Origin of the sequence: Streptomyces sp. NRRL S-87, assembly GCF_000719335.1 — a bacterium.
Classification (GTDB): Bacteria; Actinomycetota; Actinomycetes; order Streptomycetales; family Streptomycetaceae; genus Streptomyces.
The window spans coordinates 170,510-227,741 of sequence record NZ_JOGB01000009.1 but is presented as its reverse complement, the minus strand read 5'-3'; the positions used below and the strand labels follow the sequence as shown (position 1 = coordinate 227,741).

Sequence of the window (57,232 nt, the reverse complement as noted above, 5' to 3'; positions counted from 1 at the left end):
TCGGCCGCCGCAACGCCGGCCGGCGGTGCGGCGGGCCCGCGGACGGGTTCGTCGTCGGTGGGGGCGGGCGCCGCGGCCCGGTCCGGGGCGGGCAGGCCCGTCCAGCGGCCGCGTAGGGCGATCAGCACGGCCATGGCGATGGCCAGGAGCAGCAGCGACAGCGAGGTGGCCGCCTCGGGCCGGTCCTGGAGCAGCAGGTACACCTGGAGGGGGAGGGTCTGGGTGGTGCCGGGCAGGTTGCCCGCGAAGGTGATCGTCGCGCCGAACTCGCCCAGGGCGCGGGCCCACGTGAGTGCCGCGCCCGCGATCAGGCCGGGCGCCACCATCGGCAGCGTGACGGTGAAGAAGACCCGGACCGGCGCAGCGCCGAGCGAGGCGGCGGTCTCCTCGTACCGCGGCCGCAGGCCACCGAGCGCCCCCTCCAGGCTGATCACCAGGAAGGGCATCGCCACGAACGTCGCCGCCACCACGGCGCCCGAGGTGTGGAACGGGAGCGTGATGCCGAACGTGCCCTCCAGCCAGGGGCCCAGCAACCCGCGCCGTCCGAAGCCGAGGAGCAGCGCCACGCCCCCCACCGTGGGCGGCAGGACCATCGGCAGCAGCACCAGCGAGCGCACCACCGCCTTGCCCGGGAAGTCCACCCGCGCCAGCAGCCAGGCCAGCGGTACCCCGAGCAGCAGCGACAGCCCGAGGGCCCACAGCGACACGACCAGCGAGAGGCGGAGCGCCTCGACCACGCCGGGGCTGGTCAGGTGCTCGCCCAGGTCACCCCACGAGGTGCGCGTCAGGATGCCGACCAGCGGCAGCAGCAGGAACGCGACGGCGACCAGCGCGGGCACGGCCAGGGCCAGCGGGGCGCGCGGACGGCCCGGCACTCGGGAGATGGGACGTTTCATCGGGTGGTTCCTGGGGGTCGGTAGCGGGGGGTTCGGTGCGGGGGCCGGCGCTGGTGCCCGGGGGTGGTGCCCGGCCCGGGCAACCGGCCGGAAGACCGCCCCGGACAGCCGGAAGACAACCCCGGAGGTCGGCCGGGGGAACGTACGGAGGGGCCGCCTGTCCCCCCGGACCAGGCAGCCCCTCCCTACGCTGTCCGGACTACGGCTGCTGGAAACCGGCGTCCTGGAGGATCTTCTGCGCCTCGGGCGTGCTCAGCCAGGCGACGAACGCCGCGGCGGCCTCGGCGTTCCTGGAGGTCTTCAGCGTCGCGGCCGGGTACGAGGCCACGGCGTTCTGGGCGTCCGGGATGTCGACGGCGTCGACCTTGCCGGCGGCGTGCGAGGCGTCGGTCTTGTAGACCAGGCCGGCGTCGGCCTCGCCCAGCTCGACCTTGCTGAGCACGGCGCGCACGTTCGGCTCCTGGGAGACCGGCTTCACGACGATCTTCTGCGCGTCGAGGATCTTCTTGCTGTAGCGGCCGACCGGCACCTCGGGCGCGGCGAGCACCACCTTCAGCTTGGTGTCCGCGAGGTCCTTCAGGGCGCCGACCTTGTGCGGGTTGCCCTTGGCCGTGGCGATGACCAGGCGGTTCCTGGCGATCACGGTCGGGGTGCCGGTGTCGGTCTCCAGCCCGTCCATGGTCTTGGTGTCGGCGGTGACCAGGGCGTCGGCGGGGGCGCCCTGCTTGACCTGGGCGGCCAGCTCCTGCGAGCCCGCGAAGGAGAAGGTGATCTTCGTTCCGGGGTGCGCCTTCTCGTACGCCGCGCCGGCGGTCTTGAAGGCGTCGGTCAGGGAGGAGGCCGCGAGCACGGTCAGCTCCGCGCCCTCGGTGCCGGCGGCCGGGGCGGAGGACCCGGTCCCCTTCGCGCCGCCGTCCTTCTTGCTGTCGTCACTTCCGCAGGCGCTCAGCGGTACCAGCAGGGCCGCGGTGACCAGGGCGGCGGCGGCACGGCGACGGTTCGTGGTCAGGGACATGAGGGTCGGACTCCTCGTGGCTGCGGGCCGGCCCGGCCGGTCCGCGACGGGTGCGCCCCACCGGTGACGGGCGGCGTGGCGTCGGGCATGCGCCACAAGGTAGGGGGATGATGGCGGCATTTGCAATTCTCTCGGCGGCTTCCACATGGCAGATGCCGAAGTCGTTGGTTATTCCGACAACCGCGGTGCGATCCCGGCTAGAGTCCTCATATGTCTGCACAGGCTTCTCCCCTCCCTGACCAGGGCGGCTCCGCGCGCGTGGACAGCTGGATCTGGTCCGTACGGCTCACCAGGACCCGCTCCGCGGCGGCCGCGGCCTGCCGGGCGGGGCACGTACGGGTCAACGGGGAGCGCGCCAAGCCGGCGCAACCGGTCAAGCCGGGGGACGAGGTGCGGCTCTTCCACGAGGGCCGCGAGCGCATCGTGATCGTGCAGCGCACCCTCACCAAGCGGGTCGGCGCCCCGGTGGCGGCCGAGTGCCTCATCGACAAGAGCCCCCCGCCCCCCACCCGCGTCGAGCGCGCCGCGACCGGCCTGCGCGACCGCGGCGCCGGACGCCCCACCAAGCGCGAGCGCCGCGACACCGACGCCCTCCGCGGCCGCTGACCCCGGTCCCGGCGCCCGTGCCGGCGGACGTCCGCGGCCGTCCGCCGGCACGCCACCTCGCCGGCCGGCCGGCGAGACCTGACCGGGGTGGCATCCTGGCCGCGTGGCAGAACTCAACGGAGAGCCGGTCGGGCTCGCCCAGCTCCAGAGCCTGGCGCTGACCAACTACGGACACTTCACGACCATGCGGGTCGACGACGGGCGGGTACGCGGCCTGGGGCTGCACCTGCAGCGGCTGCGGCGCGACTGCCGGACGCTCTTCGGGGTCGACCTCGACGTGCAGCGGGTCCGCGAGCTGGCGCGCCGCGCCGTCCCCGGGACGGGCTCCACGACGGTCCGCGTGACGGTCTTCGACCCCACCCTCGACCTCGGGCACCCGGCGACGGCCGACGACCCGCAGGTGCTCGTGACCTCACGACCTGCCGGAGCCCTGCCGCTCCCGCCGCTGCGCGTGCGGTCCACGGTGTACGTGCGCGACGTACCGGGCGTGAAGAGCGTCGGCCTCTTCGCCGGCCTGCACCACCGGCGCCGGGCCCAGCTGGACGGCTTCGACGACGCGCTCTTCCTCGACCGGGACCGGACCGTATCCGAGGGCGCCACCTGGAACATCGGCTTCCACGACGGGAGCCGGGTGGTCTGGCCGAGCGCCCAGTGCCTCCACGGGGTGACGATGGACCTCCTCAAGGGCGCCCACGACCACGTCACGAGGCCGGTCCACCTCGACGAACTGCCCTCCGTCCGGGCGGCCTTCGCGACCAACGCGGCCATCGGGGTCCGGGCGGTCGGCGGCATCGACGGCATCGAACTGCCCGGATCCCACGAGGTCGTCGACTCCCTGCGCACGGCGTACACCGCCATCGAGGGCGAACCGCTGTAGCCGCCCGGCCGGTTCGGCCTCAGACCTTGCGGTAGGCGTACGCGTCCGCCGCCGCGGCGGCCACCGCCTCGACGTTCGCGCCGGCGGAGGCGGTCACCACCGCCGAGACCGCACCCTCGACGAAGGGGGCGTCCACCAGGACGGTGCCCTCCGGGAGTTCGTCCTCCTCGGCCAGCAGGGCCTTCACCGTCAGGACGGCGCTGCCGAGGTCGGCCAGCAGGGCGACGCCCGCCCCGCGGTCCACCGCGCGGGCGGCCGCGACGATCAGTTCGGCGCTGGTGCCCAGCCCGCCGTCCGCGGTCCCGCCCGCCGTGGCCAGCGGCACCGGCGGCCCGCCCGCGGCCAGTCCCCGGGCCAGCTCGGCGACCGACTCCGCCACCCGCGCGCTGTGCGAGACCAGCACGATCCCCACCTGCGGCTCCGTGGTCATGCCCGCCCCTCCGCACCGGCCCGGTCCTCGGCCACGTCCGCGAGCGCGGCCAGCAGGAGCGCCGAGGAGGTCGCGCCGGGGTCCTGGTGGCCGATGCTGCGCTCGCCCAGGTAGCTGGCCCTGCCCTTGCGCGCCTGCAGCGGTACGGTCCCCAGCGCGCCGTTCCCGGCCGCGTCCGCGGCAGCCCGGTACGAGGTGCTCAGTGCGGCCACCCCGGGGACGAGGGCGTCGAGCATCGTCTTGTCGCCCGGTGCCGCCCCGCCGAGCTGGGCGACCGCGCCCACACCCGCGTACAGGGCCTTGCGCACCTGCTCGTCGTCGACCTCCGCGGCCTCGCCGAGTTCCTTGCCGGCCCGTCGCAACAGGGTCCCGTACAGCGGTCCGGAGGCGCCGCCGACGGTGGAGATCAGGGTGCGGCCGGCGAGCTGCAGGACCGCCCCGGGCCGGTCGGGCCCCTGGGCCGCGAGCTCGTTCACGACCGCCGTGAAGCCGCGCAGCAGGTTGCTGCCGTGGTCGGCGTCGCCGATGGGGGAGTCCAGCTCGGTCAGCCGGTCCGCCTCCCGTTCCACGGCGGCCGCCGCCGCGGTCATCCACTGGCGGAAGAAGTCTGCGTCGCGCACCGGGTCTCCTCCGGTCGTCGTCGTGGTTCGCGGGTTCGCGGTCCCTGGGTCTGCGGACTCGTGGTTCGTGGTCGTGGTTCGTGAGGCGCGGGTCGTGGGTCGTGGGTCGTGGGTCGGATCGTGGCGGCCCGTCGGGCTCGGTGCGCGGGCGGGCGCGGCGTACGGCGGCCGGTCAGCACCCCCAGCGCAGGGCAGGTGTCCGGACGGGCGCGTCCCACAGGCGCACCAGCTCGTCGTCCACCGCGCACAGGGTGACCGAACAGCCCGCCATGTCCAGCGACGTGACGTAGTTCCCGACGAGGGTGCGGGCCACCGGGACCCGGCGCGCGTCGAGCACCCGGCGGACCTCGGCGGCGAACCCGTACAGCTCGAGCAGCGGGGTCGCGCCCATGCCGTTGACGAGCGCCAGGACGGGTCCTTGCGGGCGGAGGTCGTCGAGCACGGCGCCGACCGCGTAGTCGGCGATCTCGCGGGAGGTCATCATCGGGCGCCGCTCGCGGCCCGGCTCGCCGTGGATGCCGACGCCCAGCTCCAGCTCGCCGTCGGGGAGTTCGAAGGTGGGACTGCCCTTGGCGGGCGTGGTGCAGGGGCTGAGCGCCACGCCGAAGCTGCGGGAGGAGTCGTTCACCCGGCGGGCCACGGCAGTCACGTGCTGCAGCGGGGCGCCCTCCTCCGCCGACGCACCGGCGAGCTTCTCGACGAACAGCGTGGCGCCGGTGCCGCGGCGGCCCGCGGTGTACAGGCTGTCGCTGACCGCCGCGTCGTCGTTGACGAGGACGCGCTCCACGCGCAGGCCGTCGTCCTCGGCGAGTTCGGCGGCCATGTCGAAGTTCAGGACGTCACCGGTGTAGTTCTTGACGACGAACAGCACTCCCGCGCCGGCGTCCACGGCCGCCGCGGCCCGCACCATCTGGTCCGGCACGGGTGAGGTGAACACTTCGCCGGGACAGGCCGCGGTCAGCATCCCCGGCCCCACGAACCCGGCGTGCAGCGGCTCGTGCCCGGACCCGCCGCCGGAGACCACCGCCACGTGCCCGGCCATGGGCGCGTCACCGCGCACCACGACGCGCCGCTCGACGTCGACCCTCAGCTCAGGATGCGCGGCGGCCATCCCGCGCAGCGCGTCGGCGACCACGGTCTCGGGAGCGTTGATCAGCATCCTCATGGTCGGAGGCTACCCCCGACGGGCCGCCCCGACCCGGCGCTCCACGCGGGTGGTCGAGCGCAGCACCGGGTGGCCGCCCGCACCGGCGTCGTCGGCCGGTGCGGCACCGGCGTCGGACCCGCTGCGCCAGGGCCCTCCGGGCCGGCCCGGTGAACCACCGAAACACGGGCACGGGCGGCCGGACCGGGACGCGCCCGGCAGCGGGACGCGCCCGGTACCGGGGGTCGTACGGGGGGCCGGACGCGGCCGGCCCCCCGGTGCGACGTCAGCCCTGGCAGACGCCGCGCTCGTAGTCGTACGTCGCGGTCGCCCGCGAGTACTTCCACTGCGGGGCGAGCAGGTCCGAACCGACCTGGGCCGCGGCCTTCGGGCTCTCGACGACGTAGCCGAAGTCCTGGAGCCAGGACGGGTACAGGTTCTTCGAGCCGATGTAGAAGGCGGAGTCGTCCACCGAGACCAGCTTGTGGTGCTGGGCGTACGGGTGGCCGTCGGCCCACGTCGGGGAGTCGGAGCTGCGGAACGTGGCCAGCTGGAGGTTGCTGCACATCGCGGTGCGGGCGGTGGCCTGGTCGCCGGTCACCAGCGCGAGGCGGCCGCGCAGCGCGTCGCTGATCTCGGACAGGGACTTGATCTGCGAGTAGCCGCCGCTGCCCACGGCGCCGCGGTTGGCCGGGTCGCTGACGACGATGCGGACCTTGACGCCCGCGGCCAGCTTCGCGGCGAGGGTGTCGTACAGCCGGACGTCGTAGCGCGGCAGCGGCGGGCAGGTGGCGTTGACGTCCTGCTGGGAGATCTCGACGTGCCGGGTGGCGCTCGCGACGAGGGTGCGCAGCGCGCTCTCCTCGGGGTTGACCGTGTCGTAGTCGCGGTCGGCGTTGGTGTTGTCGTGCAGACCGACCGTGCACTTGGTGTCGGGGGCGGTCGGCAGCACCGGGGCGAAGCGCGAGGCGGGGTCGGAGCTCTTGATGCCGACGCCGAGACCGCCGACGGCGATGACCGGGACGTCGCCTTCGGCGACCGGTGCCGCGGGGGCGGCGTTGAGGGTCGGCAGGCAGCCGGCGCCGTTGGAGGAGGCGAACCAGACGGTCAGCGGGTTGCTCTTGTTCTGGCAGGTCCAGGCCCACAGCGCGTCGAGGTAGCGGGAGGCGGAGCCGGCGGCGGGGCCGGTCAGGGCGAGGTCGACGTCGGCCACCGGGTGAGCGGTGTCGAGGTAGTCGTCCTTCCAGTCGTTGATGCCGCCGGTGATCGCGGAGCGGCCGTCGACGACGAGCAGCTTGGAGTGGTTCCAGGAGAACGCCGTCTTCGAGGTGGTCATCGAGGCCACGTTGAGGGTGACGTTCGCGGCCGCCGGGCCCAGCTTCGCGACCAGCTCGTCGCGGTACTTCGAGGGGACGACGTTCGCGTGGTAGAGCGGCGCCGCACCGACCAGGACGCGCACGGTCAGCTTGTTGCCCTTGGCCGCCGAGGCCTTCAGGCCCGCCACGATCGCGTCCTGGAACGCGCCGTTGGGGAACGGCGCGAGAGTCGATATGTCGACTGTACGGGTGGCCTGCGCGATGTTCTCCGTCATCTTGGCCAGCAGCCGCCGGGAGCCGGGGCGGTCGGTGCAGGAGGCGTCGCCCCAGCAGCCGGGGGTCTGCAGCAGCCAGTCGGCGCCCTCGGGGGCCGAGGAGTCGAGCCGGTTGCCGGCGGTGCGCTCCCAGATCTGGCCCTCGAGGCCGGGCGAGACCTGGCGCAGCACCTGCTCGACGGCGTCGAGGTGCGGGGTCGCGGACCCGGTCGCGGCGTCGGCGGCACCGGCGGCCGGGACGGGGAGGGCGAGCGCGGCCGCGAGGGTGAGGGCGGAGACGGAGGCGCGGGCGAGGTGTGAGGTGGTGCGGTTGAGCCGGAAGGCAGCCAATGGAGCGTCCTTGCATGAGGGGGGTTCGGGGCCGGAGCGACCGGCCCGCAAGATCAACTCCAGGAAGTTACCAGCAAGTACGGAGATCTCGGCACCTTTCGGCCACCGTGCCGCCGCGCCCCCTTCACCTCGTGCCCGCCCTGCGCGGCCCACCCGTTCCGGGGACTGGATTGAAGCAGTGAATCGGTGCTTCAATCCTTCCATGCCCTACCGCAGGACCCCCGCCGTCCAGGCCCGCCTCGACGCCCGCCGCGAGCGGGTGCTGGAGGCCGCAGTCCGCCTCCTCTCCCGCGAGGGGTACGCCGGCTGCTCCGTCGCCGCCATCGCCGCCGAGGCCGGCGTCTCCACCGGCAGCGTCTACCAGTCGTTCTCCGGCAAGTCCGAGCTGGCCGCCGGCCTCTTCCGCACCCTCGTCGCCCGCGAGGTCGAGGCCGTCACCGCCGCCGCGGCCGGCCCCGGCACGGCCGCCGAACGCACCGCCGCCGCCGTCGAGACCTTCGCCGTACGCGCCCTGGCCGCCCCCCGGCGCGCCTTCGCGCTGCTCGCCGAACCCGTCGACCCGGCCGTCGACACGGAGCGGCTGGTCTTCCGCCGGGCCTTCCGCGACGTGTTCGCCGGACTGGTCGCCGAGGGCGCCGCCAGCGGCGAACTCCCGCCCCAGGCCCCCGACCTGACCGCCGCCGCCCTCGTGGGCGCCGTCGCCGAGGCCCTCGTGGGCCCGCTCGCCGACGGCGACGCCGCGCCCGAGGACGTCGTGCCCGCCCTGACCACCTTCACCCTGCGCGCCCTTGGAGGACACGTTGCCGCAGACGCATGAAGTCACCAACCAGGTCCCGCCGCACGTCGGCCACGACGTCGCCGCCGACCCCGCCCTCACCGAGGCCCTCGCCCGCGAGGGCGCCGACTGGGCCGCCGCCGAGCTGCACGAGCTCGGCGTTCTGGCCGGCTCCGAACGGGCCGCCGACTGGGGCCGGCTGGCCAACGAGAACCCGCCCGTACTGCGCACCCACGACCGCTACGGCCACCGCGTCGACGAGGTCGAGTTCCACCCGTACTGGCACGAGCTCATGAACGTCGCCGTCCGCCACGGTCTGCACGCCGCCCCCTGGCAGGAGCCCCGCCCCGGCGCCCACGTCGCCCGCGCCGCCAAGTTCTACGTCTGGGGCCAGGTCGAGGCCGGCCACTCGTGCCCGATATCGATGACCTACGCCGCCGTACCCGCCCTGCGTGCCACCCCCGGGCTCGCGGACCGGTTCGAGCCCCTGCTGGCCTCCCGCACCTACGACTTCGGGCTGCGCGCCCCGGACACCAAGGCCGGCCTCATCGCCGGCATGTCGATGACCGAGAAGCAGGGCGGCTCCGACGTCCGCGCCAACACCACCACCGCCGTCCCCGCACCGGACGGCACGTACCGCCTCACCGGCCACAAGTGGTTCACCTCCGCGCCGATGTCGGACCTGTTCCTCACCCTCGCGCAGGCCCCCGGCGGCCTGTCCTGCTTCCTGCTGCCCCGCGTCCTGCCCGACGGCACCCGCAACTCCCTCCACCTCCAGCGCCTGAAGGACAAGCTCGGCAACAAGTCCAACGCCTCCGCCGAGATCGAGTACGAGGGCGCGCACGGCTGGCTCGTCGGCGCCGAGGGCCGGGGCGTGGCCACCATCATCGAGATGGTCAACATGACCCGGCTCGACTGCGTGCTCGGCGGTGCCTCCGGCATGCGCCTCGGCCTGGTCCGCGCCGTCCACCACGCCACCCACCGGCACGCCTTCGGCAAGGCCCTGATCGACCAGCCCCTGATGCGCAACGTCCTCGCCGACCTGGCCCTGGAGTCGGAGGCCGCCACCGCCGTCGCGATGCGGCTGGCCGGCGCCACCGACCGCGCCGTGGCGGGCGACGCCGACGAGGCCCTCTTCCGGCGCCTGGGCCTGGCCGTCACCAAGTACTGGGTCTGCAAGCGCGCCCCGATGCACGCCGCCGAAGCCCTCGAATGCTTCGGCGGCAACGGCTACATCGAGGACTCCGGCATGCCCCGGCTCTACCGGGAGGCCCCGCTGTCCTCGATCTGGGAGGGCTCGGGCAACGTCGCCGCCCTCGACACCCTGCGCGCCATGGGCCGCGCGCCCGAGGCCGTCGACGCCTTCTTCACCGAGGTCGAGCGGGCCGCCGGGGCGGACCGGCACCTGGACACCGCCGTCGCCGGGCTGCGCAAGCAGCTCGCCGACCCGGCCGAGGCCGAGTTCCGCGCCCGCCGCCTCACCGAGACGATGGCCCTGGTCCTCCAGGCCTCGCTGCTCCAGCGGTACGCCCCGCCCGCCGTGGCCGACGCCTTCTGCGCCTCGCGCCTGGGCGGCGACCACGGCGGCGCCTTCGGCACGCTCCCGCCGGGGGTGGACACGCAGGCGATCCTGGACCGGGCGCGCACGACGGCCCTCTGAGGCTCCGGACGGCCCGCCCCCGACCCGGGACGCCCGATCAGCACGGCCACCCGCACGTGAAACCCGCGCGACGGGGCAGGGGCGGGGTGCGAGCAGACAACGCCAAGCCGGGCGGCCGGCCCACAGGCACCAGACACCACGCCAGACACAAGGAACCACACAAAGCACCACGCAAAGCACCACGCGAAGGACCACCCAAGGCACCACACAAGGCACCAGACACGAAGCAACCCAGAACCCAGGAAGGGCGGTGAGCGCCATGCGCAACGGCACCGACGGACTGACGGGCCTGCGGGTGGCCTTCCTGATGGCCCCCGAGGGCGTGGAGGAGGTCGAGCTGACCGAACCATGGCGGGCGGTCAGGGACGCCGGCGGCGAACCGGTGCTCATCTCGACCGAGCGCGGCCGCGTCCAGGCGTTCCGGCACCTCGACCGGGCGGGCACCTACCCCGTGGACGCGCTGGTCGCCGGGAGCACCGCGGAGGACTACGACGCCCTGGTGCTGCCCGGCGGCGTCGCGAACCCCGACGCCCTGCGCACCGACGAGCAGGCGGTGGCCTTCGTACGGCACTTCTTCGGCCTGGGCAGGCCGGTGGCCGCGATCTGCCACGCGCCCTGGACCCTCGTCGAGGCGGACGTGGTGCGCGGCCGGACGCTGACCTCGTGGCCGAGCCTGCGCACCGACATCCGCAACGCGGGTGGCCGCTGGGAGGACCAGCCGTCGGTGGTGTGCCACGCGGCGCCCGGCGCCCTGATCACCAGTCGCAAGCCGGCCGACCTGGAGGCCTTCTGCGAGGCGTTCCTGCACGAGTTCGAGGCGCAGCGGCCCGGGCGGCTGGCGGCCTGACCGCCGCAGCGCCCCGGACGGCCGGGCCGCCTGAGCGCGCTGCGGTCGGGCCGCGGGCGCCCGGACTGCGGGGCGTGACGTGCCGATCTAGGCTGAACGGGTGACACCCGTGCGGCTGGAGGTGGCGCGATGCTCGCACCGGAGGACGCGGTGACCCCGCACCGGAGCAGCGGGAGCAGGGGGAACAGCGGCAGAAGCCGGAGAAGCCGGAGAAGCCCCAACAACCGCAACAACCGAAGCAGCCGGAGAACGACGGTCGTGGCGCGGTGCGTGGCCGCCGGTGCCGTCGGTGTCCTCGTGGCGGGCACCGCCGGCACGGCCGCGGCCGACGACAACGGCATCGCGGACCAGAGCGCCCAGACCATCGCCGCCAAGTCCCGCGCCGCGATGCAGGCCGCCACCTCGATGCGCATGGTGGCCGAGCTCACCGACCGCACCGGCACCACGGGCCTCGACATCGCCTTCGACACGCAGGGCAACTGCACCGGCACCGTCAAGCTGCCGGGCGACAACGGCAAGGCGGACGTCGTCAAGCGCGGCCAGGACGTGTGGATGAAGCTCGACGAGGCACTGCTGCGCTCCCAGATCCCGGGGCCCGCCGCGGACGACGCCATCGCGCTCATCAACGGCCGCTGGCTGCACGGCACCACCAACAGCGTGCTGCTGAAGGACTTCTCCCTCTTCTGCGACCTGAACCACTTCAAGGAGAAGTTCACCGCGAAGCCGGCCGGCGAGCAGCTCACGAAGGGGGCGGAGACGAAGGTGGACGGTGCCCCCGCGATCGCCGTCAACAGTCGCCACGCCGGCGAGACCGGCACGTTCTACGTGTCCACCCAGGACGAGCCGTACCTCCTCCGCATCGACGGCAAGGACGCCAAGGGCAACCGCGAGAAGGCCACCTTCTCCGACTTCAACAAGCCGGTCCCGACCAAGACCCCGGCACCCTCGGACTCCGTGGACCTGTCGCAGCTGCGCTGACGCCGCGCCGAAGCCCCCGCCGCGCCGCCCCCTCAGGCGCGGCCCGAGCCGGCCGTCCGTACCAGCTCCACCAGCAGCTCCCGGGCCGTCCGCCCCTCCGGGACGGGCAGCAGCGGGTAGCCGCTGGCCTGGCCCTCCGCCTCGTGGAGGTCCACCGCCACCCCCTCGGCCCGGGCCCGGGCCGCGAGCTCCCGCGCGTCCGGCGCCAGCACGTCCCGCGTCCCCGTGAACACCGTCATCGGGGCCAGGCCCGCGAACGACCCGTGCAGCGGGCTGACCCGCGGATCGACCATCTCCAGCGTGCCCGCGTACAGCCGCCCCGCCTCCAGCAGCCCGGCCCGCGCCAGCACCGGGTCCCGGGCCTCGATCGCCGCCTGCTCCGGATGGCTCATCGTCACGTCCAGCCACGGGGATATGAGCACGATCCGCGAGGGCTGCACCCCGGTCCGGTCCCGCAGCCGCTGGGCCGCCGCGAGCGCCAGCCCCGCACCGGCCGAGTCGCCGATCAGCACGGTGCCCTCCGGGCCGCCGCTCTGGATCAGCCCGCTCAGCAGGTCGGCCGCCACCGGCACGGTACGGTCCGCCGTGCCGCGCGGCGCCAGGGTGTATGCCGGCACGACGCAGTGCGCGCGGGCCCCGGTCACCAGGGTCCGTACGAGCGACCAGTGCGCCCGTACCAGCTCGTGGATGAACCCCCCGCCGTGCACGTACAGCACGCGCGCCGAGGGGTCCCCCTCGCGCGGTGCCACGTCGTACACCGGCCAGGCGCCCACGAACGTCCGCGACAGCTCGGCCGCCTTCGCCAGGCTCCGCGGCGGCAGGTGCGAGGCCGGCCGGCGCGCGCCGGCCGCCACCTCCGCCCGCACCGCGGCCGCGCTCGACCACCGTCTGCGGTGCCCCGACGCGATCGCGGCGGCGCACCACGCGCGGCTGCGCAAGCTGGGCACGCCCGCCCGGCCCGCCACGCTCGACTGGCTCGTCGCCACGCCGATCCCCTCCCCAAGCACCCCTGCCCTCGTCACGGTAGGGAGCATAGGCGTGAAGTTCTGCTGTCGACCCGCTTAAGAAATCCTCGATGGACTGAAACGTTCCCCCTCGGCACATTGGTGACATCAAGAGATCACCGCGCGGCCCGCCGTGGCCGCGCGCCCGCACGCATGCCTGGAGCCGCACCCATGAAGGCACTCGTCAAGCACAAGGCCGAGCCCGGACTCTGGCTCATGGACGTGCCCGAGCCCGAGTACGGTCCGGGCGAGGTGCTGATCAAGGTGCTGCGCACCGGCATCTGCGGGACCGACCTGCACATCCGCAGCTGGGACGGCTGGGCGCAGGGCGCCGTCAGGACGCCGCTGGTCCTGGGCCACGAGTTCGTCGGCGAGGTCGCCGCGGTCGGCTCGGACGTGCAGGACGTCGCGGTCGGCGACCTGGTCAGCGGGGAGGGCCACCTGGTGTGCGGCAAGTGCCGCAACTGCCTGGCCGGCCGCCGCCACCTGTGCCGCGCCACCGTCGGTCTGGGCGTCGGCCGCGACGGCGCGTTCGCCGAGTACGTCACCCTTCCGGCCGCCAACGTCTGGGTGCACCGCACCAAGGTCGACCTCGACGTGGCCGCCATCTTCGACCCGTTCGGCAACGCCGTGCACACCGCGCTGTCCTTCCCGCTGGTCGGCGAGGACGTCCTGATCACCGGCGCCGGCCCGATCGGCATCATGGCCGCGGCCGTCGCCCGGCACGCCGGCGCCCGCAACGTCGTGATCACCGACGTCAGCCCGGAACGGCTGGAACTGGCCCGCAAGGCCGGCGCCACCCTCGCGGTCAACGTCGCCGAGTCCTCGATCGAGGCCGCCCAGCAGCAGCTCGGGCTGCGCGAGGGCTTCGACATCGGCCTGGAGATGTCCGGCCGCGCCGAGGCCATGCGCGGCATGATCGACAACATGACCCACGGCGGTCGCATCGCGATGCTGGGCCTGCCGGCCCAGGAGTTCCCGGTCGACTGGGCGAAGATCGTCACCTCGATGATCACCATCAAGGGCATCTACGGCCGCGAGATGTTCGAGACCTGGTACGCGATGACCGTGCTCCTCGAGGGCGGCCTGGACCTCAGCCCGGTGATCACCGGCAAGTACGCCTACCAGGACTTCGAGGCGGCCTTCGACGAGGCCGCCACTGCCCGCAGCGGCAAGATCATCCTGGACTGGACGGCGTAGGCGTAGCACGCACCCGGACACCGGCCCCCCGCCGCGCGGGCGGGCCCGTCCACCTCAGACCACATTTCCCCGTGGCCGGGCCCCGCCCGACCCTCCCCCCTCCGGCGGGGCCCGGCCACCACCTCCGACGTCCCCGGCGTCCCCCGACGTCCTCCGCCGCACAAGGAGCCGTGAGCAGCATGTTCGAGTCCGTACGCGACGACCTCCGCAGCACCCTCGACGAGATCCGCGAGGCGGGCCTGCACAAGCCCGAGCGCGTCATCGGCACGCCGCAGAACGCGGCCGTCAACGTCACCGCGGGCGGCGCCCCCGGCGAGGTGCTCAACTTCTGCGCCAACAACTACCTGGGCCTGGCCGACCACCCCGAGGTCGTCACGGCAGCGAAGGACGCCCTGGACCGCTGGGGCTACGGCATGGCCTCCGTCCGCTTCATCTGCGGCACCCAGGAGGTCCACAAGGAGCTCGAGGCGCGCCTGTCGGCGTTCCTCGGCCAGGAGGACACGATCCTCTACTCCTCGTGCTTCGACGCCAACGGCGGCGTCTTCGAGACCCTGCTCGGCCCCGAGGACGCGGTGATCTCCGACGCCCTCAACCACGCCTCGATCATCGACGGCATCCGGCTGTCCAAGGCGCGCCGCTTCCGCTACGCCAACCGCGACATGGCCGACCTGGAGGCCCAGCTGAAGGCCGCCGTCGAGGGCGGCGCCCGGCGCAAGCTGATCGTCACCGACGGCGTGTTCTCCATGGACGGCTACGTCGCCCCCCTCCAGGAGATCTGCGACCTGGCCGAGCGCTACGACGCCATGGTCATGGTCGACGACTCCCACGCCGTCGGCTTCGTCGGCCCCGGCGGCCGCGGCACCCCCGAGCTGCACGGCGTCATGGACCGCGTCGACATCATCACCGGCACGCTCGGCAAGGCCCTCGGCGGCGCCTCCGGCGGTTACGTCGCCGCCCGCGCCGAGATCGTCGAGCTGCTGCGCCAGCGCTCGCGCCCGTACCTCTTCTCCAACTCCCTCGCCCCGGTCATCGCCGCCGCCTCCCTCAAGGTCCTCGACCTGCTGGAGTCCGCCGGCGACCTGCGCGAGCGGCTCGCGGCCAACACGAAGCTCTTCCGTACGAAGATGACCGAGGCCGGCTTCGAGATCCTGCCCGGCGACCACGCCATCGCCCCCGTCATGATCGGCGACGCGGCCGAGGCCGGCCGCATGGCCGAGCTGCTGCTGGAGCGCGGCGTGTACGTGATCGGCTTCTCGTACCCGGTCGTCCCCATGGGCCAGGCGCGCATCCGCGTGCAGCTGTCCGCGGCCCACTCGACCGAGGACGTCGAGCGTGCCGTCGCCGCCTTCGTCGACGCCCGCGCTGCTCTGAAGGGCTGACCGCAGCCACGGCGCCGGGCCGGAGGCCAGTCCTCCGGTCCGGCGCGTGGGCCGGACCGCCCCCGGCCCCGGGAGCGGTACGGCCCACCCGTCCCGCCTGTCACAATGATCTGGTGATCGACCCACGGCGGCTGCGCATCCTGCGGGCCGTGGCGGACCACCGCACGGTGACCGCCGCGGCGGCTGCCCTGTACCTGACCCCCTCCGCCGTCTCCCAGCAGCTCGCCGCGCTCGAACAGGAGACCGGCCACACCCTGCTGACCCGCAGCGGGCGCGGCGTCCGGCTCACGGCGGCCGGCGAGATCCTGCTCGGCCACGCGCACGCGGTGCTCGCCCAGCTGGAGCGCGCCGAGGCCGAGCTCGCCGCCTACGCGGGCGGCGCGGCCGGCGAGATCACCGTGGCCTCCTTCGCGACCGGCATCGCCGAGGTACTGGCGCCGGCCCTGGCCCGGCTCTCCCACGAGCACCCCGGCATACGGGTCCGGGTGCGCGACGCCGAGGGCGACGAGAGCCTGCCGCTGCTCCTGGACGGGGAGGCCGACCTGGCGCTGGCCGTCGAGTACCGGGGCGGTCCCGGCGCCGACGACGGCCGGCTCTCGCTCGTACCGCTCTACGCCGAGCCCTTCGACGCAGTGCTGCCCGCCTCGCACCCGCTGAGCATGCACCCGGCCGTCGCGCTGGCCGAACTGGCCGACAGCGACTGGATCAGCCCCTACCCCGGCAACCCGTGCCACGACGTCATGGTCACGGCCTGCGAGCTGGCCGGGTTCCAGCCGCGGCTCGTGCACTCCTCCGACGACTTCCGGGCCGTGGTGGCACTGGCCGGAGCAGGTGCCGGCGTGGCGCTCGTACCCCGCTCGGCACTGCGCGGGATGGAGCTCAAGGACACCGTCGTACGTCCCGTCACCGGCCCGGCCGCCACCCGGAGGGTGTTCGCCGCCACCCGCCGCGGGGCGGAGGCCCATCCGCTGCTGCGGCCCGTGCTGGACGCGCTGCGGCGCGAGGCCGGGAACCTGTCGACCAGCTGACGGTACGGTCCGAGGTCCTCGGCGCCGGGTCTGCCGCCCGCGGTCCGCAGCCGGAAGCCGCACGATGGTGGCCGGTGGCCGGTGGCCGTGACCGGTGGGCCGGTGGCCGGCAGTCCTCGGCCTCAGCCCTCGCCCTCCGCCCGGCCGCCCGCCACCTCCGCGGGTGAGGTGCCCGGATGCCCCGAGGTGGCGGCGACCTCCGCCACGACCCGCGTAAACTCGCGCAGCAGCGGCGTCTCGTGGCCCCGCTTCCACACCAGGCCCCAGTCCAGCGGCGGGGCGTCGGTGATCGGGATGTAGGCCAGGTCCGGCCGCTGGTAGAAGCGCACCACCTGGGCCCCGACCGGGTACGCGCCCTTGCCGGCCGCGATCAGCGCCAGCCCCTCCTGCAGCGAGCTGGCCTGCGCACCCACCCGTGGTGGCTCCGGCTCGCCGTCGTCCGGGCCGCCCTCGCGCAGGGTCCGCGAGCGCGACCAGTACGCGGGCATGGTCGGTGTCTGGATCATGGTGACCCCGGCCAGGTCGGCGAGGGTCAGCGCGCTGCGGGCGGCCAGCGGGTGGTCGGCCGAGATCGCCAGCACCCGCGGCTCGCGGACCACCGGCGGCCCCGTGACGAGGTCGGTCTCGAGGACGGGGAAGCTGGCGTTCATCAGGTCGAGTTCGCCCGACCGCACCGGCTCCTGGGCGACGCCGAAGGAGTACTCCTGGAGGCGGACCTCGCAGTCCGGGTGCATCGCCCGGAAGGAGTCGGCGGCCAGGACCAGCAGCTGGCCCCACAGCGCGCCGACGAAACCGATCCGCAGGGTTCCGGTGGTGCCCTGCGCGGTGGCGACGGCCCGCCGCACCGCCTCGGCGATGCCCAGGTGGTGCGGGGCCAGGTCCGCGCGCAGCTGCTCGCCCAGCGGGGTCAGGGCCACCCGGCGGCTGGTCCGGACGAACAGCGGCCCCCCGATGCGCCGTTCGAGCTTCTTGATGGTCTGGCTGACATGGGCCCGGGAGACCATCAACCGCTCCGCCGCGCGGCCGAAGTGAAGCTCCTCGGCCAGCACCAGGAAGCCGTCCATCTCGTGCCGCTCCAGCACGGTGCACTCCTATCGGTAATCCAGGGTGACCGATTGTTGCAGCTTTCGGCATTGTTCCTGGTGGGGGGCTTGATCGATGCTTTAGGCGGGCGCGAGAGGGATTCGTCGGCCGTCTTGTACGGGGGTTCAGACGGCAGGCTGCGCGCCCGTGCCGCGAAACCGCGCTCCGGCGCTTTCACGGACGCGAAGGGCCCCGGACGAGTCCGGGGCCCTCGGCATGTGGGGTGCACGTCTCGGGCTCCTCAGGCTCGCCGGGGTGGCGAGAAAAGTGACCCGTACACGACCTGTTTGGTTGCACGAAGCGTGGAATTCCTTCGTGCGGCGCAACGGCGGGGCTCAGACCGCCCGGACCTCGACACCCGCCTCGCGGAAGCGGTCTGCGGTGCCCCCGTCCAGTCCCGCGTCCGTGACGAGGACGTCCACGAGGTCGGTGGGGCAGATCTGGGCGAAGGCGCGCCGGCCCAGCTTGCTGGAGTCGGTCGCCACCACGACCCGGCGGGCCCGCTCGCACAGCAGCCGGTTGATGGCCGCCTCGTCCTGGTCGTGCGCGGCCGTGCCGTGCTCGGGGTCGAAGGCGTCCACGCCCAGCACGGCGACGTCGAGGGTGATCTGCCCCAGCACCCCGTCGGCGAGCGGGCCCGTGAGTTCGTACGTCTGCGGCCGCGCGACCCCGCCCGTCACCACGATCTTGAACTGCGGCCGGATCGCGAGCTCGGTGGCGATGTTCAGCGCGTTGGTCACCACCGTCAGCGCCGGGGAGCCGGTCGCGAGGTCCGGCCGCGCCGCCAGCGCCCGGGCCACCTCCGTGGTCGTCGTACCGCCCGTGAGGCCCACCACCTCGCCCGGTGCGACCAGCTCCGCGACGGCCGCGCTGATGCGCTCCTTCTCGGCCGCCCGCCGCGAACTGCGGTAGCGCAGGGGGAGTTCGTACGAGACGCCGTGCGGGACGGCGCCCCCGCGCGTGCGCACCAGCATCTGCTGCTCCGCCAGCTGGTCGAAATCGCGCCGGATCGTCGCGGCCGAGACCCCCAGCCTCTCGGCGGCCTCCTCCACGTCGAGGCGGCCCCGCTCCACGAGCAGGTCCAGCAGGGTCTTCCAGCGCGCGTCGCGGGTCATGAAGGGGGCTCCCATCCTCTCGGTGGACGAGTCTGGTCGTGGGGGGTCTCGTCGTGCCTGTGCACCCTATCCGGCAAATCCTGGACCACATGCTTGAAGTTGCTCGAAACCACGCGATAACTTGCAAGAACGAGCATCCAGAGGGAGTCCGTCAGGAATGAGCACCGATGTGACCGCAGATGTGACCACCGGCGCGAGCGCGGGCACGGGAACGGGGGCGGAAGCGGGAGCGCCCGGCGCCACTCCCGGCGCCCGGACCGCCACCCCGCACCCGACCGCCCCGGCCGCCCAGGGCGACCGCACCCCCGCCGCCCCGGCCGGCCACGCCGCCCGCGAACTGGCCAGCCAGCCCGAGTGCTGGCTGCGCGCCGCCGAACTCGCCCCGTCCTACCGGGACGTGCTGCCCGCCCAGGGCGAGCGGGTCGCCCTCACCGGCTGCGGCACCTCCTACTACATGGCCAAGGCCGCCGCCGCCCTGCGCGAACGGGCCGGCCTGGGCGAGACCGACGCCTTCCCCGCCTCCGAGTTCCCCGTCGGCCGCCACTACGACCGCGTCGTGGCGCTGACCCGCTCCGGCACCACCACCGAGGTGCTGGACCTCCTCACCCGGCTGCGCGGCACCACCCGTACCACCGCCGTGGTCGGCGACCCCGCCACCCCGGTAGCGGACCTGGCCGACGAACTGGCGGTGCTCGACTTCGCCGACGAGGTCTCCGTCGTGCAGACCCGGTTCGCCACCACCGCCCTCACCCTGCTCCGCGCCCACCTCGACCTCTTCCCCGAGTGGGTGGTCGAGGACGCCCGCACCGCCCTGGCCGAACCCGTGCCGGCCGGCCTCGTCGACTGCGGCCAGTTCACCTTCCTCGGTCGCGGCTGGACCTGCGGCCTGGCGGAGGAGGCGGCGCTGAAGATGCGCGAGGCCTCCCTGTCCTGGGCCGAGGCCTACCCGGCGATGGAGTACCGGCACGGCCCGATCAGCGTGACCACCAAGGGCAGCGCCACCGTGCTGCTCGGCCAGGCCCCGTACGGACTGGAGGACCAGGTGCGGGGCACCGGCGCCCGCTGGGCGCACATCACCCTCGACCCCGTCGCCGGACTGGTCGTCGTCCAGCGGCTGGCCCTCGCGGTGGCCGCCGCCCGCGGGCTGGACCCGGACGCGCCGCGCCACCTCACCCGCTCGGTGATCCTGGAGGAGGAAGCCTGATGCCGCTGGTCAGCACGGGCGACCTGGTCGCCCACGCGGCCGCGGAGCGCGCCGCCGTCGCCGCCTTCAACATCATCACCCTGGAGCACGCCGAGGCCGTCGTGGCGGGCGCCGAGGCCACGGGTTCGCCCGTGGTCCTCCAGATCAGCGAGAACGCCGTCAAGTACCGGCACGGCCGCGTGCTGCCACTGGCCCGGGCCGCCGCCGCGGCCGCCGAGGCGGCGGCCGTGCCGGTCGGCCTGCACCTCGACCACGTCAAGAGCCGGGACCTGCTGCACCGGGCGGCCGACGCCGGGTTCGGCTCGGTGATGTACGACGCCGCGCACCTGCCGTACGAGGAGAACCTCGCCGCCACCCGCGCCGCCGCCGCATGGGCGCACGCCAACGGGCTGTGGATCGAGGCCGAACTGGGCGAGGTGGGCGGCAAGGACGGCGCCCCCGCGCTCGACGCGCACGCGCCCGGCGCCCGCACGGACCCCGACGAGGCCCGCCGGTTCGTGGAGGCCTCGGGCGTGGACGCGCTCGCGGTGGCGGTCGGCAGTACGCACGCCATGACCACCCGCACCGCCTCCCTGGACCACGACCTGCTGGCGCGGCTGGCCGCGGGCCTCGACGTGCCGCTGGTCCTGCACGGCTCCTCAGGCCTGCCGGACGAGGAACTGGCCGCGGCCGTGGCCGGCGGCATCACCAAGGTCAACATCGGTACGGCCCTCAACCTCGCGATGACGGACGCGATCCGCGCGTACCTGACGGCCCACCCGAGTGCCGTGGACAGCCGGAAGTACCTCTCCGAGGGGCGGGCGGCGATGGTCCGGACGGCGGCGGAGCTGATCACCGCGCTGCGGGCGGGGGTGTCGGCGGAGGCCGTCCGGCTCTGACGCGACCGGCGCCGACGCCCCTGCGCACGGCCCTTCCGGATTCCTGGAACAGGTTCTACTCTGTGCGCCGCATCGCTGGGAGATGGGCACCTGTTCGCCACGCGAGACCCTGGAGGGGCCGTGCACCTCGAATACACGCCTGAGCAGCGGCGGCTGCGCGCCGAACTGCGCGCCTACTTCGCCGAGCTCGTCCCCGAGGACGTCCACGCCCGCTACGCGGACCCCGCGGCCCAGAAGCGCTTCTACCGCGAGACCATCCGGAAGCTGGGCGCCGACGGCTGGCTCGGCGTCGGCTGGCCGAAGGAGTTCGGCGGGCGCGGCATGTCGGCGATGGACCAGTTCATCTTCTTCGACGAGGCGGCCCAGGCCGTCGTCCCGCTGCCCCTGATGGCCCTGAACACCGTCGGCCCCACGATCATGCAGTTCGGCACCGACGAGCAGAAGGCGTACTTCCTCCCGCGCATCCTCTCCGGCGAGATCGACTTCGCCATCGGCTACAGCGAGCCGGACGCCGGCACCGACCTGGCCGCCCTCAAGTGCCGGGCGGTGCGCGAGGGCGACGAGGAGACCGGGACGTACGTCGTCAACGGCCAGAAGATCTGGACCACCAACGGCGACACCGCCGACTGGGTCTGGCTGGCCGTCCGCACCAGCCCCGTCGAGGAAGGGGCCCCCGCCCACAAGGGCATCACCATGCTCCTCGTGCCGACCGACGACCCCGGCTACAGCTGCACCGTCATCAACACCCTTGCCTCGCACGACACCACGGCCAGCTACTACGAGGACATCCGGGTGCCCGCCTCCCGCAGGGTGGGGCAGGAGAACAAGGGCTGGCGGCTGATCACCAACCAGCTCAACCACGAGCGCGTCACCCTCGCCGCCCACGGCACCATGGCCATCCGGGCCCTCCACGACGTCCAGCGCTGGGCCGCCGACACCAAGCTGGCGGACGGCCGGCGCGTCATCGACCTCGGCTGGGTCCGCGGCCGCCTGGCCCGCACCCACGCCCGCCTCGACGCGATGAAACTCCTCAACTGGCAGATGGTGGGCGCCGTCGAGGCCGGCACCCTCACCCCGCAGGACGCCTCCGCCGTCAAGGTCTACGGCTCCGAGGCCCGCCGCGACGCGTACGCCTGGCTCATGGAGGTCGTCGGCGCCGCCGGCCCCCTCAAGGACGGCTCCGCCGGCGCGGTCCTGCACGGTGAACTGGAACGCGGCTACCGCTCGGCGGTCATCTTCACCTTCGGCGGCGGGAACAACGAGATCCAGCGCGAGATCATCTCCTGGATCGGCCTCGGCATGCCCCGCGTCCGCCGCTGACCTGCTGCGACGGCAAGGGCATTCCGCCATGCGCTCGGGCTGTCCTTCCCGTTGCCCGGGACAGCGTCCGCACGCACGCCGAGGGGGCCGTGGGCAACCTGCAGGAGGCGATCCAGTCCGCCCCTCTTCGCCTCAGCTCTTAACCCCATTGCGCGTAGACATGAGCTGATCCGTCGGCTCGTTCCTCTGAAAATCGGGATTCAAATGCTGCTCATGATGCCCGATCTGGAAGCGTCGAGACTGCATTACGACCACACAGCTCTGTGAGTACCCAGAGTACGCACTGAGGGCAACAGCCTCCATGGCTCTACGGTGTTCCTCAACGGGACGTCCTAGGGGCGCAGTTCAAGGGAGGCGGCATGTGCATGAGCGATGAGCCGTATGACACGGATGACCCGCAGATCACGCGATCACAGATCGCAGAAATGGCTGGAGTGACGCGGCCGACGGTCACCGTCTGGGAGCGGCGGTCCGAGGGATTCCCTTCGCCGAGAAGGGCTGGCGACACGGACTACTTCCTACGGTCAGAGGTACTCGACTGGCTTGACGCCCGTTCCGTACCGCTGCGTCTCAGGCAGTCAGGGGAGGGTAATACGACCACGTTCGGCGGTCGTGCGCGGCGGCTCTTGGCGATGGGCCAGGCGCAGGCCGAGAACCTGCCCCCTTCCTGCACCCTTACAACTCCGGATCGGTCACCAGCAAGGCAGCGGCAGGCCGATCAGCAGACCCGAGGAGCGGTCCAGGAACTCATGGGCAGCTTGGCCGATCGCGTGGGCGGTCCGGGTCTGGAGGTGAACTACCTGCACCTCCTCCTCGGTCTCCTCTTCCTACGGGTCGTACGCGGCGACCTGTGGGAGGCGGTACGGGCCCACACGGCGAGGGGCGCGGCGGACGCGAGGCCGGCAGCAGAGCTGCTGGCACACGTCGGCGGGGTGCTGGATCGTGAGGTGCAGCGGCTCGGGAGCATCCCCAAGTTCAAGGACGTCCTGTCGCGGTTGATGCCGAGGAGCGAACGGGACATTGTCACGGTCGTCGAGCTGGTCGGCATGCTCGACCGTGATGCGTACCAGTTGATCATCGATGAGTACGAGAAGCACGCCCGGCTGCGCAGCCGAGAGTTCTTCACCCCCCAGGGGGCAGTCGCACTCATGGTCGACCTGGCGACGGCTTCCCATGGTCGTGATGTGCGCACGGTCTACGACCCGTACGTCCGAGGTGGAGAGTTCCTCGCCCACGTGTTGGCGAGTCCGGAACGTACCCGGCGGCACCACCCCGACCGCAGGCCGCCCAGGGTGTTCGGGCAGACGACCGGCCGGGACGCGGCCGTGCTGGCGAGCCTCAACCTGGCACTGTACGGCGCCGGCTCCGGCGTGCGGTTGGCCAGCGAGAAGCCCTGGACAGGCACGGGGAACACCGCGGGAAGGGCCGACATCGTCCTCACCAACCCTCCCTTCAACATGAAGGACTCCGCTGGCGAAACCCGCCGTACCGGAACGTGGGCCTACGGGGCGCCCCCACTCGACAACGACAACCTCGCGTACGCCCAGCACGCGCTCGCCTCGCTCCGCGAGGGCGGGCGCGCCGCGATCGTGATGCCCAACAAGGCCGGAAACTCGGGCAGCCGCGCCGAGACGGAGATCCGCCGGGCGATGGTGACGGCAGGCGTCGTGGAGTGTGTCATCGCTCTGCCCGCCAACCTGTTCACCGGCACTGCGGTCCCGGTGTCCGTGTGGCTCCTCCGGCACCCGAGCGAACCCTGCGACCGCGTGCTCTTCCTCGATGCGCGCCACCTCGGCACCAAGCGGGCGCGGACCCGCGTTCTGGAGGAAGAAGACGTCCTCGCCGTTCGCGACACGTACATGTCCCACAGGCTCGGGGCGAAGTCCCACCCGCCCGCGAGGTCGCCTGAGGGCCCGGATCCGCAACGGGTCGTGCCGAGTGTGCTGGTGGGTCGGTCGGAGATCCTGGCACAGGGCTGGTCGTTGAACCCTCTCGACCACATCCGGCCCGGTGAACAGGACTGGCGGGTGCCCAGCCCTGGCGAGGACCTCGTGGCGCGGGCGTGGGACCACGTGGCGTCTCTGACGGAGCGCGGCCGGGTGGCGGACGAGGCCGTGGCTGCTCTGCGCAGCGAAGTCCTGCCGGCGGAGACCAGCGGGGTCACGTGGCGAGTCGAGAAGCTTGCCGACCTCTGCGAGATCAAGGCGGGCCCCTCGTACACGCGCGTGGGCAAGAAGGACCGGGGGCCGGCTGGCGCGGTGCCGGTGGTGTTCCCGCAGCACCTGCGGGATGGACGCATCACGGACACGGGAGAGGAGCGCGTCTCCGGCAAACTGGCCGACCGCCTTCCGGACTACTGGCTGAAGGAGGGGGACATCGTGTGCGTCCGCGCCGGCAAGACGGGGCCGCCCGCGATCGTGCGCACGGAGCAGGCGGGTTGGCTGATGAGCCCGAACGTCCTCCGCTTGCGGGGACGCGACGGCGTCGAGCTGGATCCGGACTACCTCCTCGCCTGGCTGCACCGGCCGCAGGTACTTGGTTGGATCAAGGACCGGTCGGCCGCCACCGCGGTGTCGTCGATCAGCACTGCGGCACTCGGCCGTCTGGACGTGCGGTTGCCCCCGCTGCCGGAGCAGCGCAGGCTCGCCACGCTCCTCACTGCCCTGGAGGAGCAGGCGCGCGTACATCAGCAGCTGGCAGCAGCCGTCTCCGGTACCCGCGACCTGCTCGCCGAGCAGGTCATGTCCGCGGCGTGACGTTCTTCGAGGCTCGCACTCGCCTGACGCCCGGGTTGCCCGCCCGTTCACCCTCGTCCGTCTGCTCGTCGCAACTCATCGCCAGTCCGAGAGGAATCACTGCTGTGACCGTCACGCCCGACTCCGCCAACGTGCCTCCGAGCAGTCCTTCGCCCGATTGGGTGCTCTGGCTCCTCATCATGGGCTTGTTCTCTTTGGTAGTCGCTCTGTTCGCCGGCCTCCTGGAGAGCCTTGCAGGCGGTGGACTACAGGAAGTGGTCCGGTCCGGCGGCACCGGCTTCATCACGGCGGCTGGCCTCTGCCTGGGGACCGTGTCCGCCGTTCAGCAACTGAGGAAGCGCGGATAGCCGGCGCAGGGTACGGCTGAAAGGCGCGGAGGCCGAGCGCCGTTCAGCGCCTCGGCCGGGTCGGTGGTGACGCACAGTTGCTCAGGCGGTGGCTGACCCGCCACGTAGAAGGGGTCTCGGTGACGGGTCTTCCGGGGAGAGCCGTGCACCTCCGTACCGGGAAGCCTTGTTCAGGCGGCTGAGCATGCGCTGAAGCCCCCTGGCATCGCTGCACGTCGGTGCTGCGACCAGGTGCCAAGATCCCCCTACGCCCAGAACGAACGAAACGAGGCAATGAGCACCGAACAGAACTGGATCACCACGCCCGTCACCGCCGAACTCCTGCGCGGGCACCTCGAGGTGGAGCGGACCGCGCACGGGCTGCTGCCGCACCGGCTGCCCGCCCGGGCGCGCCGGCAGATCCCCGACGACCGCCTGGCCGTCGCCGAGGCCCATCCCTCCGGCGTCCGGCTGGTCTTCCGTACCCGCGCGACCACCGTCGAACTGGACGCGCTGCCCACCAAGCGGGCCTACCGGGGCTTCCCGCCCCCGGCGGACGGCGTGTACGACCTCCTGGTCGACGGCCGGCTCACCGCCCAGGCCACCGTGCCCGGCGGGAACCTCCACACGGTCACCGACATGCTCACCCAGGCGGCGGAGTTCACCGAGGGGCCGGCGGGCACCGCCCGCTTCACCGACCTCCCCGACGGCGAGAAGAGCATCGAGATCTGGCTCCCGCACGCGGAGACCACCGAGGTGATCGCCCTGCGCACCGACGCTCCCGTCGATCCCGCCCCGGACGGCGGACGCCGGGTGTGGCTGCACCACGGCAGTTCGATCAGCCACGGCTCGAACGCCGTCCACCCGAGCGCCATCTGGCCCGCCCTGGCCGCCTCCGCGGGCGGCGTGGAACTGATCAACCTCGGGTTCGGCGGCGAGGCTCGCGTTCGCCGGCCGCGGCCCGTTCGCCACCGAGGCCGGCTGACCGGCCCCCACGTCCGACCGGCCCCCGCGTCCGACCGGGCCCCGGCGGTCGACGGGGCCCGGCCCGGACGCTGCTGCGGTCATCCGCCCCGGGCGGGGGACGGGCCGCGCCGGGTCGGGATCAGGCCCGTGAGGCCGAGACCAGGCGTTCCGCGGCGCTCCTGCCCCACCGGCCCGTCAGGGGCACCGGCGGGTCCGCCGGCGTACGTGCCGCGGCGGGCGCCTCCGTGAGGAGCGTGACGAGGTGCGTACGCGCCCGGGCCACGCGCGAGCGGACCGTGCCGATCGGACACCCCGCGGCCTCGGCGGCCTCCGCGTAGTTGAGGCCCAGGAGCTGGGTCAGGACGAAGGCCTCCCGGCGTTCGGCCGGGAGGAGCGCGAGGAGTTCGGCCAGGGCTATGCCGTCCTCGAAGCCGGGGACGCCGTGGGGCTGCGCCTGCTCGGCCGCGGACTGCCAGTCCTGGTGGTGCGACAGACGGGGGCGGGCCGCCGCGCGGCGGAGGCTGTCGACGACGGTGCGGCGCGCGATGGACAACAACCAGGTGCGTGCCGAGGAACGGCCTTCGAACCGCGGGAGCGCGGCGAGCGCGCGCAGGAAGACGTCCTGGGTGAGGTCGTCGGCCGCTTGCGGGTCCGCGCTGAGGTACGCCACGTAGCGCCATACGTCGCGTTGGAGGGCGCGTACGAAGCGGTCGGCCTTCGCGGGGTCGCCGTCACGGGCCTCCAGGGCCAGCCGCGTCACCTCCGCTTCGGGGTCCGGAGCACGCCGGGAGGTCGTTTCGCCATGGGTGGGGAGCTGCTTGGTCAGGGCAGGGGTCATCGCCGCGAGGTCCTTAGGGCAAAGGGGAGTTCGGCTGCGCGCGCGGCGGAGCCGATGAAGGGGTACGGCCTGCCGGAGGGCATGGCCGATGCCCGAGGCGCGACGGCGCGGGACGTGCCGTCAGCGTCCGCTCGGGGAGCCGGCTGTCACAGGACAGCGGTTCCCGTCGGAGGACCCCGTGAGGTGATGGCGTGGACGAGGAGGAGCCGGCGCAGGACCTGCCGGTCGCGGGTGCGGCGCACGCGGGGGCGCGGCCGGGGCGGAATCGGCGTGAACAGGCCGAACAGCAGGAACAGGGGCGCCCGCAGCCATCCCGCGACGGCGCGCAGGAGGCGGAAGGCGGCCCGCTCGGCGTACGCGAGCCAGAGCCCGCACAGGACGGCGGCCAGCAGGTGCGCGGCCAGCATCCCGAACGAGGACGTGCCCGCCATGTCATGGCCGGCGGAGGACATCACGGTGTCGGCCGCGGAGGACGCGGCGGAGGATGCCGCGCCCGCCACGTCGTGCATGCCGTCCCCGCCCGGCGCGCCCACGGGAATGCCGCCCGTCGACGTGCCGCCGCCCGTGAGCATGCCGCCCATGTGCGTGGCGTGCGTGTGCATGGCGTGCATGTGCATGCCGTGCACGGAACGCATCGCGTCGTGGGCGTGCTCGCCGGCCGGACCGGTACCGGGTACGGGCCGGGACACGACCGGCGGGGTGAGGAGCGACTGGGCCAGGGTGAACCCGGTGTGGAGCACGGCCTGGACGGCCACCGTCGCCGTGGTGACGGCGAGCAGTCCGCGTTCGCGGTCCGCCGTGGCCCAGGCGGCCGTCGCCGTCGCCGCGAGGGCCGCCAGCGCGGCCCACCACGGTACGTCCCGACCCGACATGAGGACGTGGCCGGTCGTCGCGAGCAGCACGCAGACGACTGCGAACATCGCAGCCCGGGCGGCTCGGGAACAGTGGCCTGGCGTCATGGAGCGTTCATCTTCGCACTGGTGTCTCGGACCGGGCAGGGGGCGCGCACTTCATGACAAGTCCTCGTCCTGCCGGCGGCGCGGCCGGTGTCGGTCAGCTGTGGCGCACGGCACAGAGAAGAGCGGGAACTGGGGGGCCGTGCCGCCCGACGACCTTCCCAGTCGGCCCACGCGTGCACCATACGGGAATTGGAGACTTCTGTGGCAACACCTCAAGGGACTCTGGACTCACCCGAGTTGAAGGGCCCGGCGGGTCGGCGCCTGACGGCACTCCTGACCTGTGCCATGGCGTTCTCGATGCTGCAGCTGTTCCTGCTCGGGGCCCTGGGGCCGCGGCTGGTCGCGGACCTGGGCATCTCGCCGACCGTGCTGGGACTGACCACCACGATCGGCTTCGGAACGGCCGCCGCGCTGTCCCCCGCGGGCGGCCGGATCGTGGACCGGATCGGTCCGCGGCGCTCGCTGGTCCTCCTCCTGACGGTCTCGGCGCTCGCCCTCGCCCTGATCGGGGCCGCACCGGGAGCCGGCCCGCTGCTGTGCGCCGTCGCCCTGGGCGGCGTACCGCAGGCACTGGCCAACCCGGCCACCAACAAGGCGGTCCTGGCCGCGGTTCCGCCTCCGCGGCGGGGCGCGGTGACCGGGCTGAAGCAGTCCGGGGTGCAACTGGGCGCCTTCGCGGCCGGGTTGCCGCTCGCGGCGCTGGCGGGTGGGCCGGGCTGGCGGGCGGCGGTCTGGACGGCGGCCGCGGCGGCGCTGCTGGCGGCGGGCTGGGCACTGCGGTCGCTGCCGGCCGATGCGCCCCCGCCGCCCGCGTCCCGGGCCGTGGCCGGGACGGCGTCCGTGACGCGGGGCATGGTCGCCTGGCTGGCGGGGTTCTCGCTGTTCCTCGGTGCCGGCATCGCCTCGGTCAACACGTACCTGGCGCTCTACGGCGTCCAGCGCCTGGACATGGACCCCACCGCGGCGGGGGCGCTCGTCGCCGTGCTCGGCGTGGCGGGGATCGCCGGCCGGGTGGGCTGGTCCAAGGCGGCCCGCCCCGGACGGGCCGAACGGCTGCCCGGGTGGCTCGCGTGCGGCGCCCTCGGGGCGGCCGGGCTGCTCGGAGCGGCGCAGGTCGCAGGACCCCTGGTGTGGCTCGGGGCCGTGGCGGTGGGGGTGTTCGCCGTGTCCGGCAACGCCGTCTCCATGGTGCTGGTCATGCAGCGGGCCGCGCCCGGCCGGGCGGGACAGGACTCGGCACTCGTCGCGGCCGGGTTCTTCGCGGGGTTCGCGGTGGGGCCGACGCTGTTCGGGTTCCTCGCGGAGCACGGCCGGTACGGGGCGGGCTGGCTGCTGGTGGCCGGCGAGTTCGCGGCGGCGGCCGCCGTCGCGTTCACGTGGGCCCGCAGGGACCGTCGGGAGCGGGACGCGTGAGCGCCGACGACTGGGCCGGTGCGGCGCTGGCCGCCGTGCTGGAACGGGTCGCGGCGACGGCGGCGGCGGTGGGCGACCGCTTCCCGCTGTACGCGGACCCGGCGGACGGCACCTGGAAGACCACCGGCAGCGGCTCGTGGACCGGCGGCTTCTGGGCCGGACTGCTGTGGCTCCGGGCCCTCCGCACCGGCCACGGCGCCGACCGGCGCGCCGCCGCCGACTGCACGGCCCGGCTCGCCCCCTGGACGGCGGCCGACACCGCGACCCGCGGCCTCATCCTCTGGTACGGGACGGCGCTCGCGGACGGCGACGGGCAGGCCACCGGGCTCCGGTCGCGGGCGGCCCGGGCCTGCCTCGCCGCCCACGACCCGGGGCACGGGATCGTCCCCTGGGGCGGAGCCTTCGGCGGGCCCCGCGTGCTGGCCCGGGTCGACGCCGTACCGGGGATGGTGCGCCTGCTGGCCATCGCCGGGCCGGACGGTGCCGTGGCGGCGGCGGCCCACCTGCACCGGCACCTCGACCTGTGCCTCGGCGGGGCCGGGGAGGTGCGGGCCCCCGCCTGGCGGTTCGACGGCGCGACCCGGACCTGGCTGCCGTGCGCGGACCCCCGACCGGGATGGAGCCGCGGCCGCGCGTGGCTGCTGCTGGCGATCGCCGACGCCCTCCTGGAGCCGGCGGTCGCGGCCCACCGGCCGACGCGGCTGGCGGGGGCCGCCGCGCGCCTGCTGGCGCAGGACGGCGTGCTCGCGGGGCCGCTCGTTCCGCCGGCCGAGGAGGACGATCCGGACGGCCCGCCCGACACCTCCGCCGCCGCGATCACCGCAGTGGCCCTCCTGAAGCTGTCCCGGGCGCCCGGGCCGTGGTCCGCCGCCTGCTCCGAGCGGGGCGGCGCGATCCTGCGCCGGTTGGTCGGGGCCCATCTCACGAGCGGCGCCGGCGGCCGTCCGGCCGGGATGCTGCTGGACGGCTGCTACGACGCCGGAAAGGGCCTCGCCGTACGGCACGAACTGGTCTGGGGCGACTTCTTCCTGGCCCTCGGCCTGGCGTCGTGGCACGGCCTCGTCGACCTCACCCGGGTGTGACCGGCCCCGGCCCGTAGCCGCGCAGCACCCGCCGGGCGACGGACGTGATGTGCAGCTCGTCCGGACCGTCCAGGATCCGGGCCGTCCGGCCGCTGCGGAACAGGGACGGCAGTGCGGTGTCCGGTCCGAGCCCGGCGGCGCCGTGGACCTGGATGGCGGAGTCCGCCACCTGCTGGAGCATCCGGGCGGCCGCCACCTTGGCCAGGCCGACCTCGGTACGGGCGTCCCGCCCGGCCGCGATGAGCGCCACCGCCTCGTGGACCAGGGGCCGGGTGGTCCGCAGCGCCAGCAGGGCGTCGAAGACGTGCTGCTGGACGAGCTGGTGGTCGGCGAGCGGGCCCCGGGAGCCGCCGTGCGCGGCGGCCCGCCCGCACATGAGGTCGAAGGCGCGCCGGGCCTGTCCGAGCCACCGCAGGCAGCGCAGCGTCCGGCCGAGGGCGAGCCGGTCGCCGGCGACGTCCAGTGCCCGGCCTTCGCCGCCCACGAGGTGGTCCCCGGGCACCCGGACGTCGTCGAGCTCGATCTCGTACTGGCCCGTCGCGCCGAGGACCGGCAGCTCGCGGACGACGCGGATGCCGGGGGAGCCCGTGGGGACGAGCAGCAGCGAGAGTCCCTCGCGGTCGCCCGGCGCACCGCTGGTGCGGGCCATGACCGTCACGAGCTCGGCCGTGGCCGCGCCGGACGTGAACCACTTCCGTCCGCTGATCCGCCACGTGCCGTCCGGCCCCCGGGCGGCACGGGTCGCGGTCAGGAACGGATCGGTGCCCGGCACGTCCGGCTCGGTCATCGCGTAGCAGGAGCGGATCCGGCCGGAGACCAGGGGCTCCAGGTACGTCTCGCGTACCCGGCCGGAGGCGTGCCGCGCCAGCATCGTGACGTCCAGCAGCGGGGCGGAGCCGAGGGCGGCGGGGCCGTGGTCGCTGGCTCCCTCGGCCTCCGCCAGGTCGGCGTAGGAGGAGAAGGGCAGGCCGCCGCCGCCCAGTTCGGCGGGCAGCGGAAGGGCCCAGAGCCCCTCCTCCCGGGCCCGGACCCGCAAGTCCGCCAGGGCCGCCGCTGCCGGGGGCCCGCCGGCGTCGAGCACCGGCTCGCACGGGATCACCTGCGTACGGACGAACCGATCGACCCGATCCCGCAACGCGGCAACGTCCGCGCGGGGGTGCTGAGTTCCGTGAACCGTCCCGCCTGGAACCGACAACACGCTGCTCCTTCTCCCCGGGAACTCCCCGGAACGTCCGTCCGACTCTCTGTCCGTGGAACTGGTCGGGTGCGGACGCTCCCGGGTTCCCGCGATTCGGAACGACCTCGGTGGCGGCCACCCTCGCACCGGGAGAGGAGAGGCATGGCGTCCCCACCCACCACGCAGACCGCCCGGCCGCTCGACGCACTGCGCCTCGGCACCTCGGGGCCCCCGCAGATCACGGGCGTCGTCGCGGACCACCTGCGGATGCTCGGCGCACGGCAGGAGACGACGGGCCGGCGGGAGGACCCCGGTTCGGTCACGCTGACCGGAGGCGGCTTCGCACCCGCGTGTGCGCACGTCACCTGGGGCGATCCGGAAGCCGGTCTGGTCGACGAGGCGACCGTGCAGGCGGCCACGGGTGTCATGGCCGTGCACGGCCGGCGCGACGGGGGCCCGCGCGGCCTCGCCGCCGACTACGTGGCGACCGCCACCGGCGTCCTCGCCGTCCAGGGGCTGCTGGCCGCCCTGATCGGCCAGGCCCGCGGGAGCGCCGCGGCGCCGGTCACGGTCCGCGCGGACCGCGCGGGCCTGCTGGCCGTCTCCCAGTACCTCGCGGCGGCCGGCGCCGACGAGGAGGAAGCCACCGCGCTCGCCCCCGGAGGACCGCCGTTCACCTCCGCGGAGGGCGTCCTGTTCGAGCTGGAGACGCTGGACCCGGGCGCCTGGGCCGGGTTCTGGCGTGCCCTCGAGGCGCCGGCCGACGCGGTACGGGCGGGCTGGCGGCCCTTCCAGTTCCGCTACGCGACCGCCTGCGCCCCCCTCCCGCCGGCCCTCCACGCCGTGACCCGGGCGAACCCGCTGGACCGGATCCGGCGCGCGGCGGCCCTCTCGGGAGCGGAGGTGTGCCGCCTGCACACGCTCGCCCAGCGGCACGCGGAAGCCGACGGCGCGGCGCCGTGGTCGTTCCGGCCGCTCGGAGGGCCCGCCCGGCCGGCGGCCCCCGGGGGACCACCCGCCGCGGCGTCCCCTGCCCGGCCGCTGGCCGGCCTGACCGTCCTGGAGGCGGGCCGCCGCATCCAGGCGCCGCTCGCCGCGCACCTGCTCGGGCTGCTGGGCGCCGAGGTCGTACGGATCGAGCCGCCGGGCGGGGACCCGCTCCGCGGCATGCCCCCCACCTGCTCCGGGACCTCCGCGCGCTGGCTCGCCCTCAACCGGGGCAAGAAGGCCGTCGAGATCGACATCAAGGCCGGCTCCGACCGGCGCCGGCTGCGCGACATGGTCGCGGAGGCCGACGTCTTCCTGCACAACTGGGCACCCGGCAAGGCCGCCGAGCTCGGCCTCGACGCCGACGACCTCGCCCTCGTCCGTCCCACCCTCGTCCACGCCTACACCGGCGGCTGGGCGGACCGGATCGAGGGCGCCCCGATGGGAACCGACTTCATGGTGCAGGCCCGCACCGGAGTCGGCGAGGCCGTACGAGCGGAGGACGAGGCGCCGGCCCCCTCCCTCATGACCCTCCTCGACGTCCTCGGCGGGCTGCACGGCGCCGAGGCCGTGCTCGCCGGACTCCTGCTGCGCGAGCGCGCCGGGCACGGCGTGCGCGTGGACTCCTCCCTCCTCGGCGCGGCCGACACGCTGACCGCGCCCGCCCTCAGGAAGGTCGCCCGCGGCGAGGACCCCCGCCGCCCGGCCGGCTTCCGCCTGCCGCTGCCCACCGCCGACGGCTGGATAGCGCCCTCCGACGACTGCGCCGCCCGCGCGGCCGCCCACGACGTCACCGGGCTGTCCACCCGTGACGCCCTGGCCCGCCTGCGGGACCTGGGCCTGTCCGCGACCGCGGTCACCACCGACCTGTCCGAGCTGCACCACGACCCGCGCTTCGCCGGCTCGATCAGCCGCGACGCACACGGCGCCCCCGCCGTTCCCGACCCCTGGAGCTTCGCGTGACCGTCGACCTGCCCGACCTGCTGCCCGCCGAACTCCGCCGCTCCTGGGTGGTCGACGGGACCTGCCCCGACCTCGACCTCTACAGCCTCTTCAGAGCGCGCCAGATCGCCGACCTGCACCACACCGCCGTCATCGACGCCAAGGGAAAGCTCTGCTACACCGCGCTCGACCGCAAGGTGCGATGTCTGGCCACCGGCCTCCGGGACCTCGGCATACGCCCGGGCGACGTGGTCGGCGTCCAACTGCCCGACAACCGCAACGCCGTCATCGCCGACCTGGCCCTGGCCGCCCTCGGCGCCGTCGCCCTCCCGTTCCCCGTCGGCCGCGGCGTCCTCGAGGCCGAATGCCTGCTGCGCCGCGCGGAAGCCGTCGCCGTCATCGCCGCGGTGGCCCACCGCGACGCCCGGCCCGCCGCCGACCTCCACACGCTCTCGCGCGCCATGCCGGCGCTGCGCCACGTCGTCGCCGTGGGGCCCGGTGCCGCTCCCGGGGGAACCGTCGCCTGGTCCGAACTCCTGCGCTCCGACCCGGCCGGTTTCGTCCCCGCCCGCCCCGACCCGGACGGCGCCGCCCGCATCCTCGTCTCCTCCGGCTCCGAGGCCGAGCCGAAGATGGTCGCGTACTCGCACAACGCCCTCGCGGGCGGGCGGGGCAACTTCCTCGCCTCCCTCAACCCCGACGGCACCCCTCCCCGCTGCCTGTTCCTGGTCCCGCTGGCCTCCGCCTTCGGCTCCAGCGGCACCGCGGTCACCCTGGCCCGGCACGGCGGCACCCTGGTCCTGCTGGACCACTTCACCGCCGACGCGGCCATCGAGGCCGTACGCGCGCACGAGCCGACCCACGTCCTCGGCGTGCCGACCATGATCCGCATGATGCTCGAACGGCTCGACGCCACGGACGAGCGGCTCCCGGCCCCCACCGCACTCGTCCTCGGCGGCGCGCCGCTCGACGCGTCCACGGCCACCGCCGCCGCGCAGGCGTTCGGCTGCCCGGTGGTCAACCTCTACGGCTCCGCCGACGGGGTCAACTGCCACACTGGTCTGGCCGAGGTGGTCCCGCCCACGGGCGGCACGGGTGTCGTCGCCGGTCACCCCGACCCGCGCGTCGCGGAGATCCGCATCACCGACCCCGACACCCAGGAGGCCCTGCCGGACGGCGCGGTCGGCGAGATCATCTCGCGGGGCCCCATGACCCCGCTGTGCTACGTCGGCGCCCCCGACCTGAACGCCCGCTACCGCACCCCCGACGGCTGGGTCCGCACCGGCGACCTCGGCTACCTCGACGCGGACGGCGTCCTGCACGTCGTGGGCCGCCTCAAGGACGTCGTCATCCGCGGTGGCGCCAACATCAGCCCCGCCGAGGTCGAACGCGAACTCCGCTCCCACCCCCAGGTCCGCGACGTGGTCTGCGTCGGCGTCCCGGATCCCTTGATGGGCGAACGCCTGGCGGCCTGCGTCGTCCCCACGGGCGCCGAGGCACCCACGCTCGGCACGCTCGGCGACCACCTGACGACCCGCGGCCTGGACCGGTACAAGCACCCCGAACGCCTGCTCACGGTCACCGAGATCCCCCTGACGGCCGCCGGCAAGCCCGACCGGAGCGCGCTGTCCGAACGCCTGACCGCGTGAGCCCTGGACGGGCGGAGGGCGGGAAGGCGTGCACGACGCCTCCCCGCCCTCCTCGTCGAACGGCCGACCGCCGCATGGACGTCCGCGGCTCTTCGGTGGCCGGGAGTCCTCGCGGCGGTCGCCCACGTGCCGGCCCGCTGCCCGCGGACGCTCAGGAGGCGCCCATGGCCTTCTTCAGTTGGGCCGCCGCGTCGCGGTAGACCCCCAGGAGGTCGAGGTCCTCGCCCGGATAGTTGACGATCTCGACCTGCTTCGCCCCCGAGTCGGGCAGGACCGCCCCGGTCGACATGTGGGCGTTGTCCAGCACCAGGGCCGGCTTCTTCGCGGAGAGCCCGGCCAACTGCGCGGGGGTGACGGCTTCGGGCCCGTACGTACCGACCGTGGTGGCGCCCGCGAGACCGGCGGACCAGGTGGTGAAGACCTGGGCGACCGCGGTCGGGGCGGTGCCGCCGGGCCAGGCGGCCCGCACGTCCTTGCTCAGCTTCGCGTACTCGGTGTCGAAGCCCGTCTTCCACTTCGCCGCGGCGTCGGCCGTGCCGAACAGCGCGCCGAGCCTGCCGACCTCGGCCTTGACCTTGCCGGGGTCGTTGTCGAGGTCGACCTCGACCAGCTTGGCCTCGGACCCGGCGGCCTCCTTGATCTTGGCGGCGTACGGCTCGAACGGCGCGTAGAGGACGAAGTCGGCCGAGGCGACGGCCGCGAGGTCCGAGGGCTTGGGGTCGTAGTCGGGGGCGTGGTGGACGGACTGCGGCACGATGACCTTGACGTCCTCGGCGCCCGCGGCCTCGGCGAAGGCGCCCTCCCAGGTGGTGGTGACGACGACCACGGGTTTGTCCCCGTGCTCGCCGTGGCCGCCGTGGCCTCCGTGCTTGCCGTGGTCGCCGGCCTTGCCGTGGTCGCCCTTCGCCTTCGAAGGCGACCCGGTGTCGTCCCCGCCGCAGCCGGTCACGAGGGTCAGGGCGGCCGAGGTCAGTGCGACGAGGGAAGCGATGCGGACGCGGGTGCGCGCCATGAGCTGGTTCTCCGTTCGGATATGACGTGCACGGCGAGGACGAGCGCCCCCGCCGTCAGGACGAGGACCGGACCGGGCGGCCAGTCCAGCCAGAGGGCCGCGAGGAACCCGGTCAGGTTCACGGCGACCCCGATGCCGATCGCCCACAGGGTGATCGACTTCAGTGAGCTGCCCAGCCGTCGGGCGGCGAGCGCCGGGAGCAGCGTCAGGGCGTCGACGAGGAGCGCCCCGGTGAGCTTGATGGCCCCGGCGACGGCCACGGCGACGAGCACCAGCAGCGCCGCGGTCAGGGCGTGCACGGGCACCCCCGAACACTGGGCGAGTTCACGGTCGTAGAGCAGCAGGCCGATGTCGCGCCGCCGCCACCAGAAGAGCCCCGGCACGGCCGCGGCGAGCACGCCGAGTACGACCAGGTCCGGGGTGCCGACCGACAGGATCGACCCCCACAGCAGGGCGAACGCGCCGGAGGCGTTGACACCCGACACGGCCAGCAGGAGCAGCGCGGCCGCGACGGCGAGGCTCATCAGCAGACCCATCGCACCGGACAGGCCGTCGGGGGTACGGGCGAGGGGCGCGACCCCCGCCCCGGCGAGGGCGCAGGCGACCAGGGCGCACACCATCGGGTCGAGCCCGGTCAGGAGGCCGACGGCGATGCCGAACAGCGCGACGTGCATCATCGCGAACCGGACCGGCATGATGTCGAGCCCGACGACGACCACGCCGACGACCGGCAGCCCGACCGCCGCGAGCAGGAGCGCCCACCCCGCCCGCTGGACCGGGACGAGTTGGAGCAGCGCGCCGACGTCGGCCGTGGCCAGCGTGGTCACCGGACCTCCCGCAGGTGGCCGGCCGCCATCTCCAGTACGCGGTCGCAGCGTTCGGCGAGGGCCCGGTCGTGGGTCACCACGACCAGCGTCACGGGCAGCGAGGTGAGGACGTCGGCGGCCTCCGCCTGCCCGTCGAAGTCGAGGGCGGCGGTCGGCTCGTCGGCCAGCAGCACCTCGGCCCCTGCCGCGACACAGCCCATCGCCCGGGCCAGGTACATGCGCTGCAACTGGCCACCGGAGAGCGTGTGCAGGGGGCGCCCCGCCAGGCGGCCCACGCCCAGGCGGTCCGCCGCCTGCGCCGCGTCCACCGGGGCCGCGCTGCCGGCCAGCAACTCCTCGCCGAGCAGCGGGAACCGTCCCGCGGCCGGTTTCTGCGGGATCCAGGCGCAGGCGCGGCGGCGCCACGCCCACTCCGCGGGGGAACGGGCGTCGCGGCCGCCGACCAGGATCGAGCCCGTGACCTGGCGGTGCAACCCGAGGACGGCCCTCAGCAGGGTCGTCTTACCGGACCCGTTGGTCCCGGTCAGGGCCACCCGTTCACCCGCGGCGATCTCCAGGTCCACCGCGGAGACGGCCTCCACCCGGCCGTGCCGGCAGGCGACCCCCCGCATCCGCACGTCCAGCCCGCCCATCCCTCACGCACCTCTCGCTCGACCACGTCGGCGGAGGCGGGCGCACGGCCCCCTGCGCCTCCACACGGCAGTAGTCGGACGGCGGGGGTACGGGGTTCCCGCGCTGCACGACCTTTTCCGGGCGGTCGTGTCGGCGGCGCGGCGCGGCGCGGCACGCATGGCGGGGCGGGTCACGGGAGGCGCGGCGGGGCGGAGCCGCGGGAGGTTCGGGCCCGCGGCTCCGCCCCGGCGGGCGGGACCGTGGTCAGTCGCACTCGCCGCGGCGGTGTCCGCGCCGCACGGTGGACCGGGCACCGGTCAGCCCCGGTTGGGGCGCCCAACGGCCGCGGTGCGTCCGGCGCGGCGGCGGACCGTAGGGCGACTGCCAGGCCGGCCGGTGGCGGCGCGAACGGTGGAGGAAGGGCTTCGAGGAGGTGGGCACGACCACCCGGTTCTTGAACACGGAGACACACCAGTTCCAGTGAGAGGACCGCAGCGAAAAGGAGCACGGCGCACGGATGCGACGCGCGACGGATCAGCGCTCGGGGAGTCTCACTTGGTGTACAACGGCACGTCCTTCACCGGAGGGACACGGGCGGGAGCACGGTAACCGCGTACGGGGGCACGTCTCCACCGGTTTTCCGCGAACAGGCCGACCGGCGTGCCCAGGTCGGCTCCTCCGGAAGAGCCGACCAGGCCCTAGACCCGGGGGAGGGAAGGGTCGGGCGTCCAGGGGGTGGGCGCGGTGATGGACCAGCGCTCGTGGTCGCGCCAGGCGCCGTCGATGTAGAGGTAGGCCGGCGAGAGACCTTCGTAACGGAAGCCCAGGCGCTCGACCAGCGCCAGGGACGGCTTGTTGGCAGGCTGGATGTTCGCCTCCAGCCGGTGCAGCCGCAGGTCCTCGAAGGCGTGTCGCAGGGTGAGGGTGAGCCCTTCGGCCATGTAGCCCCGGCCCGCGGACGGGGCGAAGGCCGCGTAGCCGAGCGACGCACCCTGGTAGCGGCCCCGGATGATCGAGTTGATGTTGACCATGCCGGCAGCCGCTCCGGTCTCCCGTACGCGGATCAGGAAGCCCTGGTTGAGGCCCTCGTCGAAGCGGCGCATCCACGCCCGGAACTCCGCCGCGGTCGCGGGCAGTTGCATCCACGGCCCGTGCAGGTCGGCGCTGGCCCGTACCAGCGAGCAGAACTCGTCCTGGTCGGCGAGGGTGAGCGGGCGCAGTTCGACCCGTGGCGACGCAGTGGACATGGGCCCATGCTAAGCGCCCGCCGCCGCCGGGCCTCCCTGTCAGCCGTGCGGAAGCCGTTCGCCACCGGCACTCAGCCGACGTGGACGCGGGGGCGGCGGTCGCGGTCGGGCTCGGCCTCGCGCAGGACCTCCCTGGTCACCGGGGCGATCTCGCCCTGGCCGAAGAGGAAGAAGCGGAGGAAGTTGGCGAACGGGTTGCCCTCGGTCCACTCGAAGTAGACGTGCGGGCGGGTGCCGGTGAGGTCGCGCGCGTGGAGGAGGAGGGCCGCCAGGGCGTTGGGGACCGAGGAGCTCTCCACGGTCAGGACGCGGTAGCGGTCGTGGAGGACCTCGCCGCGGACGGTGAGTCCCGCTTCGAACTCGGACGGGTCGGTGATCGTCACCTCGACGAAGACGAAGTCCTCCGTGGTGGGGATGTCGTTGTCCGCGCGGATCTGCTCGATCTTCTCGCGGTACTCGGTGATGTCCCGCTGGTCCGGCTCGTTGGCGATGAAGCGGGGGGTGCGGCGCGAGATGTCCTGGATGAACCGCTCGGCCATCTGGTCGAGCTCGACGTGCGTCACGCGCAGTTCGAAGGCGCGGCCGAGGCGGGAGAGGAGGGAGATGAGGATGATGCCGGCGATGAAGCAGGCGCCGATCTTCACGCCGTCCGGGCGCTCGATGATGTTGACGACGGTGGTGTAGAGGAAGACGGCGGAGATGACGCCGAACCCGATCGACCAGCCGCGCTGCCCCGCCTTGCGGGCCGAGATGGTCACGGCGATCGCGGCCGAGCAGATGAGGACGAGGACACCGGTGGCGTACGCGCCGCCCTGGGCGTCGACGTCGGCGTCGAAGATCCACGTCACCAGGAAGGCGACGAGGGTGAAGACGATGACCATGGGGCGCACGGCGCGCGCCCAGTGCGGGGCCATGCCGTACTTGGGGAGGTAGCGCGGCATCAGGTTCAGCAGACCGGCCATGGCGGAGGCGCCGGCGAACCACAGGATGCAGATGGTCGAGATGTCGTAGACGGTGCCGAAGGTGTTGCCGAGGTACTCGTGGGCCAGGTAGGCGAGCGCGCGGCCGTTGGCCTTGCCGCCAGGCTCGAACTCCTGGTGCGGGATGAGGACCGTGGTGATGAAGCTCGTGAAGATCAGGAACACGCTCATGATCAGCGCGGCCGTGGTGAGGAGCTTCTTGGTGCCGCGGATCCGGCCGGTGGGGCTCGCCTCGGTGTCCTGCTGGTCGCCCTTCACGTGCGGCATCACGGCCACACCCGTCTCGAAGCCGGACAGGCCGAGTGCGAGCTTGGGGAAGACGATCAGCGCGACGCCGATCATGACGAAGATGTTGCCGTGCTCGGCGGTCAGGGCCTCCGTCCAGTCGGTGACGACGTGCCCCTCGGTGACCACGTGCCACAGGCCGCTGATCACGACCACGACGTTGAGCGCGAGGTAGACGGCCACCAGCGCGACGGCCACGCCGATCGCCTCCAGGAAGCCCTTCAGGAACACCGCGCCGAGCAGCGCGACCAGCAGCAGCGTGATCAGCACCTGTTTGTCCTGGAGGGCCGACTCCAGGTGCGGGTTCTCCACCAGGTGCGTGGAGGCGTCGGCGGCCGACAGGGTGATGGTGATCAGGAAGTCGGTCGCGGCGAAGCCCAGCAGCGTGAGGACGAAGAGCTTGCCCTTCCAGAAGGAGAGCAGCCGGGAGAGCATCGCGATCGAGCCCTCGCCGTGCGGGCTCTCCTCCGACACCCGGCGGTACACGGGCAGGGCACCCGCCAGGGTCACGATCACGAGCACGACCGTCGCGACGGGGGACAGCAGCCCGGCGGCCAGGGCGGCGATGCCGGGCTGGTAGCCGAGGGTCGAGAAGTAGTCGACACCGGTCAGGCACATCACCCGGTACCAGCGCTGGCCCTCGTGGCCGGTCTCGGGCGTTTCCTTGGGCTTGGACGGCCGGCCCTTGCCCATGTCGGACAGCCCCTCCAGCATCCACGCGCGAAGCCTGCTCCCTCGCGTGTCGGTCGTGGTGGTGGCCATGGGATGCTCCTGGGTTCTGCTCGCCGGCGAGGGGAAATCCGGCCGATTGTCGTACGGTCGGGCCAGCGTAAGCAGCGCGGATCGCCCCGGCGCGGGTGAGCGCGTCAGGAAAGCGTCAAGATCCGTCTTCCGGGCGTCGTCTTCCTCACACCGGGCGCCCCCGACGCGGCTCCCGGCGACGGCGTCGAGGTCGGCGGCGTGCCAGGCGCCGAGCGGGGTGACACGCATCGCCGCGCCGTTGCCCCACGGGCCCCGGCCGCCGCGGCTCACCTCCCGGGGCGGCCCTTCGGCTCACGCCCCCGGGGCGCCCCAGACGGGGAACCAGCGGGTCAGGTCGGGCTCGACGGTGAGGTCGTCCTTGAGGACGGCCTTGACCTGGAGTTCCAGGGAGTTGTCGCGCCGGTCGCCGGGCAGCGGGGCGAAGGGGTAGAACGTGCCGCGCTTGTAGAGGTAGACCAGGGCCAGGGGACGCGCGCCGGCGTCCTGGAAGCCGACCAGGGAGCACAGCAGGTGGGGGCCGAAGCCGCTCTCCTGCAGGGCCGTGTTCACGGCGTGCAGGTCACCGACGAGGGCGGGCAGCTCGTCGGGGGGACGGCGCGAGAGCAGCCAGTCGTAGCCGTACGCGTCGTGGCTGAACTCGACGGCCGGGCCCCGCCGTTCGGTGTCGGCCTCCAGGAGCTCCCGTACGTCCCGCCGGACCTCGGCGAAGGCTTCGCCCTCGATGGCGGAGAAGCACACCGAGCCGCTGCCGGTCGGGACGAAGCCGGCGGCCGCCTGCAGGGTGACCGCCGCCGAGGGCAGGGCGAACAGCCGGTCCAGATCGGGCGCCGCCGGTCGGGACCGGCCCAGCAGCGCGTCCCAGAACCCCATGGCCGCCGGCCCTCAGCCCTCGGCCACGGCACCGTCGCCCAGCCGCGCGGCGATCTCGGCCAGGGCGTCCAGCCGGCGCTCCAGGGTGGGGTGGGTGGAGAACAGGTCGGCCAGCGTCGCGCCGGAGCCGAGCGCCGGGGCGAAGAAGAACGCGTTGAACGCCTGGGCGGTGCGCAGGTCCTGGGTGGGGATGCGGGCGATGTCGCCGGTCACCTTGGTCAGGGCCGAGGCCAGGGCGGACGGTTTGCCGGTGAGCAGGGCCGCCGCCCGGTCGGCGGCGAGCTCCCGGTAGCGCGACAGGGCCCGGATGAGGAGGAAGCTGAGGGCGTACACGAGGGCGGAGACGCCCAGGACGACGGCGATGGCGGCGGCGGCGTTCTGGTCGCGGCGGGCCCCGCCGAAGAGCCCCGAATAGAAGGTGAAGCGCACGAGGAGCCCGGCGAGGACGCCCAGGAACGACGCGATGGTGATCACCGCGACGTCGCGGTGGGCGACGTGGGACAGCTCGTGGGCGAGCACGCCCTCCAGTTCCTCCGTCGTCAACCGCCGGCGCAGGCCGGTGGTGATGCACAGGACGGCGTTGTCGGCGTTGCGGCCGGTGGCGAAGGCGTTGGGCAGGTCCATGCGGGAGAGCGCCACACGGGGCTTGGGCATGTCCGCGGTCGCGCAGAGCCGGTCGACGAGGGCGTGCAGCTCCGGTTCCTCCTCGGGGGTGACGAGCTCGCCGTGCATGGCGAAGAGGGCGATCCGGTCCGAGTACCAGAACTGGGCCAGCAGCAGGCCGGCGGCGACGACGACCACCAGGGCCGTCGACTTCAGGGTCACGATCAGCGCCGCGACGAACCCGACGTACACCAGGCCCAGCAGGAACATCGTGAGGCCCATCCGCACCGTGAGCTGCCGGTCCGGCTCGAAACGGCTGACGCGGGTCATGGCGGCCGCCTTCCTCGCGGCCGGCCGGGTCGGGCGGGGAGCCGGGGGCTTCCGGCGGGGACCGCGCTGACTCCATTGTCCGCCGACCCGGAGGCGTTCCGGGAGGCCCGGGCAGGTAGGGACCTTCGGCCCCGTCCCGGGGCCTGGGCGGCCCTGCGCCGGGACGGTGTCGGCGGGGCAGCGTGGAGCTGTCACCAGTACGTCCTCGGTGGGGAGGAACCGTGGAAGGCACCATCCGGACCCCGGACACCAGCTCGGTCATCGTCGGCGTCGACGGCTCGAAGCCGGCGCGCGCGGCCGCCCTGTGGGCGGCGGACGAGGCCGCCCGCCGGGGTCGTCCCCTGCACGTCCTGTACGCGGCCGACACCGACAACAAGGCCCTGTACCTGTCGGCCCACACCGTCGACGGGATACGCGCGGCCGGCCGCACGCTCCTGGACGACACCGCCCGGGCGGTCACCGCCGCACACCCCGACCTCCAGGTCACGACCGAGTTCAGCCGCCACGACGCCGTCACCGCCCTGCACGCCGCGGGCGGCCCGTACGGCACGGTCGTGGTCGGCAGCCGCGGTCTGGGCGGCTTCAACTCCCTCATGCTCGGCTCGATCGGCCTCAAGACGGCCGCGGGCGCGCGGACGCCGGTCGTGGTGGTCCGCGGCAACGGGGACGGAGCGGAGACCGGCGTGGTCCTGGCCGCCGTGCGTGACGAGCACGATCTGGTCTGCGCCCGCTACGCGGCCCGGGAGGCCGAACTGCGCAAGGCGTCGCTGCGGCTGCTGCACGTGTGGAGCCTGCTGGAGTCGGTCGGGAACGTCGTCGGCCAGCTCGACGCCGTGGACGAGCTCGCCCAGGAACACGTACGGCACCTGACGGCGGTCGCGGACCAGGTCCACGAGGAGTTCCCCGCGCTGAGGGTCCACGCGGACGCGGAGAAGAGCGTCTCCGTCGGCGGCGTGCTCGTCGAGGCCACCCGCCACGCCGACCTGCTCGTCATGGGCGGACGCCGCGAGCGGGGCTTCATCGGGACCACCCTCGGCCGGGCCACCCACACCCTCGTGCACCACGCCCACTGCCCCGTCCTGCTCATCCCCCGCATGCCCGAGCCGAAGGAGGAGGAGGCGTCGTGACCCACGGCCGGACCGGGCAGGACGGCCCGGCCGGCCCGTCCTGCCCCACTGGTCCCACCGTCCGCAGCGACGGGAAAGCGCCCCTGCCCGGAGCTACCGTGAAGGGGAGACCCCTCCTCCCGGCACCGGACGGAAGGCCAGAGCATGGGCGAAGGTGGCCAGGCGGCCCCGGGACGCGGAATGCCACGTCTGCGGCTGGACGAGCTGCTCGACGAGCTCCAGGCCCGCATCGACGAGGTCCGCGGCACCCGTGACCGGCTGAACGGCCTCCTCGAGGCCGTCATGTCCGTGGGCCGCGGCCTGGACCTCCCGCAGGTGCTGCGCGGCATCGTGGAGGCGGCCGTCGTGCTCGTCGACGCCGAGTACGGGGCCCTCGGGGTGATCGGCGACGGCCGCAGGCTCGCCGAGTTCCTGCCCGTCGGCATCAGTGACGAGCTGCGCGCCGAGATCGGCGACCTCCCCTCCGGCCACGGCATCCTCGGCGAGCTGATCCGCCACCCCGAACCGCTGCGGCTGTCGGAGCTGTCCGAGCACCCCGCGTCGTACGGCTTCCCCGCGCACCACCCCCCGATGCACTCCTTCCTCGGCGTCCCCATCCGGGTCCGCGACGAGGTCTTCGGAAACCTCTACCTGACCGAGAAGCGCGGCGGCGCCGAGTTCGACGCGGAGGACGAGGCCGTCCTGTCCACCCTCGCCGTCGCCGCCGGCATCGCCATCGAGAACGCCCGCCTGTACGAGGAGGTGCGGCTGCGCGAGCGCTGGCTGACGGCGAGCACGGACATCACCAGCGCCCTGCTGTCAGGCCAGCCGGAGCACGAGGTGCTGGAGGGCATGCTGGAGCGGGCCAAGGACATCACGGGCGCCGACCTGGCCGTCTACTACCTCATCGGCCCGGGCGGCGAGCTGCGCGGCTCGCTGGCGCTCGGGGACGCCGCGGACGCCCACCGGGGGATCGTCCTGCCCAGCACCGCGGGCACCCCGGCCGAGGCGGCGCTGGTCCAGGACGGCATCGTCACCGTCACCCAGGTGGCGACCGACGGGCGGATCACCGTCCACCCCGAGCGGTGGCGCGGCTTCGGCCCCGCCGTGGCCGTCACGGTCGGTACGAAGGAGAAGCTCAGCGGCGTGCTCCTGCTCGCCCGGCGCGTCGGCCGGCCCCTCTTCGCCACCTCCGAGGTCGCCGCCCTCCCGGGGTACGCCGGCCAGGCCGCCCTCGCCCTGGAACTGGCCGACCGGCGGCGCGACGCCGAGCAGATGAGCCTGCTGGAGGATCACGACCGCATCGCCCGCGACCTGCACGACCTGGCCATCCAGCGGCTCTTCGCCACCGGCATGACCCTGCAGAGCGCCCAGCGCTTCGTCGAGCACCCCGAGGCCTCCGAGCGGCTGGCCCGGGCGGTGGACGACCTGGACGCCACCATCAAGATCATCCGCTCGACGATCTTCGGCCTCCGCGACCACGAGACGCCCGGAGCCGCCCCGAAACTACGGGTGCGCCTGGTCAGGGCCGTGGACGAGGCGGCGGGCGCCCTGGGGTTCGCCCCGGCCCTGCGCATGGAGGGCCTCGTCGACACCGACGTACCGGTGGCCGTGGCCGACCAGGTCCTGGCGGTGGTGGGCGAGGCGCTCACCAACGTGGCCCGGCACGCCGAGGCCACCCGGGCCGAGGTGGCGGTCGTCGTGGCCGACGGCCGGTTGACCGTCACCGTCACCGACGACGGCGTCGGCCTGCCGGCGGCCGGTCCGAGAAGCGGCCTGCGCAACCTGGCCGAACGCGCGCGGAAGCTCGGCGGGTCGATGACGACGTCCGCACCCGGCCCGGCCGACCACGGCACCCGCCTGACCTGGCACGTCCCGATTCCCCCGGCACCCGCCTGACCTGCGGGAGCCGGGGGCTCGACGGCCCGGGGACGTCTCAGAACGGCCAGGACCAGTCGGCCACCTCCGGGAGGTCCGTGCCGTGCTCGCGGATCCAGGCCCCGTGGCGCCGGCGCTGCACGACCATCCGGCGGCGGAGCTCGGCCGCGTCCTCGCCGAGCCCGGGCACCCGGTCCAGCACGTCCATCACCAGCCGGTACCGGTCGAGGTCGTTGCGGACGACCATGTCGAACGGCGTGGTGGTCGAGCCCGACTCCTTGTAGCCGCGGACGTGGAGCCGGGCGTGGTTCGGGCGCCGGTAGGCCAGGCGGTGGATGAGCCACGGGTAGCCGTGGTAGGCGAACACCACCGGACGGTCGCGGGTGAACAGCTCCTCGTACCGGTCGTCCGCCATCCCGTGCGGATGCTCCTCCCCGGGCAGCAGCCGGGCGAGGTCGACCACGTTGACGACGCGGACGGACAGCGTCGGCAGGTGCTCGCGCAGCAGGGCCGCGGCCGCCATCACCTCCAGCGTGGGGACGTCCCCCGCGCACGCCAGCACCACGTCCGGCTCGCGCCCCGGCCGCTCCGTGCCGGCCCACGACCAGACCCCCGCGCCACGGGCGCAGTGCGCGCGGGCCTCCTCGATCGACAGCCAGTCGAAGCAGGGCTGCTTGCCGGCCACGACCACGTTGACCCGGTCCCGGCTGCGCAGCACGTGGCCGGCGACCGCGAGCAGGGTGTTGGCGTCCGGCGGGAGGTAGACCCGGACGACCTCCGGGCTCTTGTTGAGCACGTGGTCGACGAACCCGGGGTCCTGGTGGGAGAAGCCGTTGTGGTCCTGCCGCCAGACGTGCGACGTCAACAGGTAGTTGAGGGAGGCGATCGGTGCGCGCCAGGGCAGCGTGCGGGCCGTGCGCAGCCACTTCACGTGCTGGCCGACCATCGAGTCGACGATGTGGGCGAAGGCCTCGTACGTGGAGAACAGGCCGTGCCGACCGGTGAGGAGGTACCCCTCCAGCCAGCCCTGGCAGGTGTGCTCGGACAGGATCTCCATCACCCGGCCGTCCCGCGCCAGGTGCTCGTCGGTGGGTGCGGTGGCCGCCTGCCAGGCCTTGCCGGTCGCGTCGTACAGGTCGTCCAGCCGGTTCGAGGCGGTCTCGTCGGGGCCGACGATCCGGAAGTCCCGCCGCTCGGCGGTGTCGGCCATGACCCGGGCGAGGTACCGGCCGAGCACCCGGGTGGGTTCGTGCGCCCCCGTACCGGGCTTCACGACCGGCACCGCGTACGCGTCGACGGGCGGCAGCGGCAGCGGGCGCAGCAGGCGGCCGCCGTTGGCGTGCGGGTTCGCGCCGAGGCGGCGCTCGCCCTCCGGCACGCAGGACAGCACCCGGGCGAGCGGACGGCCCTCGGCGTCGAACAGCTCCTCCGGGCGGTACGAGCGCAGCCAGGCCTCCAGGGCCGCCAGGCGGTCGGGGTTCTCGCGCACGTCCGGCAGCGGCACCTGGTGGGCCCGCCAGGTGCCCTCCACCGGCTGACCGGCCACCTCCCGGGGCCCGGTCCACCCCTTCGGGGTCCGCAGCACGATCACCGGCCAGGCGGGCAGGCACCGGCGGGCCGCGCCGGTCCGCGCCGTGCGCTGGATGCGCCCGATGAGGTCGAGGGCGGTGTCCATCGCCTCCGCCAGGGCCCGGTGCACGGCGTACGGGTCGTCGCCCGACACGAACAGCGGGGCGTAGCCGTATCCGCGCAGCAGGGCGTCCAGCCGGGGGCCGGGGATCCTGGAGAGCACCGTCGGGTTGGCGATCTTGTACCCGTTCAGGTGCAGGACGGGCAGGACGGCCCCGTCGTGGACCGGGTCCAGGAAGGTGTTCGAATGCCAGGAGGCCGCCAGCGGCCCGGTCTCGGCCTCACCGTCGCCGATCACGCAGGCGACGAGCAGCCCCGGGTTGTCGAGGGCGGCCCCGAAGGCGTGGGACAGCGAGTAGCCCAGTTCCCCGCCCTCGTGGATCGATCCGGGGGTCTCCGGCGCCACGTGGCTGGGCACGCCGCCCGGGAAGGAGAACTGCCGGAAGAGCCTGCGCATGCCGTCCGCGTCGCGGGTGACGTCGGGGTAGGTCCGCGTGTAGGTGCCGTCCAGCCATGCGTTGGCCAGGACGGCGGGGGCGCCGTGCCCCGGCCCCCAGACGCACAGCGCGTCCAGGGACCGCTCCTTGACGACCCGGTCGAGGTGGGTGTGCACCAGGTTGAGCCCCGGTGAGGTCCCCCAGTGGCCGAGCGGCCGGGGCTTGACGTGGGCGGGCCGGAGCGGCTCGCGGAGCAGGGGGTTGTCCAGCAGGTAGATCTGGCCGGCGGCCAGGTAGTTGGCCGCCCGCCAGTGGGCGTCCAGTTCGGGGACCGGATACGTCGCCATCCGACGCTCCTTCGCGGTGACGGGCACCCGTGCCGAGTGCCGGTTCCGAGGACTGTCCCCCGGTTCCCCGCGCGCGGGCAGGGGCGGACCGGCCCGGGGAGAGGGACCGTCGGCCCCGGGACATCCGCCCCGCCACCCCGCCAGGGGCAGGCCGGGCGCCCCGGGCCGAGGCCTGCCCGGCCCCGGCCCGGTTGCGGCGCCGCAGGTCCGCGACACCCTGGAAGTGCCCGCAACCGACGAGGAGGCGGCCATCGTCGCTGTCGCTGTCGACCGTGCCACCCGGCGACCCGGGCGGGAGGAGTCCGACCGGCCCCCGGTGGGGACCGACCGGCCCATGCGCCCCGGCCGCCCCGCGCACAGCCTTGACGGTGACCACCCTGTCCAGCACACACACGGGAAGGGGCACGCCATGAAGGCGCTCGTCTTCCACGAGCCGGGGCGAACCTCCTGGCAGGACGTCCCGGACCCGGCCATCAAGGACGCCGCCGACGCCGTCGTACGGGTCGAGGCCGTCACCATCTGCGGCACGGATCTGCACATCGTCAAGGGCGACGTCCCCGAGGTGACGCCCGGCCGCGTGCTGGGCCACGAGGCCGTCGGCACGGTCGTGGAGATCGGCGGTGACGTGCGCACCGTACGCCCCGGCGACCGGGTCCTGGTCTCGTGCATCTCCGCCTGCGGCCGCTGCCGGTTCTGCCGCGAGGGCCGCTACGGCCAGTGCCGCGGGGGCGGCGGCTGGGTCCTGGGCCACACCATCGACGGCACCCAGGCCGAATACGTCCGCGTGCCGTTCGCCGACCTGTCGGTGCACCCGCTGCCCCACGCCGTGGACAGCCGGGAGGCGGTCCTGCTGGCCGACATCTTCCCCACCTCGTACGAGGTCGGGGTCCTCAACGGCGGCGTGCGCCCCGGCGACACCGTCGTCGTGGTCGGCGCCGGGCCCATCGGCCTGGCCGCCATCACCACCGCCACGCTCTACAGCCCGTTCCGCATCATCGTCGTCGACCTCGCCGAGTCCCGCCTGGCGGCCGCCCGCGACCTCGGCGCCGATGCCACCGCCAGCGCCCGGGAGGGTCCCGAGCAGCTGGTGGAGGACCTCACGGAGGGCCTCGGCGCGGACGTCGTGATCGAGGCCGTGGGCGTGCCCGAGGCGTTCGAGATGTGCACCCGCATGGTCCGCCCCGGCGGGCGGGTCGCCAACATCGGCGTCCACGGCAAGCCGGCCGTCCTGCACCTCGAAGACCTGTGGATCAAGGACGTCACCATCACCACCGGCCTCGTCGACACCTCCTCCACCCCCATGCTGCTGCGCATGCTGGCCGCCGGCCGGCTGCCCGCCGCCGCGCTCGTCACCCACTCCTTCGAGCTGGACCGGATGGAAGAGGCCTACGACGTCTTCTCCCGCGCCGCCGACACCGGCGCGCTGAAGGTCGTCCTCGGCGGACCGCGGCACGACGCGGTCGCCGTACCGCCCCAGGAGGAGCGTGCGCGATGAACACCCTGCACGGCACCGGACCCCGCCCGCCCGGCGACGCGGCCGCGGCGCAGCGCGGCCGTACCGACCTGGGCCGCCGCGTCGCGGCACGCCGGACCGAACTCGGCCTGAGCCGCGAGGCGCTGGGCGAGCGGTGCGGCGCCGACGCCCACTACATCGCGTACCTCGAGGACCACGCGGCCGCGCCCGCGGCCGGCACGCTCATCCGGCTCGCCAACGCCCTCGGCACCACGGTCGACGACCTGACCGGCGCCACCACCCACCGGACCCCCGGCACGGCGACCGCGGTGCGCGAGGCCGAGCTGCTGCCCCTCGACGAGGCCGAGAGCCGCAGTCTGCTCGGCACTCACGGAGTGGGCCGGGTGGCCGTCTTCACCGCCGAAGGACCCGCGATCCTCCCGGTCAACTACGTCGTCGCGGGGGCCGACATCGCCTTCCGCACGTCCGGCGACGCCGTGCCGGCCAGGGCCGCGGGAACCGAGGTGGCCTTCGAGGTCGACCGGATCGACGACGTGGCCGCGACGGGGTGGAGCGTGCTCGCCGTGGGCGAACTCCGGGGCGTCACCGACGCCGACGAGCTCCGGCGCCTGAACGCCGCGGCCCGTTCCGCCCCGTGGGCCGGCGGTGGGCGCGCCCACTGGATGCGGCTCACCCCCGTACGCCTCACCGGCCGCAGGATCGCGCACCCGTGATCCGGCCCGGCCCCGTGTCCCCAGGGGACGTCGTGCCGATCGGGTCGGGCGGACCCACCGCCGGCCCCACCCGGTCGGTCAGGAGCTCGCCGCCGCCCGAGCGCCGGCGGCCACAGCGCGGAGGCGCGCCATGTTCCACCGGAAGACCCCCACCGGGGCCTGCCCGCTGCGCCGGGCGGCCGACCGCGCCCGCACCCGCTGGCACGCCGTCTTCGTGCTGGCCTGCGCCCTCGCCGTGATCGCAGGCTTCCTGGCCGCCCTGGCGGTGCGGGACGCCGACACCCGCACCGCGCAGGAGCAGGCCCGTCACCGGCACCGCGTCACCGCCACCGTGGTCGCGGAGCCGACGGTCGTCACGGCCGGCCGGTCCGGAGGCTTCGGCATGACGGCGCGGGCGGTCTGGCGGTACCCGGCGGCCGCAGCGGAGCACGGCGGGACCATCACCGTGCCGTTCCGCACGCACGCCCACGACCGGGTGCCGCTGTGGGTCGACGACGTCGGACGGGCGGCCGCCGGCCCCGCGTCGGCCACCGACATAGGCCTCAACGCGGCCGGCCTCGGCGCCTGCGTCTGCGCCGCGACCGTCCTGTGCGCCGGGGCGGTCGTCCACCTGCGCCTGCGGCGGGTCGAGGCGGGCAGCCTGCGCGACTGGGACCGCGAGTGGGAGGAGGTCGAGCCGTTGTGGACCGGCCGGCTCCGCCCCGGACCGGGCGCGGGCGACGACTGAAGGGCACGGCCCCGGGCCCTCCGGCGTCCGGGCGGCACGAAAACCGGTGGAGCGGCGCCGCCGTGCGCCCTTACCGTGCTGTCGGACCGAATCGCCGAGGCAAGGACGCGCCGTTGTACACCAAGTGAGACCCCCCGAGAGCTGATCTGTCGCGCGTCGCACCTGTGCGCCGTGCTGCTTCCTGCTGCGGACTTCTCACTGAAACCGGTGTACACCTGTGCTCAACGACTGGGTGGTCGCTCCCACCTGCCTGCCCCTCGTACGTCGCCGTTGCCACGCGTGCGCGGCCGACCGCTTCCGGGCGAGCGGCAAATTCCGCGTCAACGCGAACCACAAGCTCCTCGACGTCTGGCTCCTCGTGCTCTGCACCGCCTGCGGGGACACGGCGAAGCTGACGGTCCTGGAGCGGACGCACGTGCGCTCCGTGCGGCCCGAGCTGCTGGACCGGCTGCACGACAACGACCTGGGCCTGACGGCCGAGTTGCTCCAGGACCCCGTCGTGCAGCGCCGCAACCGCATCGCCCTCGACTGGCGCGGGGCCTGGCGCCTCGACACCGGCGGATCCGACCACCTCGACCACGAGGTGATCGACGTGTCGGTCCGCTTCGCGGCACGGATCCCGGTCCGGCCGGTGCGGCTCATCGCCGAGGGCTGCGGCCTGTCGCGGGCCGAGGTCGAGCGGCTGGTCGAGGAGGGGAAGGTCGTGTCCGCCGTCCGGCTGGGCGGCAGGCTCTCCGGCGACTTCACCTTCACGCTCAAGCGCTGAGCCCTTCGCGGGACCGCGGGGCCCGTCCGGCGAGATCCGCCGGTCGGGCCCGGCGGTCGGACCGCGCAGCCGGGCCCCACAGTCGGGGCCCCACAGTCGGGCCCCACAGTCGGGGCTCGGTCGGGCCCCGCGGTCAGGCGGGGCGGCCCGGCCGGCGGCTGGGCGGGACCAGGGCGTGGCTGGCGATCACGGCCGCCTGGACCCGCCGTTCGACGCCGAGCTTCGTGAAGAGACGCGAGACGATGTTCTTGACGGTCTTCTCGGCGAGGAAGAGCCGCTTGCCGATCTCACGGTTCGTCAGGCCCTCGCTCACCAGCACCAGGATCTCCTTCTCCCGGTCCGTGAAGCCCGGGAGGCCCGGCACCCGCTCCTGCTCGGGGACCTCGCCCCGCATCCGCGCCATGACCCGGGCGGTGGCCCCCGGATCGAGCATGGACCGGCCCGAGGCGACCGTGCGGACGGCGGTCACCAGGTCGGTGCCGTTGATCTGCTTGAGGACGTAGCCGGAGGCGCCGGCCATGATGGCGTCCAGCAGGGCGTCCTCGTCGTCGAACGAGGTGAGCATGAGGCACGCCAGGTCCGGCATGCGCGAGCGCAGCTCGCGGCAGACCGAGACCCCGTCGCCGTCCGGCAGCCGTACGTCGAGCACCGCCACGCGCGGGCGCAGCGCCGGCACCCGTACGAGCGCCTGCTCCGCGGTGGCGGCGTCGCCCACGACGCGGATGTCGGGCTCGGCGTCCAGCAGGTCGTGCACGCCCCGGCGGACGACCTCGTGGTCGTCGAGGAGGAAGACGCTGACGGGCTCCTCCGCCGGGAGGGGCTCACCGCTGTCGGACATCTCGGACTCCTTGGTCGTGGCCGCGGCGCGGTCGCGGGCGCGGGCGTGGGGGCGCCCTGGCATCCTGTCGCGCCGAGGGGACCTCCGGACAGGGCCGATCGGCCCTCCTTGACCCGCCGTCACGCGGACGTCCGCCACCGTCGGGGGACTTTCGGCGCCCTCTCGGGACCTTCGGCCCTTCGTGCGGGGCCTGCGGACCTTTCGGAGCGCCCGGCGGAGCTGATGGGGTGGCCGAGCCCCGGCCGGGGCTCCGGCGCGGTGACCGGCCGGTGACGGTAGAGGTACGACGGAGTGAGGACGCATGGGCAGAACGGTGATCGCGCTCAGGACCGTCTCGCGGGGCGACTGGGGGCCGGGGGTGGCCGTGGTGGGGGAGTTGGACGTCCACACCGTGGCCGCCGTGGAGCCGCGACTGGCCCGGCTCGCCGACCACGGCGGGGACCTGGTGCTGGACCTCTCGGGCGTCGCCTTCTGCGACAGCTCCGGCATCGCCCTGTTCCTGCGGCTCGACCGCCGGTGCGCACGGGCCGGCGCGCGCCTCCTGCTCGACGGCGTGCCGCCGCTGCTGGCCAAATCCATGCGGGTGCTGGGGGTCGACCGGGACCTCTGCTGCCGGTGGGCGTGACGGACGGGGAAACGAGGACCGTTCGGCCCTGGTGCGCGCAGCGTGTTACGGGTGACGCTCCTGGTCGGAGAGCGACACGAACCGAATGATTCCGGACCGGGATGCGCATCATGGAATACGGCAACGAACGTCGAACGGGTCACTGTGCGACCACTGCCGCGCCGATCCCGGCCGCGGCCGGTCCGCGCCGCATGCGGTCGCTGGACCGGGCCGAGGCCCTGCGTCTCCTCGGCTCCGTCTCCCTGGGCCGGGTGGTCTTCACGCGGCACGCACTGCCCGCCGTACGCCCCGTCAACCACGTGCTGGACGGCGAGGACGTCCTGGTGCGGGTCCACGACGGCGGGGCGCTCGCCGCCCTGGCCGTGCCCGCGGACGCCGACGGCGTGGTGGTCGCGTACGAGGCCGACGAGATCGACCCGGTGACCCACCTGGGCTGGAGCGTGGTGGTCACGGGATACGCCCGCTCGGTGGGGGACCGGGCCGAGGCCGCGCGGCTCGGAGCGCGGCTGCTGCCGTGGGTGGGCCTCGACATGCCGCACGTCGTGCGGATCCAACCCGACCTGGTCACCGGGTACGTCCTGGAGCGCGACCCGGCCGACGCCGGATGAGCCGGCGGGCCGTCAGGGTGCGGGTGCGGGGGTGGTGACGGCCCGTTCCCGGCCGGACCCGATCGGAGCCCGCCACACGAGCCGGCTGCCCCCGCCGGCCGCGGACTGCACGCGGAAGGTGCCGCCGACCCGGCCGGCGCGCTCCTCGAGGTTGGCCAGGCCCGAGCGGCGGCCCTGCTCCGGGATCCCCACCCCGTTGTCCGACACGGTGAGGACCACCTCGCCCTCCGCGGCCTCCAGCGCCACCGCCACCCGGGTCGCCCGGGCGTGCCGGGCCGCGTTGCTCAGCAGCTCGTTGAGCGCCGCCACGACGTGGTCGGCGACCGCGGCCGGCACGTCGGTGTCGAGGAGACCCTCCATGCTGAGCCGCGGCGGATGGCCCAGGACCGTCGCGGCCTCCCCGACCGCCTGGGCCGCGCGCGCCCGCAGGCCCGTACCGGCGTCGCGGTCCTTGGTCCGGAGCCCGAAGATGGTCGATCGGATGATCTTGATGGTCTCGTCGAGGTCGTCCACGGCCCGCGCCACCCGCTGCGCCGCGTCCTCGTGCTGCACCAGGCGGGTGGCGCTCTGCAGGGTCATCCCGGTGGCGAACAGCCGCTGGATCGCCAGGTCGTGCAGGTCGCGGGCGATCCGGTCGCGTTCCTCGAGCAGCGCGATCTGCTCGGCGTCCCGGCGCCGGTCCGCCAGCTCCAGGGCGAGCGCGGCCTGCGCCGCGAAGGCCAGCAGCGGCTCCAGCTCGCCCTCGGAGAACACCGGTTCCCCGGTGTCACGGGTCAGGAACAGCACGCCCCGGCCACCCCCGTCCTCGGTGCCCAGCGGCACCGCCACCGCCGGCCCCAGTCCGCCCGCCGGACGGCTGTCGGCCGGGAACCGTTCGTCCGACTTCGACTTCGAGGTGGCGACCGGCGCGCCGGCCGTGTGCGCGGCCCCCGGCATGGTGCCCTCGACCGGCAGTAACAGGCCCTCCCGGGAGGCGGCCCCCGATCCGGTGGCCACCTCGACCAGCAGCCCGTCCGCCCCGGGCAGGGCGGTGGCGATCTCGGCCGCCGCCGAGCCGGTGATGTCCCGGGCCCGCTCCGCGATCAGCCGCAGCACCTCGGCCCGCGAACTGCCCGACAGCAGGCTCCGGGTGATCTCGGCGTTCGCCCGCAGCCAGCGCTGCTGGCGCTGGGAGCCCTCGTACAGGCGGGCGTTGTCGATCGCGACACCTGCGGCGACGGAGAGCGTCGCGATGACCGACTCGTCCTCGGTGTCGAAGTCGAGCCCGCCCCGCTTGTCGGTCAGGTAGAGGTTCCCGAACACCTCCTCGCGGACCCGGATCGGTACGCCGAGGAAAGTGCGCATCGGAGGGTGGTGCGCGGGGAAGCCGTGCGAGGACACGTGCCTGCCGAGGTCGCCCAGCCGCAGGGGCTCCGGGTGCCGGATGACCTCCCCGAGCAGGCCGTGACCGGCCGGCAGCGGCCCGATCCGGGAGATCTCGCCGTCCGTGAGGCCCACGGTGAGGAACTGCGACAGCGTCCGGCCGTCCGGGCCGATGACGCCCAGGGCTCCGTACTCCGCGTCCACCAGCAGGGCCGCCGCCTCCACGATGCGGCGCAGCACCTGCGAGAGCTCCAGCTCCCGCCCCACCGACACGACCGCCTCCAGCAGGCTGTGCACGCGGTCCCGGGTGCCGCGAGCGGCGTCGATCCGCGCCTGGAGCTCGTCGAGCAGCTCGTCCAGCCGCATCCGCGGCATCTTCGACAGCGGTTCCCCCACCATGGCCGTACCGACTCCCCTCACCTTCGCCGACCCGAAGACTATAGGTAGCGGAACCCTTGCGGAGGGTGGTCCTCCGTACGAAGGTCGGATCTTCGCCCGCCGCGCCCTCCCGACGGCTCCGACGGCCGCGTCCGCCGGCGTCCGGGCGCGGGCAGCGGCGAGTCAGATGACGTACTCGCCGGGGTCCGTGCCGCCCAGGTCGAGCCGGAAGGGCGGGTACTCGTCCGTCATCAGGGCCGCGTACGCCGCGACCCGCAGCACCCACCGGTTGAGGCCCATGACCAGGTCGAACAGGTCGCGGTGGTAGCGGCCGGTGAACGCCAGGGCCACGGCGGCGTACAGCACCAGCAGGCCGATGAGGCCCGTGTCCCACCAGCCCGCGTGCCAGCCGCCGGCAAGGAAGGCGACCACCAGGTACTGCGGGACGGCGAGCAGCCACCACTTGACCAGCACCAGCCCCCGGGAGAGCCGCTCGGGGTACGCGATGTGGAGGCCGGTCGGGTAGCCGGGTTCCTCGCCCAGGCTGAACGGCGGGTACCGGTCGGTGGCCAGGGCGCCGTACGAGTAGTACGAGACGCGCCAACTCCAGCGCAGCACCCCGACGTTGAAGTCGAAGAGCCCCCGGGGGTAGCGCTCGGTGAACAGGATCGCGAAGAACGCGATCACACTGACCACGAAGAACCCGATCCACAGGAAGGCCAGCACCACCACGTGCGGGATGACCAGGATCCACTTCACGAGCCACAACCACCGGGACAGCGGCTCGTCCAGGCTCCCCGTCATGCGTACCGGGCGGTAAGCGGTCGGAGTGCTCATCACGCGGTCCTTCCGGGCGCCTTCCCCCTCGGTTCCAGCCTGCTCCCGTACCGCGCGGGCTGCGACCGCTCCGGGTCGCGCGGCAGGTCAGACGAGGGCCGCCACGTCGTCGGGGGCCTCGTCCACCAGGAGGTGGCCGGCGTGCGGGACGACCTCCAGGTCCGCACCCAGCGCGGCACGGACGGCCGGCGCCAGCCGCCGCGGCGGCAGGAAGACGTCATGGGCGCCCGACACCACGCGGTGCGGCACGGCCCGGACCCGGTCGTCGAACGCGGCGCGGCCGGGGGCGCCGCTGGAACGGGAGTGGCGGGCGACCAGGGTCAGCCACTGCACCAGCTCGGCCCGGGGCTCGACACCGGGCGCCGTCATGCTCCGCAGCAGTCGGCCGCTGCGTGCCGGGCCGGGGCTCAGGTACCAGGCGGCCGAGGCGGCGAGCAGACCGGGCGTCAGCCGCAGGGCGCAGAAGCCGCCGGGGGAGAGCAGCAGGCGTCGCTCCACGTGCGGGGAGCGGCAGGAGAGCGCGATGGCGGCGCCGAAGGAGTGCCCCATCACGACGGCGGGCCCGGTGGTCTCCAGGACGTCGTCCAACCAGGCCCCGTACCAGGCCAGTCGCCCGCCGGACAGCCCGCGGGCCCCGGAGCTGAGCCCCGGTTGGCCCGGTACGTCGGCCGTCACGACGCGGTGGCCGGCCCGGACCAGTGCCGCGGCCAGGGGCAGGGAGGCGGCCGCGTTGAAGTTGGTGCCGGGGACGAAGACGACGGTGCTGGTGCTGGTGCTGGTGCCGGTGCCGGTGGGGGTGTCGGCGCCGGGTCCCGGTCCGGCCGTGACGACGTGCGTGCGTGCGCCGCCGGCGGCGAGCGTCGTCCGCTCGTGCGGTACCGCCCAGGAGTCGAGCCGTTCGACG

At 74.1% G+C, this 57,232-nt stretch carries 49 protein-coding genes and 1 pseudogene (2 of these 50 cut by a window edge); 26 read left to right on the top strand and 24 right to left on the bottom strand.

What is annotated here, in order from left to right:
* Together IF43_RS0108450 and modA are read right to left on the bottom strand one after the other, a co-directional pair.
* Positions 1–896, bottom strand: the start of a protein-coding gene (locus IF43_RS0108450) for an ABC transporter permease (RefSeq protein WP_030196231.1). The gene continues 1,072 nt to the left of window position 1, outside the view; the window shows 896 of its 1,968 coding nt (coding positions 1–896); its start codon is at positions 894–896; its stop codon lies off the left edge, out of view.
* Between the two features lie 199 nt (positions 897–1,095).
* Positions 1,096–1,911, bottom strand: coding sequence for a molybdate ABC transporter substrate-binding protein (gene modA, locus IF43_RS0108445; RefSeq protein ID WP_030196228.1), 816 nt, complete (start codon positions 1,909–1,911; stop codon positions 1,096–1,098).
* A 210-nt stretch (positions 1,912–2,121) separates the two neighbouring features.
* Here modA and IF43_RS0108440 point away from each other — a divergent pair, with 210 nt between their 5' ends.
* Complete coding sequence (locus tag IF43_RS0108440) at positions 2,122–2,517, top strand: RNA-binding S4 domain-containing protein (RefSeq protein WP_051794904.1); 396 nt, start codon at positions 2,122–2,124, stop codon at positions 2,515–2,517.
* 103 nt (positions 2,518–2,620) lie between these two features.
* The gene (locus tag IF43_RS0108435; protein ID WP_030196222.1) at positions 2,621–3,394 is read left to right on the top strand and encodes an aminotransferase class IV family protein; all 774 of its coding nucleotides are present in this window, start codon (positions 2,621–2,623) and stop codon (positions 3,392–3,394) included.
* A 19-nt stretch (positions 3,395–3,413) separates the two neighbouring features.
* Here the strand turns inward: IF43_RS0108435 and IF43_RS0108430 are convergent, their stop codons facing one another.
* The 4 genes from IF43_RS0108430 to IF43_RS0108415 all read right to left on the bottom strand — a co-directional run bounded on the left by IF43_RS0108430 (position 3,414) and on the right by IF43_RS0108415 (position 7,509).
* The gene (locus IF43_RS0108430; RefSeq protein ID WP_030196219.1) at positions 3,414–3,824 is read right to left on the bottom strand and encodes a PTS-dependent dihydroxyacetone kinase phosphotransferase subunit DhaM; all 411 of its coding nucleotides are present in this window, start codon (positions 3,822–3,824) and stop codon (positions 3,414–3,416) included.
* Positions 3,821–4,444 (bottom strand): dihydroxyacetone kinase subunit DhaL, encoded by a 624-nt coding sequence (gene dhaL / locus IF43_RS0108425; RefSeq protein ID WP_030196208.1) that lies wholly within the window; start codon positions 4,442–4,444, stop codon positions 3,821–3,823. Before dhaL ends, IF43_RS0108430 begins: the two co-directional genes overlap by 4 nt.
* 172 nt (positions 4,445–4,616) lie before the next feature.
* Positions 4,617–5,609, bottom strand: a complete 993-nt coding sequence (gene dhaK, locus IF43_RS0108420; RefSeq protein ID WP_030196195.1) for a dihydroxyacetone kinase subunit DhaK — start codon at positions 5,607–5,609, stop codon at positions 4,617–4,619.
* A 265-nt stretch (positions 5,610–5,874) separates the two neighbouring features.
* A complete protein-coding gene (locus IF43_RS0108415) occupies positions 5,875–7,509 on the bottom strand; it encodes a phospholipase D-like domain-containing protein (protein ID WP_030196193.1) in 1,635 nt (544 codons plus the stop codon).
* Positions 7,510–7,711: 202 nt separating this feature from the next.
* Between IF43_RS0108415 and IF43_RS0108410 the strand changes: the two genes are divergently transcribed.
* The 4 genes from IF43_RS0108410 to IF43_RS0108395 all read left to right on the top strand — a co-directional run bounded on the left by IF43_RS0108410 (position 7,712) and on the right by IF43_RS0108395 (position 11,769).
* Positions 7,712–8,326, top strand: coding sequence for a TetR/AcrR family transcriptional regulator (locus IF43_RS0108410; protein WP_030196191.1), 615 nt, complete (start codon positions 7,712–7,714; stop codon positions 8,324–8,326).
* A complete protein-coding gene (locus tag IF43_RS0108405; protein ID WP_030196189.1) occupies positions 8,310–9,944 on the top strand; it encodes an isovaleryl-CoA dehydrogenase in 1,635 nt (544 codons plus the stop codon). Before IF43_RS0108410 ends, IF43_RS0108405 begins: the two co-directional genes overlap by 17 nt.
* 289 nt (positions 9,945–10,233) lie before the next feature.
* On the top strand, positions 10,234–10,791 hold the full coding sequence (locus IF43_RS0108400; RefSeq protein WP_030196186.1) for a type 1 glutamine amidotransferase domain-containing protein: 558 nt from the start codon (positions 10,234–10,236) through the stop codon (positions 10,789–10,791).
* Positions 10,792–11,061: 270 nt separating this feature from the next.
* Positions 11,062–11,769: a hypothetical protein gene (locus IF43_RS0108395; RefSeq protein WP_158939215.1), complete on the top strand. Its 708-nt coding sequence runs from the start codon at positions 11,062–11,064 to the stop codon at positions 11,767–11,769.
* Positions 11,770–11,801: 32 nt separating this feature from the next.
* Here IF43_RS0108395 and IF43_RS0108390 read toward each other — a convergent pair whose 3' ends face one another.
* Positions 11,802–12,755: an alpha/beta hydrolase fold domain-containing protein gene (locus tag IF43_RS0108390; protein WP_234332017.1), complete on the bottom strand. Its 954-nt coding sequence runs from the start codon at positions 12,753–12,755 to the stop codon at positions 11,802–11,804.
* Positions 12,756–12,944: 189 nt separating this feature from the next.
* On the opposite strand from IF43_RS0108390, the gene tdh reads away from it, so the two are divergent.
* From tdh to IF43_RS0108375, 3 genes are all read left to right on the top strand, one after another.
* On the top strand, positions 12,945–13,973 hold the full coding sequence (tdh, locus tag IF43_RS0108385) for an L-threonine 3-dehydrogenase (RefSeq protein ID WP_030196176.1): 1,029 nt from the start codon (positions 12,945–12,947) through the stop codon (positions 13,971–13,973).
* Positions 13,974–14,152: 179 nt separating this feature from the next.
* Positions 14,153–15,352 carry a glycine C-acetyltransferase gene (locus tag IF43_RS0108380; RefSeq protein WP_030196175.1) on the top strand — a complete coding sequence of 400 codons (1,200 nt, stop codon included), beginning with the start codon at positions 14,153–14,155 and terminating at the stop codon, positions 15,350–15,352.
* Between the two features lie 113 nt (positions 15,353–15,465).
* Entirely contained in the window at positions 15,466–16,380 is a 915-nt protein-coding gene (locus tag IF43_RS0108375) for a LysR family transcriptional regulator (RefSeq protein WP_030196174.1), read from the top strand.
* Between the two features lie 122 nt (positions 16,381–16,502).
* Here the strand turns inward: IF43_RS0108375 and IF43_RS0108370 are convergent, their stop codons facing one another.
* Together IF43_RS0108370 and IF43_RS0108365 are read right to left on the bottom strand one after the other, a co-directional pair.
* Entirely contained in the window at positions 16,503–17,462 is a 960-nt protein-coding gene (locus tag IF43_RS0108370) for a LysR family transcriptional regulator (protein WP_051794902.1), read from the bottom strand.
* A 336-nt stretch (positions 17,463–17,798) separates the two neighbouring features.
* Positions 17,799–18,578 carry a DeoR/GlpR family DNA-binding transcription regulator gene (locus IF43_RS0108365; protein ID WP_030196170.1) on the bottom strand — a complete coding sequence of 260 codons (780 nt, stop codon included), beginning with the start codon at positions 18,576–18,578 and terminating at the stop codon, positions 17,799–17,801.
* 157 nt (positions 18,579–18,735) lie between these two features.
* Between IF43_RS0108365 and IF43_RS0108360 the strand changes: the two genes are divergently transcribed.
* The 5 genes and pseudogenes from IF43_RS0108360 to IF43_RS0108335 form a co-directional block, all read left to right on the top strand.
* Positions 18,736–19,782 (top strand): SIS domain-containing protein, encoded by a 1,047-nt coding sequence (locus IF43_RS0108360; protein ID WP_234332016.1) that lies wholly within the window; start codon positions 18,736–18,738, stop codon positions 19,780–19,782.
* Positions 19,782–20,660 carry a ketose-bisphosphate aldolase gene (locus IF43_RS0108355; RefSeq protein WP_030196164.1) on the top strand — a complete coding sequence of 293 codons (879 nt, stop codon included), beginning with the start codon at positions 19,782–19,784 and terminating at the stop codon, positions 20,658–20,660. The genes IF43_RS0108360 and IF43_RS0108355 overlap by 1 nt, the downstream gene beginning before the upstream one ends.
* A gap of 120 nt (positions 20,661–20,780) precedes the next feature.
* A complete protein-coding gene (locus IF43_RS0108350; protein ID WP_030196161.1) occupies positions 20,781–21,980 on the top strand; it encodes an acyl-CoA dehydrogenase family protein in 1,200 nt (399 codons plus the stop codon).
* A gap of 365 nt (positions 21,981–22,345) precedes the next feature.
* Positions 22,346–24,736 carry a type I restriction-modification system subunit M/S gene (locus IF43_RS0108345; RefSeq protein ID WP_158939213.1) on the top strand — a complete coding sequence of 797 codons (2,391 nt, stop codon included), beginning with the start codon at positions 22,346–22,348 and terminating at the stop codon, positions 24,734–24,736.
* 620 nt (positions 24,737–25,356) lie between these two features.
* Positions 25,357–25,998, top strand: a pseudogene (locus IF43_RS0108335) (lipase); the annotation flags it as partial.
* A 169-nt stretch (positions 25,999–26,167) separates the two neighbouring features.
* Here IF43_RS0108335 and IF43_RS0108330 read toward each other — a convergent pair.
* A complete protein-coding gene (locus IF43_RS0108330) occupies positions 26,168–26,866 on the bottom strand; it encodes a sigma-70 family RNA polymerase sigma factor (protein WP_030196157.1) in 699 nt (232 codons plus the stop codon).
* A gap of 146 nt (positions 26,867–27,012) precedes the next feature.
* The gene (locus IF43_RS0108325) at positions 27,013–27,786 is read right to left on the bottom strand and encodes a hypothetical protein (protein ID WP_037887645.1); all 774 of its coding nucleotides are present in this window, start codon (positions 27,784–27,786) and stop codon (positions 27,013–27,015) included.
* 324 nt (positions 27,787–28,110) lie between these two features.
* Between IF43_RS0108325 and IF43_RS0108320 the strand changes: the two genes are divergently transcribed.
* A complete protein-coding gene (locus tag IF43_RS0108320) occupies positions 28,111–29,238 on the top strand; it encodes an MFS transporter (protein WP_030196149.1) in 1,128 nt (375 codons plus the stop codon).
* Positions 29,235–30,320: a hypothetical protein gene (locus IF43_RS0108315; RefSeq protein ID WP_030196147.1), complete on the top strand. Its 1,086-nt coding sequence runs from the start codon at positions 29,235–29,237 to the stop codon at positions 30,318–30,320. The genes IF43_RS0108320 and IF43_RS0108315 overlap by 4 nt, the downstream gene beginning before the upstream one ends.
* Here IF43_RS0108315 and IF43_RS0108310 read toward each other — a convergent pair.
* Complete coding sequence (locus IF43_RS0108310; protein ID WP_037887642.1) at positions 30,307–31,455, bottom strand: acyl-CoA dehydrogenase family protein; 1,149 nt, start codon at positions 31,453–31,455, stop codon at positions 30,307–30,309. The genes IF43_RS0108315 and IF43_RS0108310 overlap by 14 nt on opposite strands.
* 204 nt (positions 31,456–31,659) lie before the next feature.
* Between IF43_RS0108310 and IF43_RS0108305 the strand changes: the two genes are divergently transcribed.
* A complete protein-coding gene (locus IF43_RS0108305) occupies positions 31,660–33,447 on the top strand; it encodes a CoA transferase (protein ID WP_030196143.1) in 1,788 nt (595 codons plus the stop codon).
* Positions 33,444–35,075: a class I adenylate-forming enzyme family protein gene (locus IF43_RS0108300; RefSeq protein ID WP_030196141.1), complete on the top strand. Its 1,632-nt coding sequence runs from the start codon at positions 33,444–33,446 to the stop codon at positions 35,073–35,075. Before IF43_RS0108305 ends, IF43_RS0108300 begins: the two co-directional genes overlap by 4 nt.
* A 151-nt stretch (positions 35,076–35,226) precedes the next feature.
* Here the strand turns inward: IF43_RS0108300 and IF43_RS0108295 are convergent, their stop codons facing one another.
* From IF43_RS0108295 to htpX, 7 genes are all read right to left on the bottom strand, one after another.
* Positions 35,227–36,087, bottom strand: coding sequence for a metal ABC transporter solute-binding protein, Zn/Mn family (locus tag IF43_RS0108295; protein WP_030196138.1), 861 nt, complete (start codon positions 36,085–36,087; stop codon positions 35,227–35,229).
* A complete protein-coding gene (locus tag IF43_RS0108290) occupies positions 36,045–36,914 on the bottom strand; it encodes a metal ABC transporter permease (RefSeq protein ID WP_030196136.1) in 870 nt (289 codons plus the stop codon). Before IF43_RS0108290 ends, IF43_RS0108295 begins: the two co-directional genes overlap by 43 nt.
* Entirely contained in the window at positions 36,911–37,546 is a 636-nt protein-coding gene (locus tag IF43_RS0108285) for a metal ABC transporter ATP-binding protein (protein WP_030196135.1), read from the bottom strand. The genes IF43_RS0108290 and IF43_RS0108285 overlap by 4 nt, the downstream gene beginning before the upstream one ends.
* A gap of 678 nt (positions 37,547–38,224) precedes the next feature.
* Positions 38,225–38,773 carry a GNAT family N-acetyltransferase gene (locus IF43_RS0108275; protein ID WP_030196132.1) on the bottom strand — a complete coding sequence of 183 codons (549 nt, stop codon included), beginning with the start codon at positions 38,771–38,773 and terminating at the stop codon, positions 38,225–38,227.
* 71 nt (positions 38,774–38,844) lie between these two features.
* Positions 38,845–40,800, bottom strand: coding sequence for an APC family permease (locus tag IF43_RS0108270; protein ID WP_030196130.1), 1,956 nt, complete (start codon positions 40,798–40,800; stop codon positions 38,845–38,847).
* A gap of 291 nt (positions 40,801–41,091) precedes the next feature.
* Positions 41,092–41,670, bottom strand: a complete 579-nt coding sequence (locus IF43_RS0108265; RefSeq protein ID WP_030196128.1) for a hypothetical protein — start codon at positions 41,668–41,670, stop codon at positions 41,092–41,094.
* Between the two features lie 12 nt (positions 41,671–41,682).
* Positions 41,683–42,603 (bottom strand): zinc metalloprotease HtpX, encoded by a 921-nt coding sequence (htpX, locus tag IF43_RS0108260; protein ID WP_030196120.1) that lies wholly within the window; start codon positions 42,601–42,603, stop codon positions 41,683–41,685.
* Positions 42,604–42,824: 221 nt separating this feature from the next.
* Between htpX and IF43_RS0108255 the strand changes: the two genes are divergently transcribed.
* Both IF43_RS0108255 and IF43_RS0108250 read left to right on the top strand, forming a co-directional pair.
* Complete coding sequence (locus IF43_RS0108255) at positions 42,825–43,730, top strand: universal stress protein (protein WP_051794896.1); 906 nt, start codon at positions 42,825–42,827, stop codon at positions 43,728–43,730.
* 180 nt (positions 43,731–43,910) lie between these two features.
* The gene (locus IF43_RS0108250; RefSeq protein ID WP_324605093.1) at positions 43,911–45,608 is read left to right on the top strand and encodes a GAF domain-containing protein; all 1,698 of its coding nucleotides are present in this window, start codon (positions 43,911–43,913) and stop codon (positions 45,606–45,608) included.
* 37 nt (positions 45,609–45,645) lie between these two features.
* On the opposite strand, the gene IF43_RS0108245 is transcribed toward IF43_RS0108250, so the two are convergent.
* Positions 45,646–48,252: a phosphoketolase gene (locus IF43_RS0108245; protein ID WP_267884731.1), complete on the bottom strand. Its 2,607-nt coding sequence runs from the start codon at positions 48,250–48,252 to the stop codon at positions 45,646–45,648.
* A gap of 157 nt (positions 48,253–48,409) precedes the next feature.
* Here IF43_RS0108245 and IF43_RS0108240 point away from each other — a divergent pair, with 157 nt between their 5' ends.
* From IF43_RS0108240 to IF43_RS0108225, 4 genes are all read left to right on the top strand, one after another.
* Positions 48,410–49,495: a zinc-dependent alcohol dehydrogenase family protein gene (locus tag IF43_RS0108240; RefSeq protein WP_030196109.1), complete on the top strand. Its 1,086-nt coding sequence runs from the start codon at positions 48,410–48,412 to the stop codon at positions 49,493–49,495.
* Positions 49,492–50,187, top strand: a complete 696-nt coding sequence (locus tag IF43_RS0108235; protein ID WP_078909981.1) for a pyridoxamine 5'-phosphate oxidase family protein — start codon at positions 49,492–49,494, stop codon at positions 50,185–50,187. The genes IF43_RS0108240 and IF43_RS0108235 overlap by 4 nt, the downstream gene beginning before the upstream one ends.
* Before the next feature lie 130 nt (positions 50,188–50,317).
* Complete coding sequence (locus IF43_RS0108230) at positions 50,318–50,914, top strand: hypothetical protein (RefSeq protein WP_030196106.1); 597 nt, start codon at positions 50,318–50,320, stop codon at positions 50,912–50,914.
* Between the two features lie 217 nt (positions 50,915–51,131).
* On the top strand, positions 51,132–51,680 hold the full coding sequence (locus IF43_RS0108225; RefSeq protein WP_030196105.1) for a DUF1062 domain-containing protein: 549 nt from the start codon (positions 51,132–51,134) through the stop codon (positions 51,678–51,680).
* Between the two features lie 133 nt (positions 51,681–51,813).
* Here the strand turns inward: IF43_RS0108225 and IF43_RS0108220 are convergent, their stop codons facing one another.
* On the bottom strand, positions 51,814–52,518 hold the full coding sequence (locus IF43_RS0108220; protein WP_030196104.1) for a response regulator transcription factor: 705 nt from the start codon (positions 52,516–52,518) through the stop codon (positions 51,814–51,816).
* Between the two features lie 301 nt (positions 52,519–52,819).
* Between IF43_RS0108220 and IF43_RS0108215 the strand changes: the two genes are divergently transcribed.
* Together IF43_RS0108215 and IF43_RS0108210 are read left to right on the top strand one after the other, a co-directional pair.
* Entirely contained in the window at positions 52,820–53,143 is a 324-nt protein-coding gene (locus IF43_RS0108215; RefSeq protein WP_051794894.1) for an STAS domain-containing protein, read from the top strand.
* Between the two features lie 110 nt (positions 53,144–53,253).
* A complete protein-coding gene (locus IF43_RS0108210; protein WP_051794932.1) occupies positions 53,254–53,751 on the top strand; it encodes a pyridoxamine 5'-phosphate oxidase family protein in 498 nt (165 codons plus the stop codon).
* A gap of 12 nt (positions 53,752–53,763) precedes the next feature.
* Here the strand turns inward: IF43_RS0108210 and IF43_RS0108205 are convergent, their stop codons facing one another.
* From IF43_RS0108205 to IF43_RS0108195, 3 genes are all read right to left on the bottom strand, one after another.
* Complete coding sequence (locus IF43_RS0108205) at positions 53,764–55,512, bottom strand: GAF domain-containing sensor histidine kinase (RefSeq protein WP_234332012.1); 1,749 nt, start codon at positions 55,510–55,512, stop codon at positions 53,764–53,766.
* A gap of 162 nt (positions 55,513–55,674) precedes the next feature.
* The gene (locus IF43_RS0108200; protein WP_030196093.1) at positions 55,675–56,328 is read right to left on the bottom strand and encodes a DUF4389 domain-containing protein; all 654 of its coding nucleotides are present in this window, start codon (positions 56,326–56,328) and stop codon (positions 55,675–55,677) included.
* 87 nt (positions 56,329–56,415) lie between these two features.
* Positions 56,416–57,232, bottom strand: the 3' portion of a protein-coding gene (locus tag IF43_RS0108195) for an alpha/beta fold hydrolase (RefSeq protein WP_030196090.1). The gene runs 53 nt beyond the window's last position; the window shows 817 of its 870 coding nt (coding positions 54–870); the start codon falls outside the window, past its right edge; it ends in the stop codon at positions 56,416–56,418.

Excerpts from the sequence above, each read along its gene's own strand:
- IF43_RS0108230 (WP_030196106.1), top strand. The coding sequence starts at position 50,318 with ATGTTCCACCGGAAGACCCCCACCGGGGCCTGCCCGCTGCGCCGGGCG.
- IF43_RS0108250 (WP_324605093.1), top strand. The coding sequence starts at position 43,911 with ATGCCACGTCTGCGGCTGGACGAGCTGCTCGACGAGCTCCAGGCCCGC.
- IF43_RS0108220 (WP_030196104.1), bottom strand. The coding sequence starts at position 52,518 with ATGTCCGACAGCGGTGAGCCCCTCCCGGCGGAGGAGCCCGTCAGCGTC.
- IF43_RS0108440 (WP_051794904.1), top strand. The coding sequence starts at position 2,122 with ATGTCTGCACAGGCTTCTCCCCTCCCTGACCAGGGCGGCTCCGCGCGC.
- IF43_RS0108430 (WP_030196219.1), bottom strand. The coding sequence starts at position 3,824 with ATGACCACGGAGCCGCAGGTGGGGATCGTGCTGGTCTCGCACAGCGCG.
- IF43_RS0108285 (WP_030196135.1), bottom strand. The coding sequence starts at position 37,546 with ATGGGCGGGCTGGACGTGCGGATGCGGGGGGTCGCCTGCCGGCACGGC.
- IF43_RS0108275 (WP_030196132.1), bottom strand. The coding sequence starts at position 38,773 with ATGTCCACTGCGTCGCCACGGGTCGAACTGCGCCCGCTCACCCTCGCC.
- dhaK (WP_030196195.1), bottom strand. The coding sequence starts at position 5,609 with ATGAGGATGCTGATCAACGCTCCCGAGACCGTGGTCGCCGACGCGCTG.
- IF43_RS0108295 (WP_030196138.1), bottom strand. The coding sequence starts at position 36,087 with ATGGCGCGCACCCGCGTCCGCATCGCTTCCCTCGTCGCACTGACCTCG.
- IF43_RS0108330 (WP_030196157.1), bottom strand. The coding sequence starts at position 26,866 with ATGACCCCTGCCCTGACCAAGCAGCTCCCCACCCATGGCGAAACGACC.
- IF43_RS0108380 (WP_030196175.1), top strand. The coding sequence starts at position 14,153 with ATGTTCGAGTCCGTACGCGACGACCTCCGCAGCACCCTCGACGAGATC.
- IF43_RS0108325 (WP_037887645.1), bottom strand. The coding sequence starts at position 27,786 with ATGTTCGCAGTCGTCTGCGTGCTGCTCGCGACGACCGGCCACGTCCTC.
- IF43_RS0108360 (WP_234332016.1), top strand. The coding sequence starts at position 18,736 with ATGAGCACCGATGTGACCGCAGATGTGACCACCGGCGCGAGCGCGGGC.
- IF43_RS0108245 (WP_267884731.1), bottom strand. The coding sequence starts at position 48,252 with ATGGCCGCCTCCTCGTCGGTTGCGGGCACTTCCAGGGTGTCGCGGACC.
- htpX (WP_030196120.1), bottom strand. The coding sequence starts at position 42,603 with ATGACCCGCGTCAGCCGTTTCGAGCCGGACCGGCAGCTCACGGTGCGG.
- IF43_RS0108235 (WP_078909981.1), top strand. The coding sequence starts at position 49,492 with ATGAACACCCTGCACGGCACCGGACCCCGCCCGCCCGGCGACGCGGCC.
- IF43_RS0108270 (WP_030196130.1), bottom strand. The coding sequence starts at position 40,800 with ATGGCCACCACCACGACCGACACGCGAGGGAGCAGGCTTCGCGCGTGG.
- modA (WP_030196228.1), bottom strand. The coding sequence starts at position 1,911 with ATGTCCCTGACCACGAACCGTCGCCGTGCCGCCGCCGCCCTGGTCACC.
- IF43_RS0108205 (WP_234332012.1), bottom strand. The coding sequence starts at position 55,512 with ATGGTGGGGGAACCGCTGTCGAAGATGCCGCGGATGCGGCTGGACGAG.
- IF43_RS0108210 (WP_051794932.1), top strand. The coding sequence starts at position 53,254 with ATGGAATACGGCAACGAACGTCGAACGGGTCACTGTGCGACCACTGCC.
- IF43_RS0108215 (WP_051794894.1), top strand. The coding sequence starts at position 52,820 with ATGGGCAGAACGGTGATCGCGCTCAGGACCGTCTCGCGGGGCGACTGG.
- IF43_RS0108305 (WP_030196143.1), top strand. The coding sequence starts at position 31,660 with ATGGCGTCCCCACCCACCACGCAGACCGCCCGGCCGCTCGACGCACTG.
- IF43_RS0108345 (WP_158939213.1), top strand. The coding sequence starts at position 22,346 with ATGAGCGATGAGCCGTATGACACGGATGACCCGCAGATCACGCGATCA.
- tdh (WP_030196176.1), top strand. The coding sequence starts at position 12,945 with ATGAAGGCACTCGTCAAGCACAAGGCCGAGCCCGGACTCTGGCTCATG.
- IF43_RS0108355 (WP_030196164.1), top strand. The coding sequence starts at position 19,782 with ATGCCGCTGGTCAGCACGGGCGACCTGGTCGCCCACGCGGCCGCGGAG.
- IF43_RS0108200 (WP_030196093.1), bottom strand. The coding sequence starts at position 56,328 with ATGAGCACTCCGACCGCTTACCGCCCGGTACGCATGACGGGGAGCCTG.
- IF43_RS0108240 (WP_030196109.1), top strand. The coding sequence starts at position 48,410 with ATGAAGGCGCTCGTCTTCCACGAGCCGGGGCGAACCTCCTGGCAGGAC.
- IF43_RS0108320 (WP_030196149.1), top strand. The coding sequence starts at position 28,111 with ATGGCGTTCTCGATGCTGCAGCTGTTCCTGCTCGGGGCCCTGGGGCCG.
- IF43_RS0108365 (WP_030196170.1), bottom strand. The coding sequence starts at position 18,578 with ATGACCCGCGACGCGCGCTGGAAGACCCTGCTGGACCTGCTCGTGGAG.
- IF43_RS0108410 (WP_030196191.1), top strand. The coding sequence starts at position 7,712 with ATGCCCTACCGCAGGACCCCCGCCGTCCAGGCCCGCCTCGACGCCCGC.
- IF43_RS0108265 (WP_030196128.1), bottom strand. The coding sequence starts at position 41,670 with ATGGGGTTCTGGGACGCGCTGCTGGGCCGGTCCCGACCGGCGGCGCCC.